Origin of the sequence: Vibrio scophthalmi (genome assembly GCF_040869025.1) — a bacterium.
GTDB classification, from domain to species: domain Bacteria; phylum Pseudomonadota; class Gammaproteobacteria; order Enterobacterales; family Vibrionaceae; genus Vibrio; species Vibrio scophthalmi.
In genome coordinates this window covers 288,357-342,325 of sequence record NZ_CP134272.1, presented here as the reverse complement: position 1 = coordinate 342,325, position 53,969 = coordinate 288,357, and the positions used below count along the sequence as shown (strand labels likewise).

General features: G+C 44.3%; 67 protein-coding genes and 1 riboswitch (2 of these 68 cut by a window edge). Of the genes, 39 read left to right on the top strand and 28 right to left on the bottom strand.

All coding sequences use genetic code 11. From position 1 onward, the window contains the following. The 6 genes from RJD38_RS16530 to RJD38_RS16505 all read left to right on the top strand — a co-directional run. Positions 1-296 carry the 3' portion of a DUF4087 domain-containing protein gene (locus RJD38_RS16530; RefSeq protein ID WP_065546631.1) on the top strand. It extends 73 nt beyond the left edge of the window, so 296 of the gene's 369 nt are visible here — the last part of the coding sequence; its start codon lies beyond the left edge, outside the window; it ends in the stop codon at positions 294-296. A 67-nt stretch (positions 297-363) separates the two neighbouring features. Further along, positions 364-714, top strand: a complete 351-nt coding sequence (locus tag RJD38_RS16525) for a hypothetical protein (protein ID WP_065546630.1) — start codon at positions 364-366, stop codon at positions 712-714. A gap of 47 nt (positions 715-761) precedes the next feature. After that, positions 762-1,172 (top strand): lysozyme inhibitor LprI family protein, encoded by a 411-nt coding sequence (locus tag RJD38_RS16520; protein WP_223296376.1) that lies wholly within the window; start codon positions 762-764, stop codon positions 1,170-1,172. Positions 1,173-1,220: 48 nt separating this feature from the next. Continuing rightward, positions 1,221-1,646 carry a VOC family protein gene (locus tag RJD38_RS16515; protein ID WP_065546629.1) on the top strand — a complete coding sequence of 142 codons (426 nt, stop codon included), beginning with the start codon at positions 1,221-1,223 and terminating at the stop codon, positions 1,644-1,646. Positions 1,647-1,667: 21 nt separating this feature from the next. Further along, on the top strand, positions 1,668-2,153 hold the full coding sequence (locus RJD38_RS16510; protein WP_231893178.1) for a hypothetical protein: 486 nt from the start codon (positions 1,668-1,670) through the stop codon (positions 2,151-2,153). A gap of 66 nt (positions 2,154-2,219) precedes the next feature. Beyond that, entirely contained in the window at positions 2,220-2,597 is a 378-nt protein-coding gene (locus RJD38_RS16505; RefSeq protein WP_009388140.1) for a DUF4087 domain-containing protein, read from the top strand. A gap of 123 nt (positions 2,598-2,720) precedes the next feature. Here the strand turns inward: RJD38_RS16505 and RJD38_RS16500 are convergent, their stop codons facing one another. Both RJD38_RS16500 and RJD38_RS16495 read right to left on the bottom strand, forming a co-directional pair. Continuing rightward, complete coding sequence (locus RJD38_RS16500) at positions 2,721-3,062, bottom strand: thiamine-binding protein (protein WP_005600356.1); 342 nt, start codon at positions 3,060-3,062, stop codon at positions 2,721-2,723. Positions 3,063-3,082: 20 nt separating this feature from the next. Continuing rightward, on the bottom strand, positions 3,083-3,574 hold the full coding sequence (locus RJD38_RS16495; protein ID WP_005600358.1) for a peptidylprolyl isomerase: 492 nt from the start codon (positions 3,572-3,574) through the stop codon (positions 3,083-3,085). Positions 3,575-3,826: 252 nt separating this feature from the next. Between RJD38_RS16495 and RJD38_RS16490 the strand changes: the two genes are divergently transcribed. Beyond that, positions 3,827-4,228, top strand: coding sequence for an NUDIX hydrolase (locus RJD38_RS16490; protein ID WP_065546627.1), 402 nt, complete (start codon positions 3,827-3,829; stop codon positions 4,226-4,228). An 83-nt stretch (positions 4,229-4,311) separates the two neighbouring features. Here RJD38_RS16490 and RJD38_RS16485 read toward each other — a convergent pair whose 3' ends face one another. Beyond that, entirely contained in the window at positions 4,312-4,773 is a 462-nt protein-coding gene (locus RJD38_RS16485) for a hypothetical protein (protein WP_005600362.1), read from the bottom strand. A 164-nt stretch (positions 4,774-4,937) separates the two neighbouring features. On the opposite strand from RJD38_RS16485, the gene RJD38_RS16480 reads away from it, so the two are divergent. From RJD38_RS16480 to RJD38_RS16470, 3 genes are all read left to right on the top strand, one after another. Further along, entirely contained in the window at positions 4,938-5,291 is a 354-nt protein-coding gene (locus tag RJD38_RS16480; protein ID WP_065546626.1) for a hypothetical protein, read from the top strand. A gap of 201 nt (positions 5,292-5,492) precedes the next feature. After that, on the top strand, positions 5,493-6,215 hold the full coding sequence (locus tag RJD38_RS16475) for a hypothetical protein (RefSeq protein ID WP_065546625.1): 723 nt from the start codon (positions 5,493-5,495) through the stop codon (positions 6,213-6,215). Then, on the top strand, positions 6,169-6,672 hold the full coding sequence (locus tag RJD38_RS16470; protein ID WP_367971663.1) for a hypothetical protein: 504 nt from the start codon (positions 6,169-6,171) through the stop codon (positions 6,670-6,672). The genes RJD38_RS16475 and RJD38_RS16470 overlap by 47 nt, the downstream gene beginning before the upstream one ends. Positions 6,673-6,747: 75 nt before the next feature. Here RJD38_RS16470 and RJD38_RS16465 read toward each other — a convergent pair whose 3' ends face one another. The 3 genes from RJD38_RS16465 to RJD38_RS16455 are packed head-to-tail and all read right to left on the bottom strand — an operon-like array spanning position 6,748 to position 9,051. Further along, entirely contained in the window at positions 6,748-7,392 is a 645-nt protein-coding gene (locus RJD38_RS16465; protein WP_065546623.1) for a lysophospholipid acyltransferase family protein, read from the bottom strand. 8 nt (positions 7,393-7,400) lie between these two features. Further along, the gene (locus RJD38_RS16460) at positions 7,401-8,333 is read right to left on the bottom strand and encodes a phosphatidate cytidylyltransferase (protein ID WP_065546622.1); all 933 of its coding nucleotides are present in this window, start codon (positions 8,331-8,333) and stop codon (positions 7,401-7,403) included. Continuing rightward, positions 8,326-9,051 carry a CDP-alcohol phosphatidyltransferase family protein gene (locus RJD38_RS16455; RefSeq protein WP_065546621.1) on the bottom strand — a complete coding sequence of 242 codons (726 nt, stop codon included), beginning with the start codon at positions 9,049-9,051 and terminating at the stop codon, positions 8,326-8,328. The genes RJD38_RS16460 and RJD38_RS16455 overlap by 8 nt, the downstream gene beginning before the upstream one ends. A 492-nt stretch (positions 9,052-9,543) precedes the next feature. Between RJD38_RS16455 and RJD38_RS16450 the strand changes: the two genes are divergently transcribed. The 8 genes from RJD38_RS16450 (at position 9,544) to RJD38_RS16415 (ending at position 14,759) form a co-directional block, all read left to right on the top strand. After that, positions 9,544-9,903 (top strand): hypothetical protein, encoded by a 360-nt coding sequence (locus tag RJD38_RS16450; RefSeq protein WP_005600375.1) that lies wholly within the window; start codon positions 9,544-9,546, stop codon positions 9,901-9,903. 65 nt (positions 9,904-9,968) lie between these two features. Next, complete coding sequence (locus tag RJD38_RS16445; protein ID WP_065546620.1) at positions 9,969-10,430, top strand: hypothetical protein; 462 nt, start codon at positions 9,969-9,971, stop codon at positions 10,428-10,430. Further along, on the top strand, positions 10,427-10,816 hold the full coding sequence (locus RJD38_RS16440; RefSeq protein WP_065546619.1) for a hypothetical protein: 390 nt from the start codon (positions 10,427-10,429) through the stop codon (positions 10,814-10,816). Before RJD38_RS16445 ends, RJD38_RS16440 begins: the two co-directional genes overlap by 4 nt. Before the next feature lie 9 nt (positions 10,817-10,825). Beyond that, positions 10,826-11,167 carry a hypothetical protein gene (locus RJD38_RS16435; RefSeq protein WP_065546618.1) on the top strand — a complete coding sequence of 114 codons (342 nt, stop codon included), beginning with the start codon at positions 10,826-10,828 and terminating at the stop codon, positions 11,165-11,167. Next, positions 11,164-11,664 (top strand): lysozyme inhibitor LprI family protein, encoded by a 501-nt coding sequence (locus RJD38_RS16430; protein WP_065546617.1) that lies wholly within the window; start codon positions 11,164-11,166, stop codon positions 11,662-11,664. Before RJD38_RS16435 ends, RJD38_RS16430 begins: the two co-directional genes overlap by 4 nt. 73 nt (positions 11,665-11,737) lie before the next feature. After that, positions 11,738-12,130, top strand: coding sequence for a hypothetical protein (locus RJD38_RS16425; protein ID WP_367971662.1), 393 nt, complete (start codon positions 11,738-11,740; stop codon positions 12,128-12,130). Positions 12,131-12,192: 62 nt separating this feature from the next. Beyond that, the gene (locus RJD38_RS16420) at positions 12,193-14,097 is read left to right on the top strand and encodes a hypothetical protein (protein ID WP_231893176.1); all 1,905 of its coding nucleotides are present in this window, start codon (positions 12,193-12,195) and stop codon (positions 14,095-14,097) included. Between the two features lie 236 nt (positions 14,098-14,333). After that, complete coding sequence (locus RJD38_RS16415) at positions 14,334-14,759, top strand: hypothetical protein (RefSeq protein ID WP_009388123.1); 426 nt, start codon at positions 14,334-14,336, stop codon at positions 14,757-14,759. A gap of 132 nt (positions 14,760-14,891) precedes the next feature. Here the strand turns inward: RJD38_RS16415 and RJD38_RS16410 are convergent, their stop codons facing one another. Next, positions 14,892-15,167 (bottom strand): nitrogenase-stabilizing/protective protein NifW, encoded by a 276-nt coding sequence (locus RJD38_RS16410; protein WP_009388122.1) that lies wholly within the window; start codon positions 15,165-15,167, stop codon positions 14,892-14,894. Positions 15,168-15,448: 281 nt separating this feature from the next. On the opposite strand from RJD38_RS16410, the gene RJD38_RS16405 reads away from it, so the two are divergent. Further along, positions 15,449-17,125 carry a DUF342 domain-containing protein gene (locus tag RJD38_RS16405; protein WP_065546615.1) on the top strand — a complete coding sequence of 559 codons (1,677 nt, stop codon included), beginning with the start codon at positions 15,449-15,451 and terminating at the stop codon, positions 17,123-17,125. Positions 17,126-17,208: 83 nt separating this feature from the next. Here the strand turns inward: RJD38_RS16405 and RJD38_RS16400 are convergent, their stop codons facing one another. Further along, positions 17,209-17,769, bottom strand: coding sequence for a TetR/AcrR family transcriptional regulator (locus RJD38_RS16400; protein ID WP_367971661.1), 561 nt, complete (start codon positions 17,767-17,769; stop codon positions 17,209-17,211). 88 nt (positions 17,770-17,857) lie between these two features. Here RJD38_RS16400 and RJD38_RS16395 point away from each other — a divergent pair, with 88 nt between their 5' ends. From RJD38_RS16395 to RJD38_RS16380, 4 genes are all read left to right on the top strand, one after another. Then, complete coding sequence (locus RJD38_RS16395) at positions 17,858-18,391, top strand: dihydrofolate reductase family protein (RefSeq protein WP_065546613.1); 534 nt, start codon at positions 17,858-17,860, stop codon at positions 18,389-18,391. A gap of 485 nt (positions 18,392-18,876) precedes the next feature. After that, the gene (locus tag RJD38_RS16390) at positions 18,877-19,602 is read left to right on the top strand and encodes an IclR family transcriptional regulator (RefSeq protein ID WP_005600395.1); all 726 of its coding nucleotides are present in this window, start codon (positions 18,877-18,879) and stop codon (positions 19,600-19,602) included. Between the two features lie 5 nt (positions 19,603-19,607). Continuing rightward, on the top strand, positions 19,608-20,441 hold the full coding sequence (locus RJD38_RS16385; RefSeq protein ID WP_065546612.1) for an arginase: 834 nt from the start codon (positions 19,608-19,610) through the stop codon (positions 20,439-20,441). Between the two features lie 729 nt (positions 20,442-21,170). Next, positions 21,171-21,323: a hypothetical protein gene (locus RJD38_RS16380; protein ID WP_197497799.1), complete on the top strand. Its 153-nt coding sequence runs from the start codon at positions 21,171-21,173 to the stop codon at positions 21,321-21,323. Between the two features lie 85 nt (positions 21,324-21,408). Here the strand turns inward: RJD38_RS16380 and RJD38_RS16375 are convergent, their stop codons facing one another. Beyond that, positions 21,409-22,305 (bottom strand): LysR family transcriptional regulator, encoded by an 897-nt coding sequence (locus tag RJD38_RS16375; protein ID WP_065546611.1) that lies wholly within the window; start codon positions 22,303-22,305, stop codon positions 21,409-21,411. Between the two features lie 292 nt (positions 22,306-22,597). Next, a riboswitch (TPP riboswitch) is annotated at positions 22,598-22,696 on the top strand. A gap of 113 nt (positions 22,697-22,809) precedes the next feature. Here RJD38_RS16375 and thiD point away from each other — a divergent pair. After that, positions 22,810-23,664 carry a bifunctional hydroxymethylpyrimidine kinase/phosphomethylpyrimidine kinase gene (gene thiD / locus RJD38_RS16370; RefSeq protein WP_065546610.1) on the top strand — a complete coding sequence of 285 codons (855 nt, stop codon included), beginning with the start codon at positions 22,810-22,812 and terminating at the stop codon, positions 23,662-23,664. 204 nt (positions 23,665-23,868) lie between these two features. Next, positions 23,869-24,624, top strand: a complete 756-nt coding sequence (locus RJD38_RS16365) for a phosphatase PAP2 family protein (protein ID WP_005597691.1) — start codon at positions 23,869-23,871, stop codon at positions 24,622-24,624. Between the two features lie 74 nt (positions 24,625-24,698). On the opposite strand, the gene RJD38_RS16360 is transcribed toward RJD38_RS16365, so the two are convergent. From RJD38_RS16360 to RJD38_RS16320, 9 genes are all read right to left on the bottom strand, one after another. Beyond that, on the bottom strand, positions 24,699-25,160 hold the full coding sequence (locus RJD38_RS16360; RefSeq protein WP_065546609.1) for a YhcH/YjgK/YiaL family protein: 462 nt from the start codon (positions 25,158-25,160) through the stop codon (positions 24,699-24,701). 47 nt (positions 25,161-25,207) lie between these two features. Next, the gene (locus tag RJD38_RS16355; RefSeq protein ID WP_065546608.1) at positions 25,208-25,846 is read right to left on the bottom strand and encodes a bifunctional 4-hydroxy-2-oxoglutarate aldolase/2-dehydro-3-deoxy-phosphogluconate aldolase; all 639 of its coding nucleotides are present in this window, start codon (positions 25,844-25,846) and stop codon (positions 25,208-25,210) included. A 93-nt stretch (positions 25,847-25,939) separates the two neighbouring features. After that, the gene (locus RJD38_RS16350) at positions 25,940-26,914 is read right to left on the bottom strand and encodes an NAD(P)-dependent oxidoreductase (RefSeq protein ID WP_065546607.1); all 975 of its coding nucleotides are present in this window, start codon (positions 26,912-26,914) and stop codon (positions 25,940-25,942) included. Positions 26,915-26,925: 11 nt separating this feature from the next. After that, a complete protein-coding gene (locus RJD38_RS16345) occupies positions 26,926-27,879 on the bottom strand; it encodes a sugar kinase (protein ID WP_065546606.1) in 954 nt (317 codons plus the stop codon). Positions 27,880-27,956: 77 nt separating this feature from the next. Continuing rightward, positions 27,957-29,219 (bottom strand): TRAP transporter large permease, encoded by a 1,263-nt coding sequence (locus tag RJD38_RS16340; protein ID WP_065546605.1) that lies wholly within the window; start codon positions 29,217-29,219, stop codon positions 27,957-27,959. Further along, positions 29,210-29,701, bottom strand: a complete 492-nt coding sequence (locus RJD38_RS16335; RefSeq protein ID WP_065546604.1) for a TRAP transporter small permease — start codon at positions 29,699-29,701, stop codon at positions 29,210-29,212. Before RJD38_RS16335 ends, RJD38_RS16340 begins: the two co-directional genes overlap by 10 nt. A gap of 46 nt (positions 29,702-29,747) precedes the next feature. Further along, entirely contained in the window at positions 29,748-30,737 is a 990-nt protein-coding gene (locus tag RJD38_RS16330) for a TRAP transporter substrate-binding protein (protein ID WP_065546603.1), read from the bottom strand. A 154-nt stretch (positions 30,738-30,891) separates the two neighbouring features. Next, entirely contained in the window at positions 30,892-31,911 is a 1,020-nt protein-coding gene (locus tag RJD38_RS16325) for a LacI family DNA-binding transcriptional regulator (RefSeq protein WP_065546602.1), read from the bottom strand. Positions 31,912-32,269: 358 nt separating this feature from the next. Beyond that, entirely contained in the window at positions 32,270-33,343 is a 1,074-nt protein-coding gene (locus tag RJD38_RS16320) for a permease (protein WP_065546601.1), read from the bottom strand. A 481-nt stretch (positions 33,344-33,824) separates the two neighbouring features. On the opposite strand from RJD38_RS16320, the gene RJD38_RS16315 reads away from it, so the two are divergent. From RJD38_RS16315 to sigZ, 5 genes are all read left to right on the top strand, one after another. Then, entirely contained in the window at positions 33,825-34,274 is a 450-nt protein-coding gene (locus RJD38_RS16315; protein ID WP_367971660.1) for a GNAT family N-acetyltransferase, read from the top strand. Positions 34,275-34,343: 69 nt separating this feature from the next. Further along, positions 34,344-34,604 (top strand): DUF5062 family protein, encoded by a 261-nt coding sequence (locus tag RJD38_RS16310; protein WP_005597713.1) that lies wholly within the window; start codon positions 34,344-34,346, stop codon positions 34,602-34,604. Between the two features lie 311 nt (positions 34,605-34,915). Continuing rightward, a complete protein-coding gene (locus RJD38_RS16305) occupies positions 34,916-36,586 on the top strand; it encodes a GIY-YIG nuclease family protein (RefSeq protein WP_367971659.1) in 1,671 nt (556 codons plus the stop codon). A 375-nt stretch (positions 36,587-36,961) separates the two neighbouring features. Then, positions 36,962-37,258, top strand: a complete 297-nt coding sequence (locus RJD38_RS16300) for an ArsR/SmtB family transcription factor (RefSeq protein ID WP_005597725.1) — start codon at positions 36,962-36,964, stop codon at positions 37,256-37,258. Beyond that, entirely contained in the window at positions 37,242-37,814 is a 573-nt protein-coding gene (gene sigZ, locus RJD38_RS16295; protein ID WP_005597726.1) for an RNA polymerase sigma factor SigZ, read from the top strand. Before RJD38_RS16300 ends, sigZ begins: the two co-directional genes overlap by 17 nt. A gap of 79 nt (positions 37,815-37,893) precedes the next feature. On the opposite strand, the gene RJD38_RS16290 is transcribed toward sigZ, so the two are convergent. Further along, positions 37,894-39,807 (bottom strand): methyl-accepting chemotaxis protein, encoded by a 1,914-nt coding sequence (locus tag RJD38_RS16290; protein WP_065546596.1) that lies wholly within the window; start codon positions 39,805-39,807, stop codon positions 37,894-37,896. A 408-nt stretch (positions 39,808-40,215) separates the two neighbouring features. Here RJD38_RS16290 and RJD38_RS16285 point away from each other — a divergent pair, with 408 nt between their 5' ends. Then, entirely contained in the window at positions 40,216-40,644 is a 429-nt protein-coding gene (locus tag RJD38_RS16285; protein WP_065546595.1) for a VOC family protein, read from the top strand. A 59-nt stretch (positions 40,645-40,703) separates the two neighbouring features. On the opposite strand, the gene RJD38_RS16280 is transcribed toward RJD38_RS16285, so the two are convergent. Next, a complete protein-coding gene (locus RJD38_RS16280; RefSeq protein ID WP_065546594.1) occupies positions 40,704-41,018 on the bottom strand; it encodes a hypothetical protein in 315 nt (104 codons plus the stop codon). A gap of 141 nt (positions 41,019-41,159) precedes the next feature. On the opposite strand from RJD38_RS16280, the gene RJD38_RS16275 reads away from it, so the two are divergent. Together RJD38_RS16275 and RJD38_RS16270 are read left to right on the top strand one after the other, a co-directional pair. Beyond that, entirely contained in the window at positions 41,160-41,477 is a 318-nt protein-coding gene (locus RJD38_RS16275; RefSeq protein WP_005597738.1) for a helix-turn-helix domain-containing protein, read from the top strand. Between the two features lie 151 nt (positions 41,478-41,628). Next, on the top strand, positions 41,629-42,042 hold the full coding sequence (locus RJD38_RS16270; protein ID WP_065546593.1) for a GFA family protein: 414 nt from the start codon (positions 41,629-41,631) through the stop codon (positions 42,040-42,042). A gap of 101 nt (positions 42,043-42,143) precedes the next feature. On the opposite strand, the gene RJD38_RS16265 is transcribed toward RJD38_RS16270, so the two are convergent. Next, positions 42,144-44,237: a methyl-accepting chemotaxis protein gene (locus RJD38_RS16265; protein ID WP_065546592.1), complete on the bottom strand. Its 2,094-nt coding sequence runs from the start codon at positions 44,235-44,237 to the stop codon at positions 42,144-42,146. 440 nt (positions 44,238-44,677) lie between these two features. Between RJD38_RS16265 and RJD38_RS16260 the strand changes: the two genes are divergently transcribed. From RJD38_RS16260 to nqrM, 3 genes are all read left to right on the top strand, one after another. Then, positions 44,678-45,289, top strand: a complete 612-nt coding sequence (locus RJD38_RS16260) for a PolC-type DNA polymerase III (protein ID WP_065546591.1) — start codon at positions 44,678-44,680, stop codon at positions 45,287-45,289. Positions 45,290-45,400: 111 nt separating this feature from the next. Next, positions 45,401-45,859: a NifB/NifX family molybdenum-iron cluster-binding protein gene (locus RJD38_RS16255; protein WP_005597743.1), complete on the top strand. Its 459-nt coding sequence runs from the start codon at positions 45,401-45,403 to the stop codon at positions 45,857-45,859. After that, positions 45,856-46,053, top strand: a complete 198-nt coding sequence (gene nqrM / locus RJD38_RS16250) for a (Na+)-NQR maturation NqrM (protein ID WP_005597745.1) — start codon at positions 45,856-45,858, stop codon at positions 46,051-46,053. The genes RJD38_RS16255 and nqrM overlap by 4 nt, the downstream gene beginning before the upstream one ends. 54 nt (positions 46,054-46,107) lie before the next feature. On the opposite strand, the gene RJD38_RS16245 is transcribed toward nqrM, so the two are convergent. Beyond that, positions 46,108-46,419, bottom strand: a complete 312-nt coding sequence (locus RJD38_RS16245) for a DUF134 domain-containing protein (RefSeq protein ID WP_065546590.1) — start codon at positions 46,417-46,419, stop codon at positions 46,108-46,110. A gap of 33 nt (positions 46,420-46,452) precedes the next feature. On the opposite strand from RJD38_RS16245, the gene RJD38_RS16240 reads away from it, so the two are divergent. The 3 genes from RJD38_RS16240 to RJD38_RS16230 all read left to right on the top strand — a co-directional run bounded on the left by RJD38_RS16240 (position 46,453) and on the right by RJD38_RS16230 (position 48,262). Continuing rightward, the gene (locus tag RJD38_RS16240) at positions 46,453-46,860 is read left to right on the top strand and encodes a PaaI family thioesterase (protein WP_065546589.1); all 408 of its coding nucleotides are present in this window, start codon (positions 46,453-46,455) and stop codon (positions 46,858-46,860) included. 104 nt (positions 46,861-46,964) lie between these two features. Then, the gene (locus RJD38_RS16235) at positions 46,965-47,651 is read left to right on the top strand and encodes an MOSC domain-containing protein (protein ID WP_065546588.1); all 687 of its coding nucleotides are present in this window, start codon (positions 46,965-46,967) and stop codon (positions 47,649-47,651) included. Positions 47,652-47,752: 101 nt separating this feature from the next. Then, entirely contained in the window at positions 47,753-48,262 is a 510-nt protein-coding gene (locus RJD38_RS16230; RefSeq protein ID WP_065546587.1) for a MerR family transcriptional regulator, read from the top strand. Positions 48,263-48,409: 147 nt separating this feature from the next. On the opposite strand, the gene RJD38_RS16225 is transcribed toward RJD38_RS16230, so the two are convergent. The 6 genes from RJD38_RS16225 to RJD38_RS16200 form a co-directional block, all read right to left on the bottom strand. Continuing rightward, positions 48,410-49,699 (bottom strand): phosphopentomutase, encoded by a 1,290-nt coding sequence (locus RJD38_RS16225; RefSeq protein ID WP_065546586.1) that lies wholly within the window; start codon positions 49,697-49,699, stop codon positions 48,410-48,412. Next, the gene (locus RJD38_RS16220) at positions 49,692-50,900 is read right to left on the bottom strand and encodes a YhfX family PLP-dependent enzyme (RefSeq protein ID WP_065546585.1); all 1,209 of its coding nucleotides are present in this window, start codon (positions 50,898-50,900) and stop codon (positions 49,692-49,694) included. Before RJD38_RS16220 ends, RJD38_RS16225 begins: the two co-directional genes overlap by 8 nt. A 126-nt stretch (positions 50,901-51,026) precedes the next feature. Continuing rightward, positions 51,027-52,328, bottom strand: a complete 1,302-nt coding sequence (locus RJD38_RS16215) for a YhfT family protein (RefSeq protein WP_065546584.1) — start codon at positions 52,326-52,328, stop codon at positions 51,027-51,029. A 9-nt stretch (positions 52,329-52,337) separates the two neighbouring features. Further along, positions 52,338-52,697 (bottom strand): DUF2620 domain-containing protein, encoded by a 360-nt coding sequence (locus RJD38_RS16210; RefSeq protein ID WP_009385606.1) that lies wholly within the window; start codon positions 52,695-52,697, stop codon positions 52,338-52,340. A 63-nt stretch (positions 52,698-52,760) separates the two neighbouring features. Then, a complete protein-coding gene (locus RJD38_RS16205; RefSeq protein ID WP_065546583.1) occupies positions 52,761-53,636 on the bottom strand; it encodes a hydrolase in 876 nt (291 codons plus the stop codon). Next, positions 53,633-53,969, bottom strand: the 3' portion of a protein-coding gene (locus tag RJD38_RS16200; protein ID WP_065546582.1) for a hypothetical protein. It continues 38 nt past the right edge of the window; the window shows 337 of its 375 coding nt (coding positions 39-375); its start codon lies off the right edge, out of view; the stop codon is at positions 53,633-53,635. The genes RJD38_RS16205 and RJD38_RS16200 overlap by 4 nt, the downstream gene beginning before the upstream one ends.

Sequence of the window (53,969 nt, the reverse complement as noted above, 5' to 3'; positions counted from 1 at the left end):
GGGTGCTAAATCCAACCCCACATAATGTCTGGTTACACGACCGTGATGGCACTTGGACAATCTCTATGATGGGTGATTACCTAGAAGAAACCCCGTCGCTATATCGGTTTTCTGAGGCCTTTGTAGATGAAAGCCAAGTGGTGAGAAATAATGGTGTTTATGGTTATGCTTGCGCTTGTATGAAGGTGAATATTGATCAAGAGCGTGAACGTATCACCAAGATCTACCAAGTGAATCAGCTAAGTCTAAAACGTTGCCAAGATGACCGTGCTATCGCGGACTATGTCTTGGATTAAGCGGGCTAAGTCTTGGACTGACAGATCGCGATGTAATCGTGCTGATAAATAAGGATCGAGTACCGTAATGAAGAAGATAGCGATTGCGTTCGTGCTTTTTTTTAGTGCATTTTCGTATGCTGATGTATTAGAAACTCAAAACTACACCATTTCTATCGAGATCAATTGTGAGCAAGGGGAGATGCTGTGTAAGGATGTCTCTTACCTTGGTGTTTCAAAAAAATCGCAAAATCAGATCCAACTGAAAGGGGAAACCGTGCATACCATCTGTGCCGATGGCGTAACACCTTGTACCTTTTTAGGTTATCGATTCCAAAATGGCACTGTGGATTATTTTGTGAGTGTTCATGGTGATTTGAGAGTGACTAACATCAGCGGCGATACGCTTTTACATGAATCTGGAGAGTGGCGCGATTGAGTGTGGAGCTTACCAATAGCTATTAGTTAAACCTATTAGGAAATTCAGTGAAAAAAGTCGTTATGTGCCTTTCTGTGGCACTGCTTAGTATGCCTGCTTTGTGTACGGAATCCTCTTCCAATGAGATGGAAGATCCATGCACAGTGGCCGGTGGGGGGGCAATGGCCGGGTATTTATGCGTAGAGCAGAAAATGCAAGAAGCCGATAAAGCATTGAATGCTAGCTACCAACAAGCCATTAAAAGAATTACGGCGGAAGAGGAATGGGCTAACGCCGAGTTAGTTGCACCATTTCGAGCTGCGCAAAGAGCATGGCTAAAATTTCGTGATACCGAATGTGAATTTTATGGCCTCTCTACGGGAGCCAATGGTGGCTGGACTGGCGTACAAATTGAAGAGTGCAAACTGGCAATGACCGAAGAGCGCACGAAATACTTCAATAGCGTCTTTTACCTTTAATTATTGTCGCTGTAATTTCGCCACCTCTTGCCTGTAAGGGAAGTATTAATGGAAATAAGCCATCTTGATCATCTAGTGATCACCGTAAAAGATATCCCAACCACGATCAATTTCTATCAAAACGTATTGGGAATGAGTGTGGTGGAATTTGGCGCAGGCCGTTTTGCATTGGCTTTTGGTCAGCAAAAGATTAACTTGCACCAACGCGGGCAAGAATTTGAACCGAAAGCTGAGTCAGTGCAAGTGGGCAGCAGCGATTTGTGCTTTATTACCAAAACCAGATTGATGGATGTGGTTACTCATATTGAGCAACAAGGTGTGGCGATTATCGAAGGGCCGATAGAGCGTACTGGTGCGATGGGCAAAATAGTGTCGATTTATATTCGCGATCCGGACGGTAATCTGATTGAGCTGTCTAATTATTTACACCACGGTAAGGATTCGCGTGATGGCAATAATGAGCCGTCGAAATAATCAACTTAAAGTCGTGAATTCATGAATACAATAATAAAAGTGTGCATGCCACTTGGTTTTGCGTTTCTACCGTTAACGACTGCGGCGGAAAGTTTATGTCCGGCAACCGAACAAGCGGTGTTTTCTTGTGAGATTGGTACAAAGGCAGTGGCTGCGTGTGTGGCTGACGATGGCAAGGTGAGTTACCGCTATGGCACGCAAACCAAGCTTGAGTTACAACTCGATGAGCCAGTGTTAAGCACTAGTGGTTGCTCTGGTGGTGGAACATCTCGGCTTCGTTTTGCTAACGGCGATTACAGCTATATCGTTTATGACGTGATGTGCAATGCAGAAAAAATTGGTCCTGCTCAATGGAGTAAAACCGATTATGCTGGTTTGATGGTATTGAAAGGCAATAAGTTACTCGCCAATAAAGAATGCACTGACTATTCCGCCGGAATCCTTGGGGTCAATACCAGCAAATTGCGCCATGTGAAGAAAGAAGAATATAACTATGATTTGCTCTAGTCTTACGACGATGTGGACGATGATAGAAACAGTAACCGGGTAAAACAGAGTCAAAAGGATGGAGTAATGAGGGCTTGGGCTTTAGGTTTGGTTGTACTGGCTTCATGCCAAGTGGGTGCGGCAGAGATGCGTTGTGGTTGGTTTGATAATTCGACCCCGGGCAATATGTCATTATTGGATCGTGACGGTAGCTGGAACATTTCCGTGCAAGGTGGTGAAGCGGTTGATGATGACTCTATGGCGATTGTTAGCCAAGTCACCGAGAACCAAGATGAGTTTGTACGGACTAATCGCAATAATGGTTTTAGTTGCGCCTGTTTAACGGTGGATAGCGATATCGAGAGTTTTACGATTGTAAAAATTCATCAAGCGAAACAATTGTTGTTAAAGCAATGTTTGGAAGATATCCATATTACCCCACACATTCCATTACCGTTTAAATAGTGCAACAGCCGCCAAGAGCGATGAACGTTATCGATGCTCATCGATCTTGGCAACAAAGCTCATTTATTCAATCGCTTAGCGAGTTATAAACTGGGCTATTGATAAACTGAGCCATTTACAAATTTAGCTATTCACAAACATGTGATTGGCTTTGGTGACGCCTCGATCATAAGTACAAAACGTATCAGTTGCAGCTTCAGTTTTGCTGTGGATCTTGATGTTGGTGATCACTTCCAGTGCGCCCGCGTCATAACACGCTTGTTGAGCGTTTTTCACGATCTCAAGTAAATGGTTTAGCTCACCTTTCATGGTGGTTTCCATGGCGCCTACTTGGTATGGCACATTGGCGGCTTTGACCACCTCAATCGCTTTATCAACCACTTCAAAGTTATTGCCCTCTTTAAGGCGAGGGATCACTTGAAAAGCGACAAATACATCTTTGACGATAGGATTTTGAACGGACATGTCTCTTTATCTCACCTAGATTATTTGATGGTTACTTTGGTGATCGTAATGGTATCAAGTGGTACATCGTCATGGCCTTTCTTGGTGCCAGTGAGCACCTTGCCAATGTTATTCACAACATCCATCCCAGCAGAGACTTTACCAAATACCGCGTAGCCCCAACCTTGATTGGTGGTACCAGTATGGTCAAGGAAATCGTTGTCATCTAGGTTGATGAAAAACTGAGCCGTAGCCGAATGCGGAGCATCAGTGCGAGCCATCGCAATCGAACCGATAGTGTTTTTTAGGCCGCGATTTGCTTCATTGACGATAGGATCACGAGTCTCTTTTTCACGCATATCTTCCGTATGGCCGCCGCCTTGGATCATAAAGCCGTCGATAACACGGTGGAAAATCGTGCCTTCATAAAACCCATCTTCACAGTATTTTAGAAAGTTTTTTGAACTGACAGGGGCTCTCTCCATGTTTAGTTCAATCTCAATATCACCAAAATTAGTGGTAAAAACAATCATGTATTGGCTCTTATAGTGTTGGGATAAATAATCTCAATCTTAATCAATTCTTGTTGATTACGGATGCCGAATCTCTTCGTGATCAAGATTGGTATGGGCAGTTTTTGAAGTATACGCATTATCGCGCTGAGATACTCGTACTGCGTGGTGATTCACACATAGTTGGTGAGCGAGTAACTTAATCAAAAAGGTGTGATAACACCAATACATTGTTAAAATTCAAATCATTAAAAATTCTTGTTGAGGTGATCAGTGACTAAAGTGATTGATAAATTAGCATGGTTCCATGTGCGTGATGGCAAGGTGCTTGCGGTGCGTTCACGAGGAAAAGAGTTGTTCTATCTGCCCGGTGGTAAACGTGAACAAGACGAAAGCGATGAGCAAGCGCTGGTTCGTGAAATTAAAGAAGAATTGGCGGTCGATCTGCATCCAAGCAGTATCAAGTATGCAGAGACGTTTACCGCTCAAGCCGATGGTAAAGCGGAGGGGGTTTCAGTTCAGCTTACCTGTTATTTCGCCGATTTTAGCGGTGAGATGAGCCCTGAAGCTGAAATTGAAGAGCTGAAGTTGGTCGCAATGGAAGATAAATCGGTCTGCTCATTGGCGTTGCTAGTGGCAATGGATTGGCTGGTAGAACAACAATTGATTGGCTAGAACCGTCAACTTGTTATAAGAACAGACGCTGGCTGTCTGTTCTTGCTTGGTGTTGATTTTAATCGGATTACGGATAGGGCGTTTTAGGATTTAGTACAATTTACCTTACGTTGAAACTCTGCTCGCCCTTGAACTTCTTTCTCTAATCGCGCTTCGAAGTGCGACCAAATTTCCACCATCCGTGTTTTATAACCTTGGTATTGCGCATCGGCACACGCCGCGTAGTGCTGTGGTTGATCCAATAAGTTCGCTCGCACTTGTGGACGAAACGGATCGTTAGCATTGGCTAAAAATCGTTGGTAGCGAGTTTCATACGCGCGGAAATTATCGATAAATAAGTCGTTACCAATATATTGATCAAGTTTGAGGGTACTGCGGCCTTGATATCCATCATTAAAACACCCTCTGATCAGCAATTCTTGCTTTGAGGGTGAGGGCTGTTCTGACAATGGCTGTTCTGACGACTGAGTAGGCTGTTGTTCGGCCAGTGCATGGCCAGTGAATCCAGTCAGTAATAGCAAGGCTAATGGTAAAGGGTTCATCATAGTAGCGAGTATTTTATTCCGTTGATAGCAATTCAGAGATTGTAACTGAGCGATTAAGTGCGCATTTACTGATTTGACACAGTTACGAGTGAGCCCCAATTTATGAGATTATTGTTTGTATCGTTTGCCTTTCAATGGGCGTTTAAAAATAGAGGGAATGATTAATGAAATACGCTTGTTGCGCCGTTGCCATTATATTATTGAGCAGCATGTTAAGCACTAACGTGAGCGCTGGCTGTGGCCTACTGAGCACTCTGTGTTTGGTGATAAAACAAGGCCAAGAAAGCACGGAATCATGCGAGATTACCCTGTGTGCCAATACCAACGAGTACATTGCTGATTGGGCGTTGGCTAATGGTGGTTCGGTTTCGGAACGCTCAGATAGCGAATCACGCCAGATTAAGGTCAATGATCAGCCCGGTATGTCATTGCCAGAAAGTATTTTAAAATCAGGACTCACCTGTTACGCCACTGATGACTCCCAAGTAATCTATTGTGGCAAAGAGGTGTGGTTGTAGTGAAAGTCGCTGCGTTTGTGCAAAAAATTAAAACACAGTTCTAGCTATATTGTTGTAATTACATACTATTGCTGCCTTACCGAGATGACAGATCAACGTATTCTGGTGCTGCAAAAGCTTCAGATCTAAGATCTTCCTCTGTTCCATACAGATAAAAAATTGTCTTTTCGATCATTGTTAACTATTTCGGAAGCCCGATAAATGAACAAGTGTTGTACTGCTATCTCAGTGTTGTTAGTCAGTGGTTTTACGTCGTTTTGTTACGCTGAATCAGATTTGGTTGTGTTCGAATTTTCGCCAATTAGCAGCGAGCAATACCAAGCTTTAGTTCAAAATAAAGTGGCATACGCTCAGCCGAAACTGGTCGAAATAAAAGATTCGAAGAGTGCTTATGCAATGCTCGGCAAGCGCATCAATGTTACCCAAGAGCCTGTGGAGAACGCAGATTGGATTCGAGAAACTCTAAATATTTACAACACGAAAGGTGAGAGTCTCTATCAGCTTGAAGACTTTGAGACCTGTGGTTTTGAAGCTTTCTATCCGCAAGAGCAGTTACTTTCTTTTGTTTGTGGTCATGAATCTGATTGGCTGGTTTCAACTCTTACGGGTGAAGAGATAGAGGAAAACCCACAAGATCGTGAGACTTCGCCTGATGGTCGTCATCGCATCAGTGGTTACTATAACGGCCAAGAATCAAGCGCGTTTTTACAGAGCTATGATGAAGGTCAATGGCGTACGCCGGAAGTGACGATTCGCTTATCACCAACCGTTGAACTAAAGCCTGAACAAGAACCTTATCGTCAAGAATGGTTGTTTGCTTTGATGGGAGAAAAGCACTGGCTTAGCAATGATCGTTGGATCTTCTACAGTCACAGTTATGATCAGTATTTTGATATGCGAATGGTTGATACACAGCATGATTAGTCGTGGTTTGCTTGCTGTGAAAAAGACGTTTGTAGCCGGGTTAATTTCTTTATCGGCGTTCGCAGCAAGTCCTTCCGTTTTCGCTAATACGTTGTTTTATTGCCAGACTCAAAGTGGTAAACAGGTCGAAGTGCAAGATTTTGGCAGTATTATCCATTATCGATTTGGTGAAAAGCTGGTGGAAGCAGAATTGCAACTGACGGTTTCTCGCGATCTAGCGTCTACCTATCAATGGATTGGAGCAGGTTCAAACGAGTATTACTCTGTTTCAATACCTAATCCATCCGCGCAAAACGCGATTGTTTATCGGGTATTTACGTCACGAGAGCGCAAGCCTGATGGCAAAATGGAATCGGGGATTGATGTGCTTTCTCAGGGTAAAATAATGGCGACGATCTTGTGCCAGAATGAGAGCGTTTACGAGCAATTAATCGGTGTCGATCTGCCAGTGGAATAACAGTGCATAATAAACGAGAAAAGGGCGTGATTGGATAATTCAATCGCGCCCTTTTTTGTTATGTTTAGTGAACGTTTATTCTTCGTAGTGAGTCACAATGCACGCTTGTGCTAACTGTTGGTATTGTGCCTGCATAGTCATCAGAAACTCATCCGCATCGGTAAATTTCTCAATCGGTGCTCCCAGTACCACATCACAGTTAAAGGGGACAAACATCGCCGTGCCTTTGGGTAGCGCTCGGCCTAATCCGCGCATCACCACCGGAATGACAGGGCAGGACTGATGTTCGTTAACCAAGTGATAGATGCCCTTTTTTAGTCCGCTCATGGTTTCAGGTTCGCCACGGCTACCTTCCGGAAAGATGATCAAGATGTCGCCTTGATTAAGCGCTTTATGGCACTCATCAAACACTGCGTGACGATCACTTTTACTTGGTGAGCGATGGATGGGAATGATGCCCAATACATTGAGTGATAACCACGCTGAGATTTTGTTTTTGAGAAAGTAATCCGCCGCCGCTACAGGCCGTACTTTGTGCACCATGCTGATAGGAAACAATGCCAATAGCACCAAGGTATCGAGATGACTGTTGTGATTGGCAGCCACCACCATTGGGCCATTGAGCGGCAGGTTCTGCCGATTAATGATGTTAAGGCCTAAGCCAACAAACACGAGTGGCTTTACAAACAGTAAGACGAACAGAATTTTGAATATCTTCATGTCGTGCCCTAGTAGTAAAGATAATAGATGTAATGGAAGAACAACGGCGCGGTAAACATCAAGCTATCAATGCGATCCAAAATACCGCCATGGCCAGGGATAAACTGGCTGGTATCTTTGATTTGTAAGTCGCGTTTGACCGACGAAATCACCAAATCACCAATAAAGCCACTGAAGGCAATGATCATCCCTGCCACCAGTCCCTGCACAGAGGTAAGCGGTGTTAGATATGGGGCCACAAAATAGCTGGTGATGATGATAGTAGCCGCACCACCTATAAAGCCTTCCCAGGTTTTATTCGGGCTGACCTTCGGTACAATTTTGTGTTTGCCAAAGCTCTTACCCCATACGTATTGGCAAACATCATTAAACTGAGTGAAGACCAATAAGAACAGCAGCATGCCCATAGACCCTGCCTCTGGATTCTTGCTCGGTAATACCAATAGATAGGCCATGTGGCTGACGCAAAATACCGTCAGCATCAACGCCCAGTGAATGATGCCTGCCGAACGGATAAAACCTTTGGTATCACCAATCAACACCGCAACCATCGGAAGATAGAGGAACATGTAGACTGGAATAAAGATGATGTACATGCCATACCAGCCGATCGACAACCAATAGTATTGGAATGGGATCGAGAGATAAGCCCAGAAGATCACGCGTCGATCTGTCATGCGAGTTGGTACGATGGAGAGGAACTCTTTTAGCGCCATAAAACTTAAGAAGGCGACAAAGATCAGCGTGTATTGGGTAGGTAGATAGAGCACGACAAAGACGATACCGATCATCCACCACCAAGAGCGAATACGCAGTTTTAGTTCGTGGTAATCCTTGGTTGGATTACGGCGTGATAAATAGAGATAAACCAAGGTGCCAATCACGAGTATGAGCGTGATGGCTGCCATCATATGCAGCGAATGAGTTGGGATACTAGTCATGTGTTTTCTCGTTCAATGGTTCGCTTAACGGCTCACTGGCGGCGACTGACGCGGCTTGTGCTTGTTGCTCTTTGGTCGTGAAAATAAACGCCAGTCGACGCCAACAGGTAAAGGCGCACCCGATCACCATGGTTGCCAGAGCGATGTCCATCAGATAAAGCCCAACATTTGGCAGCAAATCAAACCACTGGTTAATCGCCATCACTAATAACGTCACGGTGAGGAGTGCCATTCGATGTTGTTTGGCCATTGGCCCACGAAAATCGGCCGGGCAATCCATGCTGACTCCCAATACGCGAATATAAGCTGACAGTACCGCCAGTAGTGCTGCAACCCAAGCTAGTGGCATGGCAAACGCGGAGTAGGCCACCAGACCTGCTGCAACTATCAATAGTGGATCAGCGATGCGATCCGGCACATCGTTAAACAGCTCTCCTGCTGGGGTTTTCTTACCGCCTTCTACCGCCACCATGCCATCGAAAAGATTGCACAGTAAACGCATTTGAATCATAAGAGCAAACAACACCAACCAAACTGGCGCCGGCCAGAAGTGATAACCAGCCGCAAAAGCGAAGCCAACCACGGCAAAGACAATACTCATGAGCGAGATTTGGTTAGGGGTGATGTTTTTTTGGCTCAGCCAAACCGCAATACGTTTGGTGATAGAAATATTACGCACTGCGAGAGGGCGGCGATTAGACTCTTCTTGATTTTCCATGCAGCCAATGTCCTTGAATGAATTTGGTTGCATTATAACGACTCTGCGCCATTAATGAATAATGTAATAACAGTTTGATTTGTCACCATTCAAACTGCGTGTGACCTGTCAAATTCCGTCTACCTTGTCTGCTCTATTTGTGTAAAATAATCAAAATAAGCAATGGATTTTACCTAGTTATTGGGCCGATAAATGCATTTCAAGTGTGGCAAGATTGTTTGTGTTCATCAAGAGTTCTATCGCAAGCGTTTGCAAAGCGTGCCTGCTCCACAACATTAAGAAAAACAAGCATTTTGTTTCAACAATATGGCGCGAGATGTATATCAAAAGAGTATGATTTATAGCGAGTGAGGTGAACCTTTTATGAGTGTATCCCTCAAACCAGTCGGCTTACGTTACGGTTATTTAACCAATAGGGTGAGCACAAGTTGTTATTGGTTTCAGGCTTATAGTGAATTGCGAGATAGGCCTTTTGCTCTAGGAAGTAGATTGATGAAAACGTCGCTTTTTTACCACTGCCCAAAATGCGCCGCAGACACTGTTCTGTCGGTAAAACATATCGATAAGATTGGCGGAGATGGTTGTTTTAATTGCCATTCCTGCAATGAGGTGTTGCGCTTAAGTGATCAAGGCATGAAAGTGCTCAATGGTCGACGAGCGGAACTAAAAACGTTGGCACCTTATCAGGCTGGTGGCCTTTTGATGTTAGTGGCTGCCACTGCGATTCATTTCTTGGATGGTATGGCCGCAGATACGTTATTGCTTTGCTATATCATTGCAGTGACGGCAATCTTGAAAGCACACTCTACGTTTTTCCTCGACTCTCACCTTGTATTTCACGAGAACGCCTAGCGCTTGCGCCCAAGGGCTTGAATCATAGTCGTGCTCTCTATTGAGAATAAATTAGTTCGAATGATATGAAGTTTAAAATTGCCGATAAATTTGTAAAGCATAAATACCGAGGCCCGATTTTCATCGCCTTATTGTGGCCGGTACTGATTTCCGCTGGGTCTATATTACTTGGCGGAACCATTCCTCTGGAACCTGTTTTCTACGCGTTCTGTTTTTCTTGCTTTGCCGCCTTGCTTAATTTTCGCGGCGGTCATGCCTTTAGAAAATACGCCGCGCAACATAGCGTAGAGATCACCCCTGAAGGGATGATTTCTCATGAGCCAGATACCGCAGAAACGATGCCATGGGGTAACGTAAAAAGCGTTATCGTCAAAGGCTCTGCGCAAAGGATCAAATCGTTAAAGCTGCTCACTAATAATGGCGCGAGTGCCGATCTGTCGCGATACGCAGATCTAGAGTTGCTATGCACAGAGTTAGAAAAATACGTCGCCGCCGAACAATGGCAATATCGTGGATACAAAAAATGAATAAGGTTGGATTAATCAGTTACTGGCTTATTTGCCTATATGTTATTTCGCAACTGGCGTTGATGAATGAATGGCTCATCTTTGTTGATCTATTGTCATTGACCACGGTTTTAGCTCCGACTATTGCGGCTTGGTTTATCAGGAATAATAGCTCGGTAAGTGACCGTGTAACTTTGTGTGTTAAGGTTTGCTGGTTAAGTGGTGGTTTCATGTTCGTTTATGGCCTAATTTCACTGCTGAGTAATTTCCACAATGATGCCATTGCAATGGCTGCGGGCTTGAGCGTTGCGCTGATCCCTATTATTTACGCCATGATGATAAGTTTACTGTTGGCGCCATTCACGTTCCATTCTTGTCATTCTGTGACGGGTAAACAGGTCGATTAAGGAAAATTGATGTCTGAATCTCAGGGGATAATTGAATTTTTCGCTATGTCAGGTCTCTTGCATATCTTGGCGATTCTCGTGTTGTTGGTTGTTATCGTCATTGTTGTGGTGATCGCCATTTATGCATCGTCAAAATCCAGTAGTAAAAGAGAAATGGTCACGGATGGAGGTGTTAAGCAGAAGGTGATTGAGACGAGTTCTATTAAAGGCCAAGAGTTCATGAGACTGGCTAGCTACTATGACCCTAAATTGCCACAACGAGCGTGTGTGAGTTGTGCCAGTACGATTAGAAAGGGCAAAGCCGTTTGTGCTCAATGTGGCGCTTTATCTGTCGCGCAGCGCTCATCATGAATAAATTTTTATCGCTAGCACTGTTTATATTTTCTTGTGCCAGCCAAGCCAATGAGTTTGTCGAAAAGCCGATTGAGCATTTTCAGCCGTTAGCCGAATTTGCGAGTGTTGCTGATTATGAACGGCCAATTGCTGAGTACGTACAAACCTGCTTAGACAATAGCTTTGGCGGTTCACTGTCACTGCGCTGTTTCGTGGCTGATGAGTTGTGGGATAAAGAGCTTAATTATTACTACCGATTACTTTATCGAAGTTTAGATTCAGAGGGTAAGGCGGAACTTAAAACCAGTCAGTTAGCTTGGTTAGCCTCACGCGATCAGAGTATTGAATTTAATCGTCATCTTATCCGCCAGCAATACCCGCAGGCGGGATCTATGTATGTCGCAATTCGTGCACAGGTCGCATCTGATCTATTGGCTCCGCTGATTAAGCAACGAGCCCTGTTACTCAAGCAATGGTTAGAAATATTAGAACAGCAGCCTTTCGAGCCGCTGTGACGTCATGGATATAATTAATTAAGTAAAGAATATGAAACCTTTTATCCCTCTGATCACTTTTCTTTTTGGATGTGTGAGTACCTCCTTACTTGCCAACGATGTGATGGTGGATACGCGTTGTTTTTCCTCCCCTAATGGTAAGATCAACCTTGAGCTAAAAACCTATCTTGATCGAGACATCGGTTGGGTGGGGGGACAAGTACGCTATAAGCAATCTGAAAGTCATATTCCATTGGTATATCAAGGAGAAGAGACGATCAATGAAGTCCCCGATAGACCGTGGGAGTTCAAACATACTTGGTTGGAAATCGTCGACGGTAAAATCAATGGGCGCTATGAGTTCCATAGCCAAGGTGCAGTGATGTGGAATTTACATTACATCCACAGTAGTGGTCGAAGTGTCGATCTCTCTAACCAGTCTTATAACCTTGATGATAACGGACAATGCATCTGGAGTAGCAACTAGCCAACCACTAACAAAGCGTAATCGCCATAAATAACAATAATCGCCATTGAATAGGTCGGATTTTGAAAAATATAATTAAGTCACTTTTTAATCGTTCAGCAATATCGAGCGAAGATGAGTTAGGCATTCAGCATCAGCTTGCAAAAGATACAGAAGAAAACAAAAAAATAGAGCCGCAATATCGTATTCAAACCCAGTGCTTGTATTACGGCGGTGTCGCGCAATTGCAAATTGTTAAGCAGAATGGTCTCAATTCCGAGTTACACAGCCAGTTTGAACTGCAAGGCTGCCAGCAGGATGTGGTATTAACCGAATGGTTGGATAGCACACGTTTTGTTGCGGTTGATAAGATGGGACAAGTTTATATTGCTGCGATTAACGCGCCAGGTAAATTCACGCTAGCGCCGATATTTTCATTCGAGGTATATCCCACCAAAGACGTTTGCTTGCAGGACGGCAAATTGTACTTAGTGGGAGCAAAGAATAGCGGACGTCGTCGAGATAGCCTCCTATTCTCTACTGATCTTAGTATCGCGCTAACACAAACATCGGTAGAGCAATTGAGTGCTGCTCATTTCACCATTGAGCACTATGAAGTACCTTTCCGCTTTGTTGGTGGCAGCATGGTTTATATTGGTCGTGATGAATTTGTTTTCTACCAATTGGGTAAAAAGCGCACTCATCAACTGGTCAGCTTCAATCCAATTACAGCAGCTGTAGAAACCTATGAGCTAGCAGGCAAACTGGCTCCAGATGAGATTCCTATTCGCCATATTTTCTTTCAAGATAAAAAGCATGCCACGCTAATATTGGCCAATGCGGAAACGGTGACATTCGCCAAAGGTGCTGATGACGAAGCTGATGATGCTGAACCATGTTTTGATTTTTCGGTGCAGCTTATCGATTTCAAGCAGAAGAAAACCGTGTGGAATCGCGTTGTACGCTCATTGAGCGCTGAACAAATTTGTGACAAATACGATCGAGAAGAATTGGTTGAATCATTAACTGCTATTGCAGGCGGGGATGTTAGTTCAAGCCACCATGATCAACTACAAACGTTTATTGAGAGTTTAACCTCGGCTACGCTAGCAGAAGATGGCCAGAGTATTTGGCTTGGCTGGCAAGATAACAAAATTCAACAGATATCGCTCAATGGAGAATGCTTAACGCCGCTCTATTCGTTGATACGAGCAGGCAGTGAACGTGGTTTAAGCCTATTTGAGCATGAACCAGTGGTGATCCAAGGCCAAATCGACCAACATTTAATGATTGCCGTTGGTATGGAAGACGATGAGTTTATGTGGCAATGCGATCTTGCTAATACCAATAGCAATACCAATCAACTGCAATGTGCTCAATCACAATTAACACTGACCATACCCAACACGATTGGTGCTGTTCCCGCCACAAGTGGTCAGGTAGATGTACCTTGCCAAGACTTCAATGATGACAATGCGCGTGTAGAGTCGCTGAGAAATCTGCTGGCGCTGATGCCATCATGGCAATCTCACTATGAGCAGAACCTGCGAGATAGGCCGTATGCCACATCATTCTATGTCGCGTTTAACGGCCAGCAAACTTGTGATGTCACGATGAAAAGTGAATACGATGTTTTCCCTTATGCGGCTGGCCACGCAGAGGGCGCGGATCTTATTGCGCAAATTATTGCCCAGTACGCTACTTGGTTATGTAGCGGTGATCTTGTTGGAGCGAAAGGCCATCCCGCATTAGCTGATGCAGTGATGTCTTTGGCCGATAAGCGCCAGTATTTACCCGTCATTGCCGACTATTTCTGTGCGATAGGTAGTCGAGAGCCTGTTAAGCCTTATCACATACATCAAACGTTGCCTGTCATTCGTGAGGTGCATGCCGACACACCAGAGTTGACGGCCTTTATGGCGAAGGTACCTTGGCCATGGAATGATGCGAGCTATAGCGTGCCCAATGTTGGTGATTATGACGATTAACCAACCAGTTGATAAATAGTAAATTATTGCTATAAAAGGACATGGTTTTTACCGTGTCCTTTTTACTTGTTACATTATTAGTAATTCAACTGCTTAAGATGGCGTTAAGCCCGGTTGGGTAGGAGTATAGCGATTTGGCGGCAAGTTTCAGTTTGCGTGTTTAGCGGCTTGATTTAAGATGCAAGACATTGGCATAACGTAATGCCCCTAATGTTGTAATAATAGGAAGGTTAATCATGAAAAAATATCTCACCGCGCTGATGTTAGTTACTGCTTTAACTGGTTGTGATGACGCAAGCAAAGCGATTGAGCAAGCACAAGATGCCGCCAATGACGCCGTAGATAGCCTTCAGGAAAAAATCGAATCGGTGGATCTTGAGTCATTGAACCTTGATCAATTTGGTGAAGCCGCCGAGTCAGCAGAAAAATTGGCTGAATCAGTGCAAGAAGCGTTGACGGTGGATTTTGCTGACCAAAACGCCCTCACTGAAGCGAAAGAGCACATCGCCAATGCGTATGCTTGTTTAGTTGATGTTTCATCAGAATCGACCGCAGAAAAGCTGATGAATAAAGTGATGGAAACCATCAGCAATCAAGAAGCACAATCGTTGATTGAGCGCAGTATTGATAAGGCTAAAGAAGCACAAGAGTGTGTGATGTAACCACCCTGCGTATTTGCTGCTTCAGCGTTGTTGACTACACTCTTCTCACTCTAATCACATAGAGCTCTATGTGATTAGAGATTCGTTTGTTTATCGCCTAGCTGTTGTTGATGATGTTAGGATGATGATGTCTTAACGCCGTTGGCAGGTAGTACATCCTCGGCAGGCTTGCCTTGTGTACTTATCTAAGCGTGAGCGCTGAATCTTACAGTAGGCATTTTTCAATGCTCGACGCGCGGCAAACCAATCTTCTGGTTTTTGCAAAATCAAATAGCCATTAAAGCGTTTCACCAATTGGGTGCCATATTCATTGATGAACTTGCTATCGTACTCAATATCAAAATGATCTAAAGCTTGCTCGATAGAAGTAAAGCTAGCGATGGTTTTTTGAATTTCCGTCTGGCTCATTATAGTATTTCATGCAAGAAGCGTTGTTGCTGGAAAATAGCATATCTTCTTTTTATCTGCTTTGATTTATCCTCGTCCAACCCAGTTTTGTTAGTACCCTTTTTGTCTGAAATTTGCACGAAAATCATAACTAACGATTCGTTACTCGAACCTCTGTCACATCCTCTTACTTTTCTTTGTGTTATTTACCAGACTCAAGCCGGAAAATGCTAGCGCTTTCATACTTCTCTCCAGTGAAGTTCTATACACTGCAAGAGAGTATTTACCAAGGTAGACCGACCATGTGGAAAGATATCGTCTCACTGTCTGACGATAAGCAACAGGTCATTGCTCGCTTACCCAAAGAGATGGAGCTTAAGCGTGATTTTGACCACAAAGGACTTGCCAACGTTTTATCCGATCTCAATGTCGGAGCCTACTTTGTTCTTGAAGAAGAAGTATTGCGTTTTCTCTCCCTTGCCAAAGAAGGAAAATCGGAAGCATTCCACGGTATCGTGGTTGCGGAGGTACGCAACGCGACGGTTGAAGTTTTGGTTACCGATAACGATATGCTCGCTAGCATGGTTGTGACGGGGGCTTACGGCGGTAAGCCGCTACAAGGTCCACAAGTGATCCACGCGCTTGCACGAGCCTCTGTGACCAAAGGCATCAACAAACTCGCGCTAAAAAAGGTGATGGCCGTTAGTCACCAGCTTAAAGCAGGTAAACAGTTCACCCAACCGGTAGCCACCGGCAAAAAACCGATTGAAGGTAAAGATGCGAAGTTCGTTGCCTTGGTGAAAGATGTCTCTAAACAAGTTTTAGCGCCGATTGAAGATGAAACCGGTAAGGTGGATATGCTCAATTTGGGTGAGACCATCAACGTCGCCGCGGGCCAATCTTTGATGCGCCGTGTTCCTCCAACGATGGGCACTCCCGGTTTAACCGTGCAAGGTAAAGTTCTCCCTGCTGGCGACGGTAAAGACGCTCCACTCAAAGAAGGCAAAGGCACGGTGATTTCCGATACCGATCCTAATGTGCTGGTGGCAGCGGTATCTGGTATGCCAATTTTGCATGCTGCGAGTGTGGATGTGGATGAAGTTCTGGTGGTGCAATCGATCGGTGTGGCAACAGGACATGTGAAGTTTAAAGGCAACGTGATTGTACGCGGCAATATCGAATCAGACATGATTGTACGGGCTACGGGCAATATTACGGTGGCTGGCTTTGTGGAATCGGCAGACGTACAGGCGCAAGGCGATATCGAAGTCGCGAAAGGGATCATTGGCCATAATGTCTCTGATAACCAAGCCAAATCATGTCTACTGAAAGCGGGTGGGTCAATCAAAGCCAACTACGCCCAGTTTAGTGAATTGCAGGCCGGTCATGATATCAATTTGACCATCCACTGCATGAATAATGAAATTCGCTGTGGCAACAACTTAACAGTCAGTGATGAGTCTGGCCGTCAAGGGACGTTAAGCGGTGGGCGAACCAAAGTTGGCGGTAAAATTACCTGTGTTAATCTCGGGGTCGAAGGTGATACCCCAACTCACATCCATGCCTTTGCGCGCTATAAAATGCACAAAGAGCGCCAAAATAAATATAAAGAGCACTACCAATTGGCGCAAGAAACCACGATGGATGTCGTGCGCAAAGAGTTAGAATTTAAAAAGCGTCCAAAAGCCGATCGCAGCGAAGAAGAGCAAGATCAGATCGATAAACGTAAATTCTCCGCCAATGCGAACTTGGAAAAAATTAAATATGCTCGTGATAGCCACGAGGCTGAGTTTAATCGCTTGTTAGAAGAGAACGTGGTGAAGGTGACCAATAAAGTCTACTCTCATGTCACGATTCAATTTGGTGAGGATAAAGTGACGACTAAGCGCTCTCATGGGGCGAGTTTTTTCAGTTTTAATCAGTTTGAGATCCGTTGCTCTGCCACGTTAGATGAAGATGCCTTAGCGGAAGATTTTTAGACCACTGACTTGTTTGATTCGTATTTGAAAGCTCTTGTGAATAACAAGAGCTTTTTTATTGTCAGGGAAAAAGTATTAGGGGGTTAGTCTGGTGAAATCGCCGCGCAAATCAGCAAAATCGCCCCTTCACTCATCGTAATATCGAGTGATTCTCGGTCTTGATTGCACTTCATTGCCAATGCAAATCCATGTAGATAATCCACTAAGAGCCCTAATGCATTATTGGTAGTGGTTTCATCGAGCTGTAAAGGCTCTACGACCATCTCAAAGCGCTGAGTGAACAGTTGGGCTGGGCCAAGCGCTTTCATCGACAGCAGTGTTTCTAGCAAGCCATTATAGCGTTGTAGCAATCGTAAATAACTGTGAGATAAGCGTATCAGTTCATTTTGCCACGTTTGGTCTTCTTGAGGCAGGTAAATGTCGTTTATCAAGGAGATGGTTATGGCTTCTAATAGCGCATTCTTATTGTCAAAGTAGTGGTAAATCGCCATCGCATCGACGTTAAGCGCGCTAGCTAAACGGCGAATACTGGGGACTTTGTCATCCTCTCTCATTAAGCTTTTTGCTTGTTCAATGATACTGACGTGGCTCAGTGCGACAGTATCTTTGGCTGGACGACCACGCTTACTACTCTTGACACTCATTTGGATGACTCGCTAAACTCAATTAATTCTACGATGTAGATTTAATTTTAATTTCAATCCAAACAATTAACAAGTATTGGAGATCCTGATGACCAACATCGTCTATATAGCGACCAGCCTTGATGGTTATATTGCAGATAAAGAGAATAAAATCGACTGGCTACATGAGATCCCAAACCCTGACGGCAATGATTTTGGTTTCGCACAGTTCATGACAGAAGTCGATGCTTTAGTGATGGGGCGGAATACGGTGGATATGGTGCTCAGTTTTGACTGTGATTGGCCTTATACAAAACCGGTTTTTGTTTTGAGTCGCACCATGAACTGTGTGCCAGAAGGGTATGAAGATAAAATTTTTCTCATCAATGGGGAGTTGAAAGATGTCGTCGCTGGGCTAAATAGTAAGGGCTACCACAACCTCTACATCGATGGTGGTTTGACGATCCAAAGCTTCTTGCGTGAAGACTTGATTGATGAATTGATCATTACCACGATTCCGATTGTGCTGGGAGGGGGGATTCCTCTGTTTGGTGAGTTACCACGGCCACTGCAATTTAAACATGTAAAATCTGAGCGCTATTTAGATTGTTTGGTGAAAAATCACTTCGTTCGCCAACGTTGAGCGCTTTTGTAGTGAAAGGCGTGTATCAGCTAACTATTTATTAGCAAAGTGGCAATGCTATCAGTAAAGCGACAATGCTATCAGCAAAGCGACAATGTCTAATCGCAGCCAATGATCACTCATTGGCTGTTTTTTTCGTTTAAGGTTTATTTCAAACGATGAGAATCTGCTGACGCTATTCTTATTGAAAAAGAAATGATATCGATAAATTATCATTGAACGATAATCGACGTATACACCACGATAAAACACTAAAAATTGCTATTTGTAGCCAGTTAAATGGCTTAATTGACAGTTTTTCTGCAATTTCTCTCTTGTTTTTGTTCACTATTCGATAGTTTACCGCATGCTAGCTCTCATTTTGTATTTTTAATCATTCTCACCAGTTAAGAAAGTGTGAGCTTTATTGTTTATAGTTTCTCACCATTTAGGAATACAATTTGCGCAACTCTTCTATGAAAAGATAAAACATAAGTGTGAACTCGATGAAGCAGAATTCAGGACAGGTTAACGAGAAGCTATTGCAGCTTTTGATGCAAGTCGCGGTTAACGAAGAACCAGTAACAGCCAAAACGCTGAGTGAGCAGTTAGGAACGCCGATTAGTAGTTTATATCGTCACCTTAAACTACTTAAAGAGTGGAACTTGATTGAGGAAAGTCCGAGTGACAAAACCTTGATCATCGGTCCGGCTGCGTTGTTACTTATGCGTAGCTATGAAACCAGCCAGCATGATTTGGATTCTGTTGATGCGGTGCTTAACCGACTGCAAAAGCAGACAAGTGAGATGGCCGCTTACATGGTTCCCGTTGGCTACCGAGCGTTGTGTGTGAGCCGTAAAGAGAGCATGCAAGCATTGCGTTGTAGTTATGTGCAAGGTCAGAGCCAGCCGTTGCTAAGAGGTGCGTCCTCAAAAGTGATGTTGGCGTTTATGCCGGCGCAACGCCGTGAAAAAATCTTACGCTATTTTGGTGAAGCTCATCGAATTAACGAATGGCAACAGGAGCTTGATGCTATACGTTCGCAAGGTTATGCGATCAGTACATCAGAAATTGATCCCGGCGTATCCGGAATTAGTGCTCCTGTGATGAAAGGATCGAAGTTAATTGGAGCGATCTCCGTGATGGCGCCAGCGCATCGTGTGCTGCAAAACCAACAACGGATCATCCTTCATGTACTTCAAGCGGCAAGGGCACTCCCTCCAGAAAGGTGATTTGTATGTTTGGTCTATTTCGACGTAATAAAAACCACGATCCCGTAGGTGTTTCGACTCATTCAATGGCTTTGATTAGTGCAGCTCAGTTACTTAAGCCAATGAAAACCGTCGAATTTGAAATGGCCGAACAAAGTCTATCTGATGTATTTGAGTGGATGACAGAGCAAAATCATAGCCGCTGGAGCAATGGCGGTCATTTTTTGCTCTCTGATCAAATGGTTGGCCGTTATCAACTCAATCTAAGTCGCTATTTAGGCTCCAACAGTTTACCTGTCGTCTTTACCAATAGTACCGAAACCATACTGCATGCTTTGCCGCTTTTGCATGCGCCCAATAAAGAACTCGGTATTATTCATGTTGGTAATCAATTCGAGAACAAAGCAACGTTAGAACCAGAAATGGGTTCTGCTTATCATTTTGCGTTGGCTCGTTTTAATCAATGTCGTTTATTTTATATCGGCATTGATTCGCGGTTACAGAATGAAAAAACGTTTGAATATGCGGAAGATCTTGGATGTGACTGGCTGACATTGCCTGAATGTGAGTTTAGTCACCGCCTCCAACTCAAGCAACAAGTGAGCAGTTACCTCTCCCATTGCGATGAAGTGGTGCTCAATATTGATTTAGAATCGCTGTGCGCCAAATCTCGCTTGGAAGTTGACCGTAATTTAGATGTGCAAATCGTGACGCGCATTATTCGCCAATGCTTGATTTCGGGTAAGGTCAAGATGGTGCAACTTGTGGGTTGGAAAGATAAGCATGTTTTTGCTAAATCTACGCAAATCATCTTGCAGGAGTTGGCGGGCATGGTGCCAAGCACCGATCAAGTGGCATAGCCATTAACGAGTTATGTAAGTTAGAACGCTTATAAATTCGATTGTGTTTTATACGAGAGAATTGATAGGGGTTATAGAAATACAAAAGCTGGCTAATGAGCCAGCTTCGAGGTCGTTGTAACACACATTACGCAGTTTTATTTACTGCTTTATTCGTATCTTTCCAATATTGGATACGAACGCGGTGTAATTGTGCTTTTCTCATTTTCTTCATGATATTTCCTCACGAAAGCGCGTTCTCATATGAACGCTTTTGAATACAGTTCTTCATGAACCTTTTGAATGTAGCTTTGATTGCTTTATATAGCTAGGACTTTGATCACGTTTTATACTGAAATCTAGTCGTTAAAAGCGGTTAATGTGGATGACATATCACCTTAATATATCTGACAACAAAACGTCAGAAAAATGCCATCAAAATTAAATCCAACAAAAACAAAAGTTTAACATTTTTATTGCCGCTCATTAATATTAAGCATAATTAGTGCCAGTTATTTCTTGAAAGTTTAATGATAGTGATACTGATGAAGTGTGACTAAGGCCAAGTTAACACAAGGGTTTGTGATGAGTTTCTAATCTGAATTAATCCGTTCTCCCATCATCCCAGTTAAAAATATTATTTGGCATAAATTTTGTGATGTTGTATAGAATTTGTTATTCACTTGATTGACTAATCGCTTGAGAGGGCATAAATTAATAGCATATGTCCCACCCAAGAGAGGTAATCCTATGTTTGCATTCGCAATTTTATCCATCGCAATTTGCGTGTTTTTAGTCTCTTGGGTCTGTCATCATGGGCTGCCTATGATGGGCTTACATGTTGATACAGATGATGGATTACTGTTCTCTGAAGTGATTGGAGAAGACGTGCTAGAAGCATAAATTCTTCGATAAGATTTCCTCAGCGAGATAACAAAAAAGAGCCTTAAGGCTCTTTTTTGTTATTTCAATATTGGCTCTAGATCGGTCATGAGCGTTTGAGTGCCTGTTCGATCTCGTCAATCACTGTGACGAAGCGTTTTGGCATGTGTGGGCGCTGCTTAGCGATTAAATATAGTGTCTCGGTAATGGGTTGCTTAGGTTGATAGATTGCGATTTGTTCTTTAAGAGCAAAGTTATCTAAAGCACTGAGTGGCAAAATCGTAAAACCTAGCCCCTTCGCTACGGGCAATAAAATCTGGCTGAGTTGATTGACGTACCCCGTGATGGGGATCTGATCAAAACGTAAGTCAACAAAATCCGGACCATCACTGTGAGCGAAAAACCGAGCCAAATAATGTTCGGCATCAGGGTGATTAATCAAACCGAGTTGTTGTAAATCAGATTTGGTTAAGTCTCCTTGGTATGAATGTTGAGCTGGATACATCAAGCATAAGGGTTCTTCACTCAACGTTTGGCTAAAAATGCGTTTATCGTTAGTTTGGCTCGTAACGATACCCAGATCCGCCATCCCACTTAAAATATCCGCTTTAATCTTTCTGTTTGGCGCCGCTTCTACGTGGGTAATGAGCTTTGGACATTTACATTGTAAATCTAACAGGCGAGGGTAGAGCAGTAACGCAAGCGAGCCCGAGCACGCCAATTTAGTGTTGCCGTGGTAGGCTGAGTCTGGCTCTAGACTTGCCAATAGCTGTGTCTCACGGTTTTGAGACTCCTTGGCATAGTCAAACAGCATTTTGCCTTGCTGAGTAATCTCAAAGCTTTTGTTATTACGCTCAATCAGTGGGTGTCCACATGCTTGCTCCAATTTCTTGATATGCTGACTGACGCCTGGCTGGGTCATAAACAGGCGCTCTGCCGTCCGAGTAAAGTGGCCCGTTTCAATCAGGGTGATAAATGTTTTCAGCCAGAGAGGGTTTAGCATGGGTATCTCACAGGGTTATTGATAGAACGAGTTCGTGATAACAAAAAATTATTAATAAATAGCTAATCATAATCTATCATATTCCACTCTAATCGCGATTTGTTTCATTGGCAAATAAGTCACGACAGCGAACGACGTGGAATCTTGGTTGGACGCTAAGCTGGGTCATTCTGCCCATATTTGTATTCACGTCATAGATTTAATAAAGTTCGACCGTGAGTGACAGAGTGCGCTGCGGCGCACACTTGGCCTTTCTCACTTACCTTATAAGAGCGATTGCTGTTATTATGGACGCTAATAGTCGGGGAGCCCTTGGGGCTGAGATCGCATCGCGAGACCCGTTGAACCTGATTCAGTTAGCACTGACGTAGGGAACTATGCGTCCTTTAGCCTTTCTCTATGAATATGCCTTAACGGCTAAAGTACCCTCACTGATTTATTACTAGTTTTTCCCGCTAGCCATCCAGTGAGTCGGTTCCATACGTTGCGCGTAGGAGTAGACTCATGCCTCAAACACACGCAACATCCATTACCGCCAATGTTGATACTTGCACCCCTATAGTATTGACAATCGCTGGCTCTGACAGCGGTGGTGGTGCGGGTATTCAAGCCGATATTAAAGCCATTTCCGCGACGGGCAGCTATGCATGTTCGGCCATTACTGCCATTACGGCTCAGAACACGCAAGGTGTTTCAGCGATATTCCCGATCCCGTTAGAACATGTCGCTCATCAATTGGATGCAGTATTTAGTGATCTTAATGTTGTGGCAGTAAAAATTGGTATGTTAGCGGATAGCGCCATCATTGATGTCGTGGCGGATAAATTAGAACAATACCAACCTCAATTCACCATTCTTGACCCAGTGATGGTGGCGACTAGCGGCGATTTGCTATTGGCTCGTGAGGCAATTGCGACGCTTAAGCAACGTTTGATCCCGTTAGCAGATCTGATTACCCCCAATCTACCAGAAGGTGCAGCACTGACTGGGTCACCAATACCCCGTGATGAAGAACAAATGGGCAGCATGATTCACTCCCTACGCCAATTAGGTGCCAAAGCCATATTGCTCAAAGGAGGGCATTTAGAGGGGGATGAAAATAGTAATGATCTGTTTATTCAGCCCGTTAGCGTTTCGGTGTTGTATGCGAAACGTATAGCCACCCACAATACTCACGGTACGGGATGCACGCTCTCTGCGGCTATTGCTTCATATTTAGCGCAAGGCGAATCGTTAGAAAGCGCTGTGGCAAAGGCGAAACTCTATATTTCACAAGCGATTGCGTATGCTGATGAGCTGAGCATTGGCCATGGGCATGGTCCTGTGCATCATTTTTTTGCTTACAATCGCGAACGATAAACACATAAAGGCAGGAATTTTCGCCAAATTGACAGCAATTTGATAATTTTTCTACATGGCTTCGGCTAGTATATCGGCAACGGTGACAAGGAGAGGTTCCTTCTCTTTGCCGATCTTTCCCATATCCTCGCCAGTCGAAACGTGACTCCGACGTAATGTCTATGTTCTCGTGAGTGGTTGTTGGTAATCGTTGAGCAGAATTTTATGAAAGAGTATCTTCATGCCAAGCGTTATGGCCTTGCTGTATTGGCAGTATTCCTTTTACTGATAGCGCCGATGACACTATTAGTCAGCCACATTGAGTTATTAGATTCAGTGAGTGACAGTGAGGGGCTGTTTTACAGTGTGCTGACCAATTCTGCTGGTAGCCAAGGTTTCTTAATTACTCTTGCGGTACTACTGCTCTGTAGTTTGACGCTTACTTTGACGCCGAAACAACGTTGGGAAAAGTTATTACAACTCGGCATCATTCTGGTGATTGGCTTTGCTGCCAAAACGGGCCTTAAACATTTTACGGAAAGCCCGCGACCTTATACTGAAGTTCTCACCCATCAACTGCTGATCCCGAAACCATCACATTTCTACCAATTGACGGCCAGTAAACAAGATCAACTGATCGAGCAGGTTTCAACTCAAGTTAGCCCTTGGCGAACTCAACATTGGCTGGGCGAAACCGACTATTCATTTCCATCAGGCCACACAATGTTTGTCGCGATTTGTTTAGTTTGTTTTGGTGGATTGTTGGTTGAACACAAGCGTTATGGATTAGCGGGTATTCTGTTGCTGTGGGGCGTTTGCGTGGCTTATAGTCGTTTGTGGCTTGGCATGCATAGACCGATTGATTTAGTGGGTTCGGTGCTGTTTATTGCTTTGGTTTACGCTGCCATGCCCAATATATCACTTTGGTCTGGAAAGTTATTTGAATGGCTAAAGTTGCACATGCGATTATCGCCGCAGTAATTGTATCCTCAAACGAAAAAGCGAACCTACTTGGTTCGCTTTTTTATTGTAGCAGCTATAAACCACCAGACAAATTACAGTTTGTCGTAACGAATCTTAATAATTGCCTTGGTAACAAGAGCAATATCATCTCTATAGTTGCACAGTGGCTTGTGGATCTCATGCGGGAAAAAGACCGCAAATTCACCCATGCCCAAGCGGACATAATGCTCTTCTTCTAAAGGACCAAAATAAAGATCGCAATTTGATTGCGATTCATCCGTAATCTCTAGTGATTGAGTGGCATAACCAATGTGCTCTTCACCATCAAGCGTTAGGTGGACATCGATATATTGATGATGAATCTCTGCTGCCTTATTTAACGGTGACGTCCGTTTTCCTTGGACAATGTTGTAGCTCAGTTCATTTTCAATAAGAACTTTCTCACCAAGCTCAGGGGTTGCAGCAATCGCGTCAAAGGCGAGTTGCATTTTGTGCAGCAGTGCTGCTGACAAGAATTGCTGGTTGGGTAAATGATCGATATGACCGATAAACATAATCTGCCTATAATAATTTGGTTCACCTCAAGGGAGAACTAGCTCATTTAAGAAAGCAATGCGACGGCTTGCTTGGTGCTGTCAGTCACTGCAGACCAATCAATATCGATTGCGCCAGTTTTGGGTAGCATCCATGTTCCACCAACGGTCGCCACACAATCTAATGCCATATAATCTTTAACGTTAGCTGGAGATATTCCGCCGGTTGGGCAAAAGCGTACTTGAGGCAGTGGTGCCGCAATCGCACTGAGTGATTTGACGCCACCATTAGCTTCGGCAGGAAAGAATTTTAGATGAGTGAACCCTTGTGCCAGAGCTGTCATGACTTCGGTTGGGGTTGCCACGCCGGGTATCAGTGGTGCGGTACTTTGCTTTGCATGGGCGATAAGCTCGGGTGTCATTCCTGGAGAGATAATAAATTGTGCTCCGGCCGCAACCGCGGCATCGTATTGCTCAGGATTAAGTACTGTGCCAGCACCAACAAACACATTCGGAAATGCATCAGCTATTTGCTGAATAGCTGCGAGTGCGGCTTCTGTTCGTAGGGTAATTTCAAAAACCGAGATGCCGCCATCCAACAGCGCCTTGGCCATTGGCAGTGCATCTTCGAGGTGTTCAATTACCATGACAGGGACAATTGGCGAGGCTGCAAATACGTCAGCCGGGTTAATTTTCCAGTTGTTCATTATTCACTCCATGTAATCGGTTTGGATCAATAATTTTAATTAGTTGTTCAGCAGTGTTTTACGAGTGGTAAAGGGGTATATTCTGATTTTTTCTTACCTGAGTTGATGTTGATTAGCGCAGTTAAGCGATAAGTCGTTATTGAGCGCCGCAATCAGGTTATCAACGGCACAAGTTACCATCGCATTGCGGGTTTCATGAGTAGCAGAGCCTATATGTGGAAATAGTGTGACGTTGTCGAGTCGGCATAGTTGTGAACTTGCTGGTAGAGGCTCGACTTCGAAGACATCTAGCCCAGCGGCTAGAATCGTTTTCTGCTGTAGAGCTTCAATCAGCGCAGCTTCATCAACAATTTTGCCGCGCGATCCGTTAATAAAGATCGCTGACGGCTTCATCATTGCCAGTTGTTCTGCCCCAATCAGTTTTTCGGTTTGCTTGGTCAGCGGTAGTACAACGCAGACAAAGTCGGCGGTTTTTAGCACCTCTTCAAGCGACATTTGTATCGCATCGAGATCACTATTGGCTTGTTGATTTGGGCTGAGGTTGAAGTAGTGCACCGGCATATCGAAGCCTAAGTGAGCGCGTTTTGCTAAGGCATAGCCAATTCGGCCCATGCCAATAATACCAATGGTTTTACCATAGATATTTACGCCATAGTGTTCGCTACCAATACTGCGTTGCCATTGGCCTTCACGCACCATGTTAGACAATTCAACCCCGCGTCGAGCACTGCACATCAGTAAGGTGAATATGGTGTCTGCGGTGGTTTCGGTTAGCACAGAAGGGGTATGCATCAAGGCGATACCACGTTGATTGAGGTAATCAACATCAAATTGATCAAGTCCGACCGAAATGGTCGAGCAAGCTTTTAGTTTTGGTGCATATTTGAGAATACTTTCATTAATCGGTTTGCTCGCACCGATAAGCCCATGAGCGTCAGACAATGAAGAGATAAATTCATCGTAATTGTCATCGTTTAAACCATCGAAAAAACAGACCTCAAAGTGCATTTTTAGACGCATAAGTTCGGCACTAGGGATTTGTTTGTAGAGGACGACTTTCTTTTTCATTACCCTATTCCTTATGATGCCAACTCATTTAATTGAGTGCGTGTCGGTAAGCCCTCACTATCACCAAGCACTTGTACAGCTAAAGCTCCAAATAGACAGCCACGCGCAACGGATTGACGAAGAGGCAGTGACTCTAGCCACGCAGAGATAACGCCAACAGCAAAACTATCGCCAGCACCAACGGTGTCGATGACTTTTTTAACTGGGTGACCGGCAACATAACCACTTTCGCCCCCCGCTGTTTTGTAGAAGGCCCCATCACTGCCAAGTTTAACCACCACCAATTGAACACCATGTGACAAATAGAAGTCGGCAATTGCTTCCGGTTGATCGGTTCCGGTTAGAATCATACCTTCGGATACGCCGGGCAGAACGATATCGGCTTTGAACGCCAGTGCATTGATCTCTTCCACCATCTCGTGATTGCTTGACCATAGGGATGGGCGCAAGTTGGTGTCAAACGATACGCTATTACCGTAGGCTCTCGCCGTATCCAATGCTTTATGGCACAAGCCTCGCAAGGTTGGTGAAACGGCGCAGGCGACTCCCGTTAGATGCAGGTGGCTTTGTTGCGCGAAGACCGCCTCAGGGTAATCTTCTGCGCACAGTGTGCTAGCGGCGGAGTGTTTTCGATAATATTCCACCACTGGGTCGTCGCCATTCAATTCGCGTGATTTGAGTTGAAAGGCAGTCGGTCGTTCAGATGAGTAGGTAAAATGTGAAGTGTCGATTCCTTCCTGATTGAGCGCTTGCTCAATGTAGCGGCCAAAGCTATCAAGGCCGAGTTTGGTTAAGTAGGCAGATGAATAACCAAGGCGTGCCATGCCTATTGCTACGTTCATTTCGGCCCCTGCAAGGCGTTTAGTGAAGGAATTGGCGTGGGCAAGATCCCCAGCTTCGTTGGCGGTGAACATCGCCATAGGTTCCCCAATGGTGATGAATGTTTTGTTATAAGGAGTGTTCATTGATAAGCCTATTCTGCAGTTTGCCACTCTTGGAATCGATTCCATGGAGTGGCAAATTTTTTTAAATGGCTGCTAGCCTAGAAGGCTAGCAGAATGGCAGGGACAAACATAACCGTTAGTAGCACGGCGATAATGACCGAAATGTATGGGATAACGGCCTTAAACGATTGATCGAGCGATAGCTCGCCAATCACACTTGAGATGAGTAAACATAAGCCGTAAGGCGGGGTGACCAAACCAATCGATAAGGTGATGATAATAGTGATACCTAACTGAACAGGGTCGACACCTAATGACAACGCTACCGGGTAAATGACGGGAACAAATAGAACCATCGCTGGTATCGCATCCATAAACGTACCAATAAACAAGAAGAACAGTACGATGATGAATAGGAATAGGAACTTACTGTCACCTAAATCACTGAAGAATTCAGCTACGTAAGTATTTATTCTGAAGTAACCTAAAAACTCACCTAGCGCCGATGCGGCGGCCAAAGCAAAAAGGGATAGACAACTGAGCTTAAGAGTGTCGACAAAGATTTGCGGTAGATCTTTAAAGCTAATTGTTTTGTAGTAAAAAGCACTGATTAAATAGGCATAAACGGCAGAGAATGCTGCTGCTTCTGTCGGGGTAAATATGCCAAAAACTATACCGCCAATGATGATTAATGGTGTGATCATCGCAGGAATCGAGTCTTTCAAGAGCGCGATAAATTCAGCTCTAGAAACTCGCTCCATTACTGGTAGGTTGTCGCGTTTTGCATAGTAGCTGATCACGAACATCATACCAAAGCCAATTAGTAACCCAGGAATAATACCGCCAATAAACAGTGAACCAACGGAAGTATTGGTTAGGCCACCGTAGATCACCATGGTGATACTAGGTGGAATAATGCTACCAATTGTAGAGGATGCAGCGGTAACCCCAACCGACATATGACGGCTATAGCCTTTATCGATCATATTCGGAATAAGGATTTTACCCACGCCAGCAGTGTCAGCAGTGGATGAACCACTTACGCCCGCAAACAGCATTGATACGATCACATTCGCATGTCCTAAACCGCCTGGCTTTTTCCCCGCTAAGGCAACTGAAAAATCGATCAATTTACGTGAAATATTGCCTTGGTTCATGATATTGGCAGTGAGGACGAAAAGAGGAACCGCCAGCAATACGTAAGAGTTTAACCCGTAGAACATCTTCATTGGGATCATGGTATTTGGTACACCACTAATGGTGGCAATACCCGCCAAAGAAGCAACACCAATTGAGAATGCGATAGGCACGCCAATGATGATTAGACCAAGGAATAAAATGGTGATGAATATTAATTCCATACAAAGCCCTTAAACCAGTAGAACTTTTTCAGCTCATCAAAGATGTTTTCAACTAAGTAAACACTGGATGTGATGAAGGTAATTGGTAGCGCTAACCAAACGTAACCTTGTTTGAATTCAGGAATGGTGATCCATTTGGAATTCCAAAAAACATCAGTAATTTCAATGCTGTAAATTGAGCATAGTATGCAAAAAATCAACATGATGATGTTTTGTACGATAACTAAAATGGATTTCTTTACGCCGGTTAACTTGTCGGATAGCACTCCAAAACTAAAGTGTTGTTTCTCTCTTACCATGACGGCAGAGCCAAGGAACATTGCCCAGATAAAAGCGTTAACGGCGACTTCTTCAGTCCATAGCATTGAAATGCCAAGGTAGCGAGAGAGCACTTGAACGAGGGTGGCTAGCACAAACACCACCAAGCAGGTAGCGCCGAAGATAAGCTGTACTTTGGCAATAAATTTCGTGATCTTTTTCATAGTAGATCCTTATCCCCCTAACCAGAATTAGGGGGATAGCTATCGATTACTTAGTATTGTGAATTGTGTTAAGCACATCGGTTAGGCCAACTGATTCTGCCCATTTTTCTTGTGTTTGTTTTGCCACTTTAATAAATGGAGCTCTATCGAGAGTGTTGATGACCGCACCATCGTTAATCGCTTGTTGTTTGTATTGCTCTTCTTCAGCGTACAGAGCTTGACGTTCAGCTTGGGTCGCTTCCGATACCGCTTTCACGAAGGCTTCACGTTCTTGATCATTGAAGTCGCTCCATACGGCATTGCGAACAAGTAGTAGGCGAGTGGTGTAATCATGGCCTGTTTCAGAGATGAATTTACCGTTATTAGTTTTGTGGTGCTCCATCGGTACTAAGTACGGGTAGGCATTTTCTGAACCGTCGACGACATTGCTCGAAAGTGCTTGGTAGAGTTCAGCCCATGCAACAGAGGTTGGAACTGCCCCAATTTCTTGCCAGTAAGACGAAACAACACCAGAGGTTTGTGTGCGAATACGCATGTTTTGCGCATCGGCTAGAGAATTGATAGGTTGTTTGCCATACCAGTGACGAACGCCTGCCGTCCAGTAATCGATTACGCGATATTTCTCACCAGATTTAGTGAAAATGATATCAGCGATCTGTTCGCCCACTTCTCCATCGACGATTTTTTCCCAGTGATCGTAATCTTCAAATAGGTAAAGCAATGAGAATAGGTCAACTTCATCAATACCAGCAGAAGTCATGAAGCCTGGAGAAACCAGAACCACGTCGGCGCCGCCAAGTACTAGTTTTTCAACTAATTCGTTTTCATTGGTACCAATGGTGCCAGCATGTACTTCAACATTGAACAATCCAGATTGCTCAGCAACCTCTTTTAATTTCAGCATGCCCGTTTGGTATGGGCTAGAGATGTTGGTTTGGTTGTGGGCTGCGACGATTTTTATTGTATCGTTTTCATTCGATTCACCACCACAGCCTGATAGGGCTGCAGCAATCATTAGGGCTAGTACTTTTTTCATTTTTATTGCTCCGCATAGAGTGTTCACGTTATGCGCAGAAATTAGTCTGGAATCGGTTCCATAGGAAGTGAGATTTTAGATATTTGTGATCATGCTGACGATAAATTGCTCAATAGTGGGAGCTCGCTGGCAATATTTTTAGTTGAGTATATGTCTAGAATGCAGTGGAATTACGCACAATAAGTTGCGCCGAAAGTTGGAGGCTAATAGGGGGGCGATCGTCACCATTAATTCTATTAATCAGTAGTTTACAGGCTTTTTCTCCTATCTCATTCGTCGGTTGGCGTAAGGCTGTGATACCGCCTTCAACCAGTTCGACCCAATCAGGATCATCGACGCTAAGTAGGCCAATTTGTGAACCCAAATGAATGTTGAGTTTCTTTAAGGTTTTCGCTGTCTGCATTGTCGCCATACCATTGGTGGTGACAATGGCTTTTTTCAAACCTCGATTGCTGCGCAAGAATTGTTGTATGGCTGTCGTGAGAGGTGCATCTGCACCATCTGTTTCAAAGACTTCACAGCGCATCCCTTGTTTTTGAACCGTGAAGCTTTTTAGAGATGCAAGGCGCTCAATTCGTGGCGCGATGGTGAGCGGTTGAGTGATGACCAGTAGCGATTCATAGTTCTGTTCTAGGAGATGCTCACACCCCATTTGCATCGCTTCGTGATTGTTTAATCCGACGCTATCTACAGCCATTTGATCGCTAGTTCTATCCACAAATACAAAGGGGCATTCAATGTGAGCAAAAGACTCCATCTGTTCATCAGCCATGCCAAGCATATTGATGATAATGCCATCAACACGATAGTCCTTGAGCAAGTCAATGTAGCGTTGCTGTTGTTCGAGTTGGTTATCAGTGTTGCAAACCATCAGCATGTAGCCAGCTTGTTTACAGGCTTGTTCAATACCTTGCATGACGCCGATAGAGTACGGGTTACGAATATCGGCGAGGATTAAGCCGATTAATCTGGATTGGCCGGCTTTGAGCATTCGTGCGGATTGGCTTGGACGATAATTGAGTGTCGTAATGGCTTGAGAGATCTTCTCAAGCAACTCTTCAGAAAGCTTACTTTTTTCACCATTTAAAAAACGAGATACACTGGTTTTGCCAACCCCTGCTAAATTAGCTACATCAGAAATTGTTGCGAATCCGGTTTTTTGCTTTGGGCTCAAAAGGTAACTCCACTAAATAGTACAATATGCTTTACCATCTATCGTAAGTAGTAATGCAGCGTTAAAGTGCATCTAGACAATGGTTGAATGGGCTCAAAATACCTTACTACGCTAGGAAAGCGTCAACAATATTGCGATTTTGCGTAGAAAATTTTTGATATAGCGCAAAAGGTTACGGATAAACACGTTAATCGTAAAGCTATGTCAGATAGGTTTGTGTGCCTTAATGGGGAGCGCTTAAGTAAAATTTACTAGGTTAGTTGACGCCTCACGCTTGCTAGACAATAAAACAGCCACGGGTGTTTTAATACCAATGGCTGTAAAAAGTCAGCTTATTGCTTTGAGTTAAGATAGCTTGTTAGCCAAAAATTACGGTGTATAGATAACCCGCGCTGATGGCCATACCTAAAATTACAACCAAGAATGCTGCAATCATCTGATTTTTGAAGATAGATTTAAGCAAGATCACTTCTGTCAAACTTGCGCCTGCGCTACCAATGATCAACGCCATTACCGAACCCAATGCCATCCCTTTTTGCACTAGGGCTGCGCTTAGTGGGATAACGGCTTCTGCGCGAATATACAATGGAATACCAATCACAGCGGCAACAGGGATAGCATACCACTTGCCGGCGCCGGCATATTCAGCAATCAATTCAGTTGGGATAAAACCGTAAATGAATGAGCCAATTGCAATACCCAGCATTAGGTAAGGCAGTACCTGTTTAAAATCTTTCCAAGTTGACAGCCAAATACGCATCCAACGGCTTGGTTGTTTTGTTTCTGTCATTGTTGCTGTGGCCGTGCCATCGGAAGCGCAGCAAGAAACCGCTACTTCTGGTTCTTTTTTAGCACTGGTACAGCAGCTTGTTGGTGCAGCAACAGGCTCTGATTTTGTACAGCATGACGTTGCTTCTGCTACTTTTGCAGTATCACCACAGCTTGACTGGCTCGAACAGCTAGAGGTATTAGCTGATTCATACGCTTCCGGTTTTACGTAACGCTCAAAGCCTAACTTTTCTAGTACAAAGCCAGAAACTACCGATACTGTCATCGCGATAGCGAAGTAGAACAGAGCAACTTGCCAACCAAAGGTCACCACAAATAGACCAATAATCACAGGGTTAAGCAGTGGGCTTGCAAACAAGAACACCATCATAGGGCCAAAACCTGCTCGGGCACGAAGTAACCCTTTTAAGAAAGGGATAGTTGAGCACGAGCAAAATGGCGTGATAGAGCCAAGTAAGGCAGCAATAAAATACCCTTTACCGTTGCGCGAGCTTAAGATCGATTGGATCTTTTCTGGGGTTAAAAACTCTTGCAACACACCAACGATGTAGCTGATTGCAAGAAATAGAATAATCAATTCCACTGCTAAAAACGCAAACATATCTAGGGCGTCGCGTACCATTGTCATCAATTCATTACTCATGTGAGCCTCGTTACCTTTAATTTCGAATATTCTCGAATTATAGAAATATTCTCCGAATGATCAAGAGTTATTTCGATAAATGTCGAAATGATTGTGTGGGACAACTTTATACATTGGGTGAGGTGATATTTTTGAGGCTTAGCGAGAGTGCGATCTAAATTTGGTTTTTTAATTTTAAATGGTATTAAATCAATGAATTACGGAGGATTCTCGTTAAGGGTATAAAAGGAAAGATAACGCATCGGAGTTACGGAGGAGCTTAAGAGGAGCGTTGTTTAGAATTCGCGGATAGGGAAAAAGATGGCTGTCTGCTTGGACGTTACAATCATCATGTGAAGAAAGAACCAACGTGATGAACTCATTGCAGGCAAATGACAGCCTCTGCCCCCGCAGTCTGCGATACGCCTCTCGTTTTAGTGTATGTGATGTTAACATACCTAATACGCCTGGAATGATCCCTAATATACTGATTAACGACAATATGACAGTTACTTATCGCGCAATAGAACAAGATGAATTTGCCATGATGGCGCAGCTAGAACAGCAATGCTTTGGCGCTCATGCTCTGCCGGATTTCTTTTTTCGTCAGTCTTACGATTGCTGGCCAAAAGGATGCTTTGCTGCGTTTCAAGAGCAAAAGATGCAGGCGTTTTTGATCCTCGCGCAAAGTGAAACGCAAGATATCGGTTGGATTCTATCTGTGGCAGTGTCGCCTGAACTGCAAGGTCAAGGCATTGGGCGCAAACTACTGACTCAATTACTGGAGCAGCAGAGTTACGCTCGCGTGCGCTTAACGGTTGACCCTGAAAACCCCGCGGCACTGCGTCTATATCAATCACTTGGCTTTAGTAAAATTGCGGAAGAAGCAGATTACTTTGGACCTAATCAAACGCGCTGGGTGATGGAATATAGCCCAAACTTATCAATATGAGAGCTTACTAACACGCGGGTTGTGGCAGTTAAGGTATTCTAAGTGCAAGTGAAGAAGAGGATTCTATTAATGTCAAAAAGCACCAAGCTTCATAACGAAGATAAACTGGTTAAAAAGGCACTTGAGATTGGCGGGAAGATGGCAAAAATGCAAGGTTTTGAACTTCCGCAATCACCACAACCACTAAGAGTAAAAGCGATTTATCTATTTTTGGTTGATGCCAAACAGATCATGCCACTCCCTGAAAGTAAGCTTGATGGTGCGAATATCAAACACCGGCTAGCACTTTGGATTCATAGCGCCTTACCGGATAACGACCCGTTGAAGTAGAAGTTTCGCTTAATTGATGCAAGGCGAATCGAATGGGTTCGCCTTTTTGTTTTTGGTTGCTGCTAACTGAATTGGTATGTCCCGTTTATCAGTCTGCTGATTTCTTCGCCCTTATTGGTCCGTTGAACCTATACTTTCGAGCTAACAATCTAAAACGTTTCTGCCCCTTTTCTTGCTAGAGCAATTAAGCTCTAGAATTTGCTTGTCTACCCATTGCCATAGTTTATCTTATTCTTTTAGCCCGTTTAGTATGAGAAGGTGAGCCAATCACTTTGGTTCTGGTGAACTCTTAAACAAGCAATGAGATATTTATGACAAGAAAAAAGTGGACATTAAGCGCTGTTCGTGAAGAGGCTCTTAAGTACAAACAAAGAAGCAAGTTTAAACAAGGTTCAGGTGGAGCCTTTTCTGCTGCTAGAAGAAATGGATGGCTAGAGGACGTATGTTCCCACATGGAGTACACCAAGAAACAATCAGGTTACTGGACGTTTGCTAGAGCTTTAGAAGTGGCTAAAAAATGTAAAACTCCCTCCGAATTTCAATACGGTACTGGAAACAAGGGCGCATATGGTGCTGCACAAAAAAATGGTTGGTTACCTCGGATGTATGCTCATATTGAAGAAGTTAGAAAACCTAAAGGTTTTTGGACTGAAGAGAGAGTTAGGCAAGAAGCTCTAAAATATAAATCTAGAATGGAATTTGAAAAAAACTGTAGTTCGGCATACGGGTATGCACTACGGCACAAGTTGATGGATGATATATGTTCACATATGGAACATATCGGAAATAGAGCTAAACGGTGCATTTACGCTATTTTCAGTGTGGAGCGCAACGAGGCTTATGTTGGCCTAACATTCTCATTCCAAAAGAGGATGCTAGAGCATAAAAATGGTTATGGTCACTCAACAAAGGAGTTAGTGACATATCCAGATACAAAGTACGAGAAACTTACCAAGTACATTGATGCATCTTTAGCAGCTCAGTTAGAGTCGGAATATGTTCAAAAGTATCGAGATAAGGGTTTTAAGCTACTAAACAATGAAAGCGCACTAGGAGCGCTTGGTGGTAAAGAACCATGGACTTTTAAAAGAGTCAAGCATGAAGCTAGAAAGTACACTTCGAGAATAGACTTCAAAAATGCACCCAATTCAGCCTACAGAATTGCCTGTGAAAAAGGTTGGCTCGAAGAGGCTACGTCTCATATGTCAGAGAAAGTATGTTGGACATATGAGCATGTTGAGCAAGAAGCAGCGAAGTACAAAACACGGAAAGAGTTTATACAAGGAAATAACTCGGCATACGTAGTTGCGTGTAGAGAAGGCTGGACGGATAAAGTTTGTGCTCATATGGAAAGACTCTCTACACCGAATGGTTATTGGACTTTAGAGCGTTGTAAATCGGAGTCTAAGAAATATAAAACACGAGGTGAGTTCAAAAAACATTCTCCTTTAGCGATGAGAGCTGCATACAGAAATGGCTGGATAAACGAAGTATGCTATCACATGGATATGCGCAAAAAGCAAAATGGATTTTGGGATAAAGAAGCATGCGAAGTTGAAGCTTTGAAATATACAACCAGATCTGATTTTAGTAAGGGAGCTTCTGGCGCATATGATTCAGCCAAGAAAAATAAATGGCTAGAGGATATATGTAACCATATGACTTCTGTGCAGCGACCTACTGGGTACTGGAATAAAGAAAGGTGCTATGAGGCAGCATTACTTTACAATACGAGAACTGAGTTCAATTTGAATAACAAAAGTGCTTATAGTTCAGCGAGAAATAATGGCTGGCTTGATGAGATTTGTAGCCACATGAAGTCTAATCGAAAACCGAGAGGCCACTGGCAAATAAAAGAAAACTGTAGGCAAGAAGCTCTTAAGTACTCTAGCAAGATGGAGTTTAAGGCTAAATCATCAGCAGCCTATAGCTCATCAGTAAAGAATGGCTGGCTTGATTATATATGTAGCCATATGATTTAGAAAATATCTAATGCACGTAATTTCCATGGACACCTCAGACCGACAGTGAGCGTGACTGCTACAGTTTTGTTGATAGCTGTCGGACTAACAAAGTAGCCTCAATCTGATCTGTACCAGTAGGACTGGACACTTCACTAAGTGACTTCCCGATACCCCAGGTTATCCGCATTTTCCTAATTTAAGTGATTACTCTAAGAAGGTTTTGTCCAAAAGTTGGTTGTGACCGGCTCTCATTAGAGTTTCAACTTAGTGGAAATAGTTCCAATGAAACTTTTCCCTACATCCGCGATTTGAAGTAACGAGATTGCTTTTTAGTGATATTTCGATTATTTTGGAAATATATAGTAAATCGAAGCAAACTAATCGGTGAATACAATGGAACTCGAAGCTGTTGCTAAAGCGTTAAAAGAGCTTGGCCATCCAACCCGTTTATCTATCTACAAAAGTGTGGTGAAAGCAGGGTATCAAGGCATTGCGGTGGGTGGATTACAAGAGCAATTAGATATTCCTGGCTCCACGTTATCTCATCATATTGCCAGCCTTGCTTCAGCCGGTTTGATCAGTCAACGTCGCGAAGGGCGAACTCTGTATTGTGTGGCGGAATATCAATGCTTAGAAGGCGTGATTGGTTTTTTACAAGCGGAATGCTGCGCTGATGAAAAATGCCAATAATTTACTGAATCTTGATGAGGTATGGCGCCAATACCAGCATTCATTGAAAGCGTTTTTGCATAGTAAAGTCGCTAATGAGGCAGACGTTGAAGACCTACAACAAGAGATTTTGATCAAGACCTACCAAAGCTTGGCGGATGTACAAAATGAATCAAGCGTGAAGTCTTGGTTGTTTCAATTGGCGCAGCGAACCATTATCGATTTTTATCGCAAGCGTGCTCGTACTCAACGCGATAATGATCTACAAGCGGATGATTTATGGTTTGAACAAGTGCCTGAAAGTGTTGAGCAAGAACTGGCAAATTGTATTGCGCCATTTATTCAAGCATTGCCAGAGTCGAGTGCTGAACTTCTCGGAAGTGTTGAGCTTGGTGGAGTTAGTCAAAAAGAGTTGGCCGAGCAGCAAGGTGTCAGCTACTCCACACTGAAATCTCGCGTGCAAAAGAGCCGTACAGAGCTTAAAAAGCTGTTTGAAGAGTGCTGTGATCTGACTCTGGATAAGCATGGTAATGTGATTGATTATCTTCAGAAATCAAAAGCATGCCCCCACTGCTAATCATCTTCTTAGTCTGATTAGCATTAAAAAGCCTCGCGGTGCGAGGCTTTGGTGTATTAAAAGCGTTGTATTGTAAACGCTACAGCTTAAAGCTACCCACCATGGTATCTAAACGTTGAGAAAGCTCTTTGAGTTCTCCACTAGCTAAAGCTAATTCCTCTGCTGTCCCTGTGGTTGCTTCATTGATCGCGTTGATCTCTTCGATATTGTTGTTGATGGTATAAACCACGGTTGACTGCTCTTCGGTTGCCGTTGCAACTTGGGTATTACGATCGGTAATATCGTGAATACGCTCCGAGATATGAGTCAGAACTTCGGCCGCTTCGTCAGACGATGACACGCCTTCATAAGTCAGCGCCTTGCCCGCTTCCATTGCGGTTACCGCGTCTTTCGCGTCACCTTGTAGCTGGTTAATCATCTTCTGAATTTCGTCGGTAGAAGATGCGGTGCGGCTCGCTAGGTTGCGAACTTCATCTGCAACAACCGCAAATCCACGGCCTTGCTCACCCGCGCGTGCTGCTTCAATCGCTGCGTTCAATGCAAGTAGATTCGTTTGATCTGAAATATCACGGATAACATCCAAAATTGAACCGATCTCTTGAGTAGTTGACGCTAGCTGCCCCACGACTTGGCCAGTATGGTCGATGTCTGCGGCTAAACGGCTGATCACATTTTTCGCCTTGTTGACGACGTTTTGCCCCATCTGAGTATTATCAGAGGCGAGCGCTGCGGTATCTGCCGCGGTTGCAGCGTTTGAGGCGATTTCACTAATGGTTGCGCCCATCTGATTGATCGCAGTGACCACTTGAATCGTTTGGTCGCGTTGCAGCTGGCTATTGTCGTAGGTTGAGTTGGCACGGTTAGACACATTATCCGCCGCAGATTGCAGTGCATGACTGGTGGATGCAACCTCTTTCATCGATTGGTGGATCTTTTCAATAAAGCCGTTAAAGCCTTCTGATAATTGGCCGATTTCATCACTACTCTTAATTTCAATACGTTGTGATAAATCCCCATCCCCTTTACCTAAGTCGCTAAAACGCGCTGCGATAGCACGAATAGGGCGAGTAATGCTATTGGCTAATAACACACCCATGATGATAAATAGCACCGCAATTAAGGCGGTGGTGAGCATCATTTGTTTTGCTACTGCGGCAAGATCAGCAAACACTTCTTCAACAGGAACCACGCCGATAACGAACCAATCCATGGATGGAACGTAGGTGCTCGAAACAAAGACCTGTTCGCCTTGGTATTCCGCTTCGATGAGATTGAAACCTGACTTATTAAGTAGTTTCGCAGTACCAACGCCGTAAAGATTATCCAAAGAGCTGCGTGTTGCGTTGCCATCACGATGAATTTTGATGTTGCCATTCGCATCCGTAAGGAAGACAAAGCCACTTTGCTCAATTCTAAAATTGTTAAGTAGCGACACCATGTCATCCATTGATTTAGATAGACCAGCCATGGTTAAGCCGTGCAATAGCTGAAAATTGGTGAACATTTTCACATCGCCATTTGGCTCTTGAAAGATACTGACTGAGGTTGCATTACCCGATTGAGTAAAGCCAAAAAACCAACCATCTTGTTGTTGGTTTAGCTGACGTAAGAAGCCGTCTTGGTTCCAGTAATAAGCCGTTTCTCGGTTTGCAACCGAGGCATCATTTAGGTCGTACTGCTGACGAACGTTCTTGAGTTCTTGGACTAACATCGCTTGTACACTGGCATCGATTTCAGTGCCATCGACGGCGTGTTTGATAAACTCGTTATTGGTGATTTGTTCAGCTGCCAGCAGCATTTCGCTTACTTCACGGTCGATCTGATTACTAATGTCGTCAAGGATCGACGGAAGCTCAATTTCTATAAGGTGGTGTTCAAGTAAGCTACGAGACTGTTTCTGGGCGATGACGCCCATAATAATTGTGGATGAAAGCACGGCTAAGGTGATACCTGCCACCACCTTTTGCTTGATGCTAATTGAATTTAATTTCATTGGTTGATCTGCCTTTTTATAGCATGTCGTTATTGTGAGGTTTTACGCCTGCTTACCCTATTCGGCGATGACTTCCATTCGTAGAGATGTCCAACACGGTTAAGATATCGACATGTAGTTGCATTTCTTTACAAAAAAATGAGACCGGCATTCAATTCTCGTGTTGAAGATCACAGATAGGTGCGGGGGCTTCTGTAAACGATGAGCGGCATCATTATGTGTTTTTGAATCAGCAGATAATCTGGAATTTTGATTTTGTTAACAAAATTAGGTTTTTACATGGTCAAAATATGGTTATACTTCACACAATTGAGATAAATATTGGCGTGCATAAGATGAATTTACCTCCAATCTGGTGGTTATATTTTCCATTTATGAACTCGCGTCATTCAAATAAGGTGAGCTTAAATGGAACCTCGTATCAGCATTATTACGCTTGGCGTAAAAGATCTAGAGACATCGTATAACTTCTATACAGCACTTGGTTTCCCAACCACTTATTCTCCAGCTGAAGGCATTGTCTTTTTCAAAACCGGTGGCGTCTGCTTAGCCTTATATCCGATCAATGCTCTCGCGCGTGACATTTCTAATAAATACGTTGGTTACCGCGAAGGGTTCACGGGAGTAACGATCGCACATAATACACGTAGCCGCGGTGAAGTTGATGAAATACTAACGGTGGTAGCGAAGGCTGGGGGCACAATTGAAAAGCCCGCTCAAGATGTATTCTGGGGTGGTTATAGTGGTTATTTTGCCGATCCTGATGGTCATCTGTGGGAAGTTGCTTATGGTGATTGTTGGAAGTTCAATGCCGATGGTTCGTTAGTGATCGACTAACGCGAAATTTACTATCGTTTAAAAAAGCCGATTTTACTCGGCTTTTTTTGTTTCAATGACTAAGTCAGTTGTTTGTCTAGCTCATCAATAGCAAACGTCAGCGCTTCAAGACCGAGTTTTGCTATTTGCTTTTCGTTTTTTGACAGTTCAGTACGAGCAAACAGCAGCTCACTCTCATCAATGTGAGGTAAGTGCAATAATAGCTCTTTGTATTTCAATAAGCGGTATTGAGACTGTTTAATTCGCGTTAAAGATTCATCTTGTGAATCCATCGCAATTTGCTCAATGCCGTTAATTAATTTTGCAATAAGGAGTCGCAAATTGCGAAGTGACTCATTGCACTCTGCATCAAAAATTTCATTATTCTTGTTCATTTAATACCAACGGTTCGATGCTAACTGTTTAAAAATCAGCGCATTGTGCGAACAGTGGAATAGGGGGTAAATATGGGGTGGTCAACATGGTCTGCTTATTGCGTTAGATAGGTCAAATCTGTCCTTTTTTAGGAGCTTGTGATGATTGACCCTATAGTGATGGTTCTAATTAATAGACGTAAATCAGCCAGTATGACACGCGTGGAAATTGCCGAGATTGCGGGTATGAGCTTAAAAACTTATCAGCGTATCGAACGAGGCGAATCGGATATGAAACTGTCTCAGTTTCGCGCTATTACTCGTGCACTACACATAACAGAACTTGATGTTGCGCTCGATATCAAAGGCATCCAGCCCACAACAACTGCGGATTTAACCGCCGCTTGCCGATTATTAAATCGTGATGCACAAACATCATTGATGCGGTTTTTAATGTTGATAACAAAGCAAAAACTTTAAGCGGGAAAGCGATGGTGGAAACAGAGCGTTTAAGACTGACTCGCTTGAGTTAGGTCATATAAATAATCATTGTGCTTGAAAATTACTGGGTATTATTGCGATAGTGATGTGCCACAAGCGATGAATGATCGTCATAGATAAAGGAATAGATATGACTTACCCAATTACAGCACAGTGCCAATGTGGCCAAGTTTCCTACCAATTAAAAGCGGCACCGCAAATGGTGGCGGCATGCCATTGTAAAGAGTGCCAGAAGCTCTCTACAGCGCCATTTAGCGTTACAGCAGTAGTGAAAGCGGAAGATATTGATTTTCATGGTGAGATGTCAGATTGGAGCCGGCCCGCAGACAGTGGCAATGTCAATTGTGCCAAGTTTTGTGGCGGGTGTGGTAACCGCATTTATCATTTTGACCCCGAGCATCCGCAGTTAATCAAACTCAAACTTAAACCGGCGAATTTGGCCGATGACTCACTATTTGCCCCAACAGTGCACGTGTGGGTGAAAGAAAAACAATCTTGGGTTGATATTCCGGCAGGGGTAAAAATAATCGAAGGTCAGCCATAGTGGTGAGTATATCTAGGCCATGTTCTTTGCTTCCTTCGAGATAGCGAAATAAAAAAACAGCGCCCAATTGGGCGCTGCGATTTGTAGCATGAGGGTTAAACTCAGATCTTAAATTTGTTCAACTCATCGTGAAGATCAGAGGCGCGTCCTGACAACTCATTGCTGATATCAACAGACGTCGTCATTGTGTCCATCACATCAACGGCGGTGTCGTTAATGATCACCACATTACGGTTGATCTCTTCTGCAACCAAACTCTGCTCTTCAGCAGCAGAGGCGATTTGGTTGTTCATGTCGTTAATCACATCAATCGCTTGGTTGATCTCCGCTAAGGCCGTTTGCGCTGCTTGGGTTTCATTCTTGGTATCTGCCGCTTGTTCTTGGCTCTGCTCCATTAATTCAACAATTGTCTGCGTATCACGCTCTAGATGTGCCAGCATGCTACGAATCTCTTCAGTAGAGCTTTGAGTGCGATTGGCTAAGTTACGTACCTCATCCGCAACCACGGCAAAACCACGGCCAGCAGAACCTGCGCGTGCCGCTTCAATCGCTGCATTCAGTGCTAATAAGTTGGTCTGTTCAGCAATGCCGCCAATTTCAGACAGAATACCTTGAATGCTTGCGCTCGATTCCGCCAAACTCAGTGTTTGCACTTGGGCATTGTTGACTTGCTGCGCCAATGCCTCAACGGCATGTGCTGCATTATCCATGCGTGCCATACCATTTTGGCTATTAGATTGGACTTGGCTTGCCGCTGTCGCAGCTTGTACCGCTGAGTTGGCAACTTCTTGCGCGGCCGCGGTCATTTCATTGATGGCCGTTGCTAGTGAATTGACTTCATTTAGCTGACCGTTGAGCTTATCTTTCGATATATCTGCACTCTCTTGGCCTTTGCGAGCGCTTGAATCCACTTGAACCGCGGTCTCTTTAGCCGATCGTAACATCTCTTGCATACGGCTTAGGAAGGCGTTGAACCAATGTGATAGCTGGGCGGTTTCATCTTTGCCTTTCACTTCTAAGCGATAAGTCAGATCGCCATCGCCTTGTGCGACATCTTTAAAACGCTCCACTAAGTTGCCTAGTACTTTGCCTAGTGAGTGCGCAATAAAGGTCATTGCGGCTACCCCAAATAGCATCGCTAAAATGCCGGCGGTCACGCCTTGCTGGATCGCTTGGCTATTCATCTCGCTATTCCAACTATTGAAGTCGGAAATGCTTTTTTGCAATACATGAGTTGGTACTGACACGATAACAATCCATGCTGCACCAGAGGTGTTAACAGAAGTGATGGCGTACTCTTGGCCGTTTTGCGTCATCATACCAATCGCTGTACCTGAGGCGAGGTTTTGGATTTTTGACCATTGATTGTATAACTGGCTCGGGACTTTTTTACCGACAGTTGCGGGTAGATTAGCGTTAGCCAGCGTTGCCCCTTTCCAAGAAGCGATGATGATATTGCCTTCGCCTTCAAATAGATCACTCGCGAGTGATTGGCTCTGCGCTTGTAATTGGGTCAGTGCCAGGTCGAAACCCAATGAACCAATGATCTTGCCGTTGACTTTGATTGGTTGGCTGATGGTGGTGATCAGTTCCTGCTTGCCACGCACAGGGTACATGTAAGGTTCCATCACGAAGGTACGACCCGTTTGATACGGCATTAGGTGCCAATCATCGACGCGCTCACCATTTGCATTCATGGCAGTGTTGGAAAAGCTTGCCATGCCTAAAGCATCAAAACTGCCTTGATTATTAGGTGAGAAAAAAGGCGCCAATACGCCGTTTTCGTTGAAAGCGCTTCCTGCTTTGGCTTCACTTTCCTGCGGCCAGGTTTTTTCTTCAAATACCATGTAACCGGCAAAAACCGCTTCATCTTGGGCTTTTAGCGCCGCCGTAAAATGATTAACCAGTGCATCGGCTCCAGCATGATCTTGGGCACTTTGCTCCATAATTGAGCGTAATTGGCTTAAGCTGCGAGTGACGGGAAACAGCTCATTGGCGATAGTTTTGCCTTGCTCTGAAGCGGTAGAACGTAAGTGAGAAGTGGTGGCTTCAGTCAGCTGGTCAGAAACCTTGCTGGAAATCTGTTGGTTAACTTTGGTAAAAGCGTTGGTTGTCATCCCCATCGCGATCAATAGGGTGAAGGCCATCGCCACCCCCGCGCTGACAGCAATTTGTGTGCGAATACTATTGAACATGTTCATATACCTTTATGAATGTGTACGTGCTTAGTTATTGTTATTTATGAAATCTCGCTGATTATAGCGATAACAATTGAACGCAATGTTTTGCAAAATAGACAAATATGAACAATAAAAGATCATTTATGAACCATCTTGATGGCCAGTCTGAAATTTGGCGTTTGGCTGTGATGATTGAGTGAGAGCTGTTTTTCTGTAAGTTATTGTTAATATTGCTTTTAATTTAACGTAGCTTAACCAGATTAAAGCCGGTTCTCTTTATCGAACAAATGTAACAGCCAAAAATTTGGCGATAAAATTTGATATTTTAATGAGATAGGTCAAATTTTTTTTGCGCAAAAAATCAGCGCTCAATGCGCTTTGCGCTAACCGATAAGTGTGGTTACACTGCGCGGGTATTTTTACATTGATATAGGTGATGTGTGTCTATTCCTTCTATGGCGGATTCAATAATTGTGCTCGACTTCGAGACCACGGGACTTTCTCCTCAACAAGGCGATCGAGCCATTGAAATTGGTGCCGTGAAATTGCATCAAGGAGAAGTGGTTGATCGATTTCAACGCTTGATGAATCCAGGTTTTCGCGTGAGTAGTTTCATTGAAGGTTATACCGGTATTACCAACAACATGCTAAGTGGTGCTCCGCGCTGTGCAGAAGTGATGGATGAATTTGCTGACTTTATTCAAGGCAGTAATTTATTGGCGCACAATGCATCATTCGATCAACGTTTTTTAGATGGCGAACTCGCCCTCATTAAACGCGATTACGATGGCCAGTTTGCATGCTCTTTATTGGTATCACGCCGATTGCATCAAGAAACGTCATCCCACAAGTTGGGGGATTTAGTTCGTTATCACCAAATCGATAATGATGGCGTATTTCACCGAGCATTAGCAGATGCGGAAATGACGGCAAAGTTATGGCGTGTTCAATTGGCGACGTTACGCGATAAATATGGGATTACGCAGCCAAGTTTTGAATTAATGACGAAGATAGCGAAAACGCCTAAGGCATCGATTGATACTCTGCTAAGAAAGGTGAGCCGTTAGTGACACACTGATTGCGATAACTTTCACAATCTAATTTTCCAAATTAGTTATTAGCATATGCCAATAACTGGCGATATAGTGTGCTTTTGTTCTTATAGGGCAGGAGCCACTATGATCTACGCAATTCCTTGTCTTGATAATCTTGTTTCCAATCACTTCTCTCGTGCGCCACAAGTGGCGATCTTCAATCAAACCACCGGCACTTATCAGCTCATCACTCTTGAAGAAACGGCTTCGAATTGTGGTAAGAAAAAGCAGTGGATGGCATTAATGGCCGCACAAAACGTCAATGCGGTCGTCGTGCGTTCAATTGGTAGGAAAATGCTGAGTGCTTTGTTTGATCTTAATCTTGAGGTTTTTGCTGCACCGCCAAAAGCAGATATTCGCCAGTTGGATTACGCAGTGCTAATGCCAGTGACTTGCTTGGATTATGGTAAGGAACCTAAGAAGACGACCAGTTGTTGTGGCAGTAAAAAATCATGCGGTAGTCAATCAGCCGCCAGTACTCCATCGCCAATTATGAGCTCATTGCAAAAAGGCTTTACCTTGATAAAAAGGATCGCCAAATGACCTTTATCTTCGCTTTGATTGGTTTTGTCGTGGTGATTAGTCTCATGGCTATTGGTGTGCTGTTTTCTCGTAAACCCATTGCAGGCAGTTGCGGTGGGTTAGCCAATATTGATATTGAGCGTGAATGCAATTGCGAAGAAGTGTGCGATGAACATCGTAAAACCTTGTACCAAATTAGTGAGCCCAATACTTAACACAGGTGAGCCACTTAGTTGCTTTGTTGTTTTGTTGCTTGGTTGCTTAGCTGCTCAGTCAGCCGATCCTGTTTGCACAGGCGTATCTTGATCAGTTGCTAGCACCAAGGCATGACCGTTGACCAAGCAATTTGCCACTTTGGCTCGGGCCCGCTTAACGATGTTGCCGAAGGTTTGGCGAGAGACCTGCATTTGCGCGGCGGCATCGAGTTGGCTCAGCCCTTCTTGATCGGCTAAACGTAACGCTTCTAGCTCTTCCGCTTGGAGTTCGATGTGTTGCAGCTCTGTCATCGGTACGCCATTAGGCTTAAAGCAAGAGTAAGGCGCGCGAGTACAGATTTTGCGTTGTATTTTAGGCCGAGCCATGTCGATTTTCTCTCTCAAAAATAAGGGCAAATAATGGTGTCATCTAAAGCCAAATCACACTGCCAATGCGCGGTGTGTTGCCAACCATTCTTTTCTGAACAATGTATTGAGTTCATCCCAACAAACACCCATAGCGTTCAAGCCACAATTGTAGCAACACAAGAGGTGCAGGGCTACGACGGCGTAATGCAAGGCGGTTTAGTCACGACGTTGCACGATAGTGCTATGCTGCATTGTCTATTCAATTTAGATATTACCGCTATGACGGCTAGCTTAGAGGTTCGCTTTCATCAGCCGATACCTATTGGACAAACGCTCTACGTGCAAGCACGATGGGTGAAGAGTAAACGTCGACTCCATTGGTTAAGTAGTGAAATTTGGTGCAATGGCGTGTTGTGTTCATCTGCAAGTAGTCGATTTATGTCGTTGTGTGATGGTTAGCGTCGAGTTGTGATTTTATCCTGAACGCTGGGCTTTAATCTTGCATTATTGGGCTGGTACACTCAGCGATATTTTCTTCACATCTTGACGAGTAAGGAGCTTCAATGACCATGACAATCTATCCTATTGCCGGAGTATATCGCGGTAAAGTCGCACAATTTCATGGTATGCAAACCGCTATGAATAAATCTCAAGTGACGGATGAAATCCTCCTTACTCCGACGGGGTTAGAAGGAGATGAGTGCTTTGAGACCAAATTTCATGGTGGCGTTGAGCGCGCTTTGCATCAATATCCTGCGGAACATTATGACTACTGGGCGAATAAATACCGCAGTGACTCTCAATGGTGTGCGCCGGGGATGGGAGAGAACATCAGCTCGATGGGTATGACTGAGTCGGATGTTTGCATTGGGGATCGTTACCAATGGGGTGAAGCAATTATTGAAGTTAGTCAGCCCCGCTCACCTTGTATGAAGCTGAGCCAACGCTGGGGTGTCGAAAACTTTTCCGTGGATATGCAAGATGTCAGCCGTTGCGGTTGGTTATATCGAGTGATACAAGCGGGTAAAGTGAGTCCAGAGCAGCCCTTGATTTTGCTTGAGCGAGTGAAAAATCCACTCTCGATCCTTGCCGTTTGTGAGCGTTACTTTGGTGATCCGTTAAACCCACAGGGGCTAGAGGAGCTTATTGCCCAAGAGCGCTTGTCTAATAGCTGGCGTGCTAATGTCGAAAAACGGATTGCTACAGGCGAAGTGGAAAACTGGAATTTTCGTTTGCTGGGTCATGCTTAATTGCTTGTTGACGTGGCTTAATAAAAAGAGTCAATCAAGCTATTGACCCGTCTATGAGTCAAGGGTTGAAGATAATGCCTGAACCACAAAGAGGCGAAAAAATGTTAACGGTAACCCAACTAGCAAGAGAGTGCGGAACTTCCCGCACTACGATTCTGTATTACGAGAAAGAGCAGCTACTCCTGCCTGCCTATCGTGCAGAGAACGGCTATCGCTGGTATGGGGAGAATGAGGTAGAGCGACTTAAAACGATCGCTTCTTATCGTTCTTACGGTTTGCCTTTAAGCAGTATTCGCACTTTGTTGGATCGACAGGGGCAATCTCAAGCACAAATCTTGAAAGATCATTTCGAAGAACTAGAGCGAGAGATCCAAACACTACGCGCACAACAAAAAGCGATCGTAGTGTTACTTCAAGAACCAAAACTCATTGAGGATAAAAGCGTGACGAAACAACGTTGGGTTGAAATTATGCAAGCGGCCGGTTTTACAGAAGCAGACATGGTGAAATGGCACCAAACGTTTGAAGCAATGGAGCCACAAGAGCATCAGAAATTCTTGGAATCACTCGGTATTGATGCTCAAGAAATTGAGCAGATTCGTAAAATCTAATTTGAGCTGAAGCTGATATAAAAGCACCGTTCGTGTCATCGTTCGGTGCTTTTTACTTATATGATTTTCGTGTGAGACTAAGAAAAAATCAAAAAAAGAAGCCTCTCAGCAGAAAGGGGGAGTCTGCAAAGAGGCGATAGTACAACTTTAGTTTAGCAAGGATTTTGAATTCGTCAGGATTGTTTGATGTAAAGTTGCAAATAAGGGTGTTATCGGTGTGCCATTTTCTGGCAAAGCGGCATTGAAAAAGGCGCAGACACTCGCGCCAACATCAGACAGTGTGGTGCGGGTGCCAAGGCCAATTGTGGTTTTACTCGGCTGGAAAGCCAACAATGGTACTTGCTCACGAGTGTGTTTGGTATGGCCGATGAAAGGATCATTGCCATGATCAGCCATGACAATTAACCAGTCTTCTGCTGCCATTAAATCGATAACTTTTTGTAAACCAATATCGGCTCTTTCTAACACTTGCCAATATTGTTTGGGATCTTGTTGATGACCTGAAAGATCCGTTTCTTGAACATTGGCGCAGAAGAATCCGTGTTGATATTGTCGTAAATCTTGCTCAAGTAGCCGGAAAACTTCATCGGTGTCCACCACCGATAAATAGGATTCACCATCAGGATTTTGCACGATATCCGCGACTTTGCCATACAGTCGAGTAGTGACGCCTTGCTGATGTAACAACCACGGCACTTGAGTTTTAGCATCGACGCCATAACCTAGGTGTACAACCTGAAATCCAGCATCGTAAGCGCCGCTATCTGGTGCGTTAACGCCGATGTAAGCCGGATTTCCATCGCTATCATTCTTAACTTCTATCGCGTTTAAAACGCGCTGCATACTGTGCTTATTACCATTAAAATCAATATCCCCCCCAAAGGCGATGTTGCGGCTGACGGGGTTAGCGTGACGAACCACATTCGCGATAGCCAATAACTGCTCAAAGCTGACGAGATTGAAATTACAGGTCAGGTTATACACTTGCCCTAAATCGGCCTCGAGGTTATCTCCAATGATCACGCCTTGCTCTACTTGTAGCAGGGACAAACCCTGTTGATTGATACGCTCAACCTTAAAACCAGCTTGTAAAAGCGCTGTTTCTATCGCCGGTAGGGCTATTTGAAATGGCTGAGTCAACGGCGGCTTGGGTTTTGTCCCCATGATCTCTTGATGGCCCATAAACGTATCGCCACCTTGGTGGGCAAGCCAAGCTCGGCCGGTGTTCGCCTCGGGGTTGGCTTGCATGACAGTGTGTGGGTTTTGCACCACATTTTGTAAGCCGAGTTTTTCTAGAGTGGATAAGCGTTTTAAAGGAAAGTGTTCAAGCAATTTATTGGCGGTATTGGCTCCGCAATCTTGCGGGCGAACTTGCGCCACATCCGGCATCTCGCCAACCCCAAAACCATCGAGCACCACCACAATAAATCTAGCCATGATTCACCTCAGTGCGGCGCTCATAGCTTGCCGCGGGGCTACCTTCAACTGGGTTACCCAATGCGTCATAAATAGCGATAATTTGTGGTTGCCCACTCGAAACACCAGTAATCAATGCGACATCACTGCGGGTAACGAATACTTGAGTGCGATAAGCCATCACCACCGGCGTGCCAATTGGATACAAACCGCTTAAGCGTAAGTGGTAGTCGATGCTGTCGGCATCATCGTTGTAAACGCTGACTTTTTGATAGCTCGATTCTGTTGGTAATAAACCATTTTCCAGCGCACCGCGACGGTAGTAACCGCCCGCAAAGCAGTAACTGTCATTACCATAGTGATGGGAGATTTCACTGAGATAAAGCATGGCTACTTTTTCCCGCTTCTCCCCGTGTATATTGGCGGGAATGGTGCCTGTTAGCGCATGGCCGGGTTCGCCATGAGTGCAGTGATGGGCAGCTAAAAGTGGCATCGTTTCACAGCTGGTGGCCGATGGCGCATTGATTTGTAGGTTTGTATAACCTAATTTTTCTAGCGCCGTTTTGGTTTCTACCAAGGTGGTTAAGTTCGGGGTTGGTTCAGTTTTACCACTCGCGCTATCGTATAAGAAGCAGGGGAAATGGGTAACGCCAGCTAGGGTGATGTTCGGCATCGCTTCAATTTCACTGACAACGGCATCAAGATCGCTGAGCGGGAAGCCTGATTCTTGGTTGGTGTAAAGCCTATCACGGCGATGAAAGAACTTAAGTAACAGAGCTTGATTCACGCCATATTTCACGGCGGCATCTGAGATTTGTTGTGCTTTCTCGAGGCTATAAACGGTGATGACTTGCGGTCTAATTTGACCGACTAAGCGCTCAACCATGTTGGTTGGTGGTTGTACCAAATGACCCACGTTTGCAATGGGTAAACCGTGCGCCGCCATTAGGCGTGCTTCTTTGAAATCAACACAGACGATGCCATCAAAGCAGCACTCTTCAACCAATAGTTTAGCCAACAGAGGATTGCGGCCAATCTGTTTGGTCATAGCAAAAAGCTTAATGCCGTAGCGGTCAGCATCTTGCTTAATTTGCTGTGCATTTTCAAGTAATTGGTCAACATCAATCACGGTGGTGTCAGGTAGCAATTTCCCTTGTTTAAATAAGCTAAACGCGGCATTTATTAACGCGGGATTTTGCTTTTGTAGTGCTTCTAAAAACATATTTTTCCCTTTTTAGAGATGAGCTGAACCGACACATCAATCGCTGATGTGCTGCTAAATAACAGTCAACAGAACTAATTTATTTGAATGGTATTAAGCTGATGTTCAGCTCACTCACTTCGTTGATTAAATGGCGAATAACCCAAAGACATGGAGAAGATTCAAAATCACCCCAGTCAAAATCGCCGCTACCGCTGGTGCTGCAATTTTCAATACCGGTCGGCCCATCACTTCGTTAAGGAAGAACAACATCGCGAAGATGGTGAAACCTGTGGTTGAGCCCATTTTCATTACGGCCAGTACACCACCAATCAATAGAGCGAATTCCATCAAGGTATTCATTGAGTTACGAATATTGTCGGATGCATTACGTATTGATGGGAATTGCTCTAAGAAGCGACCAATACCACGCAACATGAACACTTCAAGACAGATCGTGATCGCGCCAAGTACTGCGGCGACAGGCATGTTTGGTGATAGGTAACCGACCACAAACACAAACGTCATCCCGACAACACCATAAACACCGGTTGCCAATGCAGTGGTTGCAATCAGTGGAATAAAGCCAAGGCCACGCATAAATTCAGATAAGGCTACTTGCTTCATTGCCGCGTCGTGTGCTGCCGGATCGGTGATCTTCAGAGCTTCTGCTAGAGAGTAAATAGAGACTTCAGATCCGGCAAAAATACCACCGTTTGATACAGCTGCAATTAACGCGCCAGTCACTGCAAGGAAAGGCAGGTGTTTAACGATACGTTTGGTGCGCTCTTCAAAAATACTGTGCAGTCCCGACATATCAGGCGCTTGAATTCCAGCTTGGCGGTCAGCTAAGTCTTTACGAATCGCAAAGAAGACCAGCATCAACATACCAACGAAGATCTGAATTGACTCTGGGTAGATGCCAGTAAATTTCATGATCATCAAGCGAGACATTAAGATAACCACAGCAGCAATCGCCCCCGCTTTCCAACCGAATTGATAGAAAACAGCCAATAGCGGGAACAGTGCGAACGCAGACATCACTGGAGTACCAAGCTCGCCAAGTGCGCCTAGTGCATCAATCGGCAGGCCGGTTAGCACGGCGTTAACCCCAGCTAACGAGGTAACCACTAATACGCCCCATAGGCCGCCAGCCAAAGCGGCAAGAACGCGGCTGCCAATCATTACGCCGAGAATATCGGTTGGTAAAAAGAGTAACCACGGGTTTAAAAGACCAGTTGAAAGAGTAAAAGAGATGCCGACTGAAGCCACAAAGCCAATCGATAAACCAAAGGCAACAGAACCGGCGTCACGGCGGGTCATATTACCTTCAAAAAGTTGGGGTAAAACTGGGCGAATACCATCGTGGAAAACGGCGGCACTCATGTTGGCGATTAACGCTGTCATTGCGCACAGTGCGGCAACAAGTCCAATATGCATAATGTCCATAACGACTCCTTAGTTTTGGGCTAACAATTTTGTTAGCATGGGGACTGCATGCTCGATATGTTCAATCGATAAACCAAAAGCGACACAGCCGTTATCCATAAACTGCTGTATTTCAGCTTCTTTTGCTTGAATGGACGGTTTGGCAATGGTGCCGCATTGGCCGTAACCAATAATGGCTATCGCCATGGCGAGCGCACCACCGGCACCGGTATTGCAACAACCAACGAAGTAATCCATCTCGCCAGATTTCACTTTCATCGCCGCATCCATATCGGTGAGAATGTGGCATTCAAAGGTATCGGGTGCGGTGGCTTCGATCTGCTCTCTTATCTGCTCTCGCTGTAAACCCGCAATTGCGATTTTTTTCATGTTCTATCCTTATTGTTTTTACGCTCAGCGCCTGTTTCACCATTGCTGGCTGAAACCTGCGCTTTAACCAAATAAGCGTGTAGGGTTATCGCGTAACAAAGTGCTTATTTGGTGATCAGTGATCCCATGCTGTTTCAGTAGGGGAACAAATTCGTCAATGAGGTAGCTAAAACCTAAGCCACCATTAGCTTTCAAATGCGAGCGACGGGTAATGTCCATCGATAGCATGATTTGTTTCTCGTAGCCCCGCTGACATAACAGCGCGAGGGTTTGTGCTCGTTTGCTATCGGGGTAGTAGCTGTTTTTACCAATGGTATCGAACTGAACATAACAACCTTGATCGAGCATCCATAACAGTTGTTCTAAGTTGTCACGCAGATCGCAGTGACCGATGGTGACATGGCTCATGTCCACTCCACAGCTTTTGAGCAATTCAATTTGCTCTGAGCCCATCGTGCTCATTGATTGATGGGTGGATATCGGACGTCCAGTCGCTAAGTGTGCTAACGCAGCGGCGCGAAAGACTTTCTGTTCTGTTTCGCTAAAGTAATCTTCACTGCTTCCTATCTCGCCGATCACACTGGCTTTTAAGATTGAACCTTCTATCCCTTGTTCAATTTCAGTAATCATCCCTTGAGCCACTTCATCGACACTCATGGTATAGAGCTCGTCAGGGAAGAAGCCCTCGATGTAAAATCCGGTTGAAAGCAATATATTGATCCCAGTATCCGAGATTAAATTTTCAATAAAATGAGGATTTCTGCCCATAAAAGAGTTGGTCACTTCTACGATGTTTCGTACCCCACGTTGTTGCACTTGACGCATTTCTTCGCACAGCAGTTGGTATTGATCCAAACGGCAGTCGTCGCTCAGTTTTTGTGGCGATAGGTCAATGTGCAAATGTTCATGGCAGTAGGTGAAACCCGTAGCGTCAATCATGGTTGTTGCTCCTCTAATGACAGCTGAAACAGTGAATATATATTGGCGATCATAAAGCTCTCTTCGCTTGCTGGCAGCTCAATGAGCCCCATCGCTTGCAGTACTTGATGGTGTAAATCGAGAACCTTGGGGTAATCGGCATCTGTCACCACTTCTTCTAACACATCTTGATCGAGGCCTTCGGCGACAGGCTCATGCTGCCACACGCGATCGGCGGCGCGCGCAAGGTGTGTGATCGCCATTTGGTACTGCTCATTGTCATGTGAGAGTTGTAGCTCTGCATCGATGAGCGCCAGCGCGTTAGTGCAGCCATCATGCGCGCGCTGGCTAATG

What these genes read in the sequence shown, in the direction of transcription:
- RJD38_RS16525 (WP_065546630.1), top strand. Translation starts at nt 364, where the DNA reads ATGAAGAAGATAGCGATTGCGTTCGTGCTTTTTTTTAGTGCATTTTCG.
- RJD38_RS16260 (WP_065546591.1), top strand. Translation starts at nt 44,678, where the DNA reads ATGGCGGATTCAATAATTGTGCTCGACTTCGAGACCACGGGACTTTCT.
- RJD38_RS16415 (WP_009388123.1), top strand. Translation starts at nt 14,334, where the DNA reads ATGAAAAAATATCTCACCGCGCTGATGTTAGTTACTGCTTTAACTGGT.
- RJD38_RS16355 (WP_065546608.1), bottom strand. Translation starts at nt 25,846, where the DNA reads ATGAACAACTGGAAAATTAACCCGGCTGACGTATTTGCAGCCTCGCCA.
- RJD38_RS16335 (WP_065546604.1), bottom strand. Translation starts at nt 29,701, where the DNA reads ATGAAAAAGATCACGAAATTTATTGCCAAAGTACAGCTTATCTTCGGC.
- RJD38_RS16365 (WP_005597691.1), top strand. Translation starts at nt 23,869, where the DNA reads ATGAAAGAGTATCTTCATGCCAAGCGTTATGGCCTTGCTGTATTGGCA.
- RJD38_RS16395 (WP_065546613.1), top strand. Translation starts at nt 17,858, where the DNA reads ATGACCAACATCGTCTATATAGCGACCAGCCTTGATGGTTATATTGCA.
- RJD38_RS16245 (WP_065546590.1), bottom strand. Translation starts at nt 46,419, where the DNA reads ATGGCTCGGCCTAAAATACAACGCAAAATCTGTACTCGCGCGCCTTAC.
- RJD38_RS16480 (WP_065546626.1), top strand. Translation starts at nt 4,938, where the DNA reads ATGAAATACGCTTGTTGCGCCGTTGCCATTATATTATTGAGCAGCATG.
- RJD38_RS16430 (WP_065546617.1), top strand. Translation starts at nt 11,164, where the DNA reads ATGAATAAATTTTTATCGCTAGCACTGTTTATATTTTCTTGTGCCAGC.
- RJD38_RS16305 (WP_367971659.1), top strand. Translation starts at nt 34,916, where the DNA reads ATGACAAGAAAAAAGTGGACATTAAGCGCTGTTCGTGAAGAGGCTCTT.
- RJD38_RS16445 (WP_065546620.1), top strand. Translation starts at nt 9,969, where the DNA reads ATGAAGTTTAAAATTGCCGATAAATTTGTAAAGCATAAATACCGAGGC.
- RJD38_RS16500 (WP_005600356.1), bottom strand. Translation starts at nt 3,062, where the DNA reads ATGTCCGTTCAAAATCCTATCGTCAAAGATGTATTTGTCGCTTTTCAA.
- RJD38_RS16435 (WP_065546618.1), top strand. Translation starts at nt 10,826, where the DNA reads ATGTCTGAATCTCAGGGGATAATTGAATTTTTCGCTATGTCAGGTCTC.
- RJD38_RS16475 (WP_065546625.1), top strand. Translation starts at nt 5,493, where the DNA reads ATGAACAAGTGTTGTACTGCTATCTCAGTGTTGTTAGTCAGTGGTTTT.
- RJD38_RS16380 (WP_197497799.1), top strand. Translation starts at nt 21,171, where the DNA reads ATGTTTGCATTCGCAATTTTATCCATCGCAATTTGCGTGTTTTTAGTC.
- RJD38_RS16515 (WP_065546629.1), top strand. Translation starts at nt 1,221, where the DNA reads ATGGAAATAAGCCATCTTGATCATCTAGTGATCACCGTAAAAGATATC.
- RJD38_RS16505 (WP_009388140.1), top strand. Translation starts at nt 2,220, where the DNA reads ATGAGGGCTTGGGCTTTAGGTTTGGTTGTACTGGCTTCATGCCAAGTG.
- RJD38_RS16205 (WP_065546583.1), bottom strand. Translation starts at nt 53,636, where the DNA reads ATGATTGACGCTACGGGTTTCACCTACTGCCATGAACATTTGCACATT.
- RJD38_RS16340 (WP_065546605.1), bottom strand. Translation starts at nt 29,219, where the DNA reads ATGGAATTAATATTCATCACCATTTTATTCCTTGGTCTAATCATCATT.
- RJD38_RS16320 (WP_065546601.1), bottom strand. Translation starts at nt 33,343, where the DNA reads ATGAGTAATGAATTGATGACAATGGTACGCGACGCCCTAGATATGTTT.
- RJD38_RS16390 (WP_005600395.1), top strand. Translation starts at nt 18,877, where the DNA reads ATGAAGCAGAATTCAGGACAGGTTAACGAGAAGCTATTGCAGCTTTTG.
- RJD38_RS16360 (WP_065546609.1), bottom strand. Translation starts at nt 25,160, where the DNA reads ATGTTTATCGGTCATATCGATCATTTACCCAACCAGCAATTCTTGTCA.
- RJD38_RS16460 (WP_065546622.1), bottom strand. Translation starts at nt 8,333, where the DNA reads ATGACTAGTATCCCAACTCATTCGCTGCATATGATGGCAGCCATCACG.
- RJD38_RS16300 (WP_005597725.1), top strand. Translation starts at nt 36,962, where the DNA reads ATGGAACTCGAAGCTGTTGCTAAAGCGTTAAAAGAGCTTGGCCATCCA.
- RJD38_RS16470 (WP_367971663.1), top strand. Translation starts at nt 6,169, where the DNA reads ATGATCAGTATTTTGATATGCGAATGGTTGATACACAGCATGATTAGT.
- RJD38_RS16510 (WP_231893178.1), top strand. Translation starts at nt 1,668, where the DNA reads ATGAATACAATAATAAAAGTGTGCATGCCACTTGGTTTTGCGTTTCTA.
- RJD38_RS16375 (WP_065546611.1), bottom strand. Translation starts at nt 22,305, where the DNA reads ATGCTAAACCCTCTCTGGCTGAAAACATTTATCACCCTGATTGAAACG.
- RJD38_RS16235 (WP_065546588.1), top strand. Translation starts at nt 46,965, where the DNA reads ATGACCATGACAATCTATCCTATTGCCGGAGTATATCGCGGTAAAGTC.
- RJD38_RS16315 (WP_367971660.1), top strand. Translation starts at nt 33,825, where the DNA reads ATGACAGTTACTTATCGCGCAATAGAACAAGATGAATTTGCCATGATG.
- RJD38_RS16290 (WP_065546596.1), bottom strand. Translation starts at nt 39,807, where the DNA reads ATGAAATTAAATTCAATTAGCATCAAGCAAAAGGTGGTGGCAGGTATC.
- RJD38_RS16220 (WP_065546585.1), bottom strand. Translation starts at nt 50,900, where the DNA reads ATGTTTTTAGAAGCACTACAAAAGCAAAATCCCGCGTTAATAAATGCC.
- RJD38_RS16275 (WP_005597738.1), top strand. Translation starts at nt 41,160, where the DNA reads ATGATTGACCCTATAGTGATGGTTCTAATTAATAGACGTAAATCAGCC.
- RJD38_RS16285 (WP_065546595.1), top strand. Translation starts at nt 40,216, where the DNA reads ATGGAACCTCGTATCAGCATTATTACGCTTGGCGTAAAAGATCTAGAG.
- RJD38_RS16385 (WP_065546612.1), top strand. Translation starts at nt 19,608, where the DNA reads ATGTTTGGTCTATTTCGACGTAATAAAAACCACGATCCCGTAGGTGTT.
- RJD38_RS16225 (WP_065546586.1), bottom strand. Translation starts at nt 49,699, where the DNA reads ATGGCTAGATTTATTGTGGTGGTGCTCGATGGTTTTGGGGTTGGCGAG.
- RJD38_RS16400 (WP_367971661.1), bottom strand. Translation starts at nt 17,769, where the DNA reads ATGAGTGTCAAGAGTAGTAAGCGTGGTCGTCCAGCCAAAGATACTGTC.
- RJD38_RS16455 (WP_065546621.1), bottom strand. Translation starts at nt 9,051, where the DNA reads ATGGAAAATCAAGAAGAGTCTAATCGCCGCCCTCTCGCAGTGCGTAAT.
- RJD38_RS16230 (WP_065546587.1), top strand. Translation starts at nt 47,753, where the DNA reads ATGTTAACGGTAACCCAACTAGCAAGAGAGTGCGGAACTTCCCGCACT.
- RJD38_RS16240 (WP_065546589.1), top strand. Translation starts at nt 46,453, where the DNA reads ATGGTGTCATCTAAAGCCAAATCACACTGCCAATGCGCGGTGTGTTGC.
- RJD38_RS16440 (WP_065546619.1), top strand. Translation starts at nt 10,427, where the DNA reads ATGAATAAGGTTGGATTAATCAGTTACTGGCTTATTTGCCTATATGTT.
- RJD38_RS16405 (WP_065546615.1), top strand. Translation starts at nt 15,449, where the DNA reads ATGTGGAAAGATATCGTCTCACTGTCTGACGATAAGCAACAGGTCATT.
- RJD38_RS16280 (WP_065546594.1), bottom strand. Translation starts at nt 41,018, where the DNA reads ATGAACAAGAATAATGAAATTTTTGATGCAGAGTGCAATGAGTCACTT.
- RJD38_RS16210 (WP_009385606.1), bottom strand. Translation starts at nt 52,697, where the DNA reads ATGAAAAAAATCGCAATTGCGGGTTTACAGCGAGAGCAGATAAGAGAG.
- RJD38_RS16345 (WP_065546606.1), bottom strand. Translation starts at nt 27,879, where the DNA reads ATGAACACTCCTTATAACAAAACATTCATCACCATTGGGGAACCTATG.
- nqrM (WP_005597745.1), top strand. Translation starts at nt 45,856, where the DNA reads ATGACCTTTATCTTCGCTTTGATTGGTTTTGTCGTGGTGATTAGTCTC.
- RJD38_RS16465 (WP_065546623.1), bottom strand. Translation starts at nt 7,392, where the DNA reads ATGAAGATATTCAAAATTCTGTTCGTCTTACTGTTTGTAAAGCCACTC.
- RJD38_RS16255 (WP_005597743.1), top strand. Translation starts at nt 45,401, where the DNA reads ATGATCTACGCAATTCCTTGTCTTGATAATCTTGTTTCCAATCACTTC.
- RJD38_RS16310 (WP_005597713.1), top strand. Translation starts at nt 34,344, where the DNA reads ATGTCAAAAAGCACCAAGCTTCATAACGAAGATAAACTGGTTAAAAAG.
- RJD38_RS16350 (WP_065546607.1), bottom strand. Translation starts at nt 26,914, where the DNA reads ATGAAAAAGAAAGTCGTCCTCTACAAACAAATCCCTAGTGCCGAACTT.
- RJD38_RS16485 (WP_005600362.1), bottom strand. Translation starts at nt 4,773, where the DNA reads ATGATGAACCCTTTACCATTAGCCTTGCTATTACTGACTGGATTCACT.
- thiD (WP_065546610.1), top strand. Translation starts at nt 22,810, where the DNA reads ATGCCTCAAACACACGCAACATCCATTACCGCCAATGTTGATACTTGC.
- RJD38_RS16270 (WP_065546593.1), top strand. Translation starts at nt 41,629, where the DNA reads ATGACTTACCCAATTACAGCACAGTGCCAATGTGGCCAAGTTTCCTAC.
- RJD38_RS16450 (WP_005600375.1), top strand. Translation starts at nt 9,544, where the DNA reads ATGAAAACGTCGCTTTTTTACCACTGCCCAAAATGCGCCGCAGACACT.
- RJD38_RS16495 (WP_005600358.1), bottom strand. Translation starts at nt 3,574, where the DNA reads ATGATTGTTTTTACCACTAATTTTGGTGATATTGAGATTGAACTAAAC.
- sigZ (WP_005597726.1), top strand. Translation starts at nt 37,242, where the DNA reads ATGAAAAATGCCAATAATTTACTGAATCTTGATGAGGTATGGCGCCAA.
- RJD38_RS16265 (WP_065546592.1), bottom strand. Translation starts at nt 44,237, where the DNA reads ATGTTCAATAGTATTCGCACACAAATTGCTGTCAGCGCGGGGGTGGCG.
- RJD38_RS16330 (WP_065546603.1), bottom strand. Translation starts at nt 30,737, where the DNA reads ATGAAAAAAGTACTAGCCCTAATGATTGCTGCAGCCCTATCAGGCTGT.
- RJD38_RS16215 (WP_065546584.1), bottom strand. Translation starts at nt 52,328, where the DNA reads ATGGACATTATGCATATTGGACTTGTTGCCGCACTGTGCGCAATGACA.
- RJD38_RS16410 (WP_009388122.1), bottom strand. Translation starts at nt 15,167, where the DNA reads ATGAGCCAGACGGAAATTCAAAAAACCATCGCTAGCTTTACTTCTATC.